Raw genomic sequence first — 56,849 nt, 5'->3', positions numbered from 1 at the left:
GCGGCCGCTCTCCGCGAGCCTCAGGGTTCCGTCCCCCGAAAGTCGGAGCGCCTCGCGGATCTCCCCGTGCCAGAAAAGATTCAGCTCCTGGCCGGTGCGGGTGATCTGGGCGTGGTATCCGGCCGCTTCCAGCTCCGCCCCGGTGGAACGGGCCGCCTCCGACGAACGCCCGCCCAGCTCGATTTCCCGCTCGAAGACCGGCAGGGCGAGGCGTTTCGCATCGCGGTCGCCGGGATCGAAGACGAGCGCGCCCCAAGGCACAACCCACCCCCCCGCGAGCCGCGCAAACGCGTCGATCCATCCGGATCCGGGCGCGTAGGATCCGCGAAGCCGATCCACGACTTCCTTCCGGAATCCGGCCGGGGCGAGCGCCTCGTCCACCCCCCGCACGAGATCCGCGATGGGATCGGCGAGGGGGATGCGCGAGAGCGACACGCCGCGCGGAGCGGCCCCGAGAGGGTACTCGAATTCCCGCGGCTCCGCGGCGCCATCTCCCACGATGATCCGGCGCACCTCCTCGAAATCGTGGTCATCGGAGGCGATCCAGAAAATCGGCACGACGGGGCGGCCGGTGGCGGCCTCCAGATCCCGCGCGAACGCGATCGCGGTGATCGCCTTGTAAAGGGTGTAGAGCGGCCCGCCGAAGAGGCCGGGCTGCTGTCCCGCCACGACGACCAAGGTGTCCGGCCGCGCGAATCGATCCAGGCTCCGGCGCGAAGCTTCGAGGAATCCCCAGCGCTCGGCCTGGCGTTTCAGAATCGACGCCATATCCGCCCGGCGTGAGGGGGGATAATCACGCGCGGCTCCCGCTCCGACGCACGACGCCGGATTCCGGTAGTCGACGGGGTAAAAGCGGCGCACCCGTTCCGGCGCGTTCAGAAAATCCCGATAGAGCGCGGAGGGGTGGAGCAGCCTTTCGAGCTCAGATGACGTTGGTCTCCTCCACCACGGCTCCCGCCGCGAACCGATTCAAGCTCAGCGCGTCGAGTTTCACGCACCGCGCCGCCCCATCCACGATGAGCTCCGAGAGGGCCGCGCCGATCGCGGGGCTGTGCATGAACCCGTGGCCGCTGAAGCCGACCGCGAGATAGAGCCCTTTCACCTCGTCCACGGGGCCCACGATGGCGTGATGATCCGGTGTCGTATCGTACAGCCCGGCCCAGCCGTTCAGGATGTTGGCCTTCTCGAGAATCGGCGCGCGCATCAGGGCGGCCTCCACGAGCTTTTCCAGGTAGCCCTCATCGACATTCGTGCTGAACGTGGGAGGGTCGCTCTTGTCCACCATGCCTAGCATGATGCCGCCGGTCTCCTTCCGGAAATAGAGCCCGGTTCCCGAGTCGATGATGAAGGGAATATTGTCCGGGATCTCCGGGAAGGTCTCGGTCATGAAGAGATGCCTTCGATAGGGCAGGACCGGCACCTCGATCCCGAGCGGTTTCACGAGCGCCGGGATCGCGGGGCCCGCGGCGGCGACGACAACACCCGAGGAAAACTCGCCGATCGAAGTCTTCAGGCCCCGGACGGCGCCGCGCTCCGCGACGATCTCCAACACTTCTGCCTGCTCGTGGAAGACCGCTCCACGCTGTTTGGCCGCGTTCGCGAACGCGATCGTCACTTCATAGGGCCCGGCGAATCCGTCCTTGGTGGAGTAGGTCGCACCGTAGACGTCGTCCGTGCGCAGGAAGGGCCAGCCGGACGCCACCTCCTCGCGGGTCAGGAGCGAGACCTGGACCCCGAAGCGCCGCTGGAACGCGACACGCTCCTCGAACTGTCGGAGCTGCTCGGGGGAAACGGCGAGAAAGAGATAGCCGACCTGGTGAAACTCCGCATCCGCACCGAGAATCTCCCGGAAACGCTCGTAAAACGCGATCGAGTGGAGCGAGAGCCTGATATTGGTTTCGGTCGTAAACTGCGCGCGGATCCCTCCCGCGGAGCGACCCGTGTTTCCGCTGCCGAGAAGATTGCGCTCGAAGACGCGAGGTTTCAGCCCGCGAAGCGTCAGGTGGTAGGCGATGCTCGCGCCGATCACACCCCCGCCGATGATGAGCGCGTCGGCGCGCTCGGCCACGAAGCCTACGCCCCCTCGAGCGCCGGCTCCCCGACGAAGGGATTCGTCCGGATCTCGAGGCCGATCGTGGTCTCGGGGCCGTGCCCGGGGTAGACCCGGGTATCTCCGGGGAACGGGAAGAGCCGCTCTCGGATGGAACGGACGAGGGTCGGCCAGTCGCCCCCCGGAAGATCGGCCCGTCCGACCGAGCCTCGGAAGAGCACGTCGCCCACGATCAACCCTTCTGTCGTCTCGAAGGTCACGCTTCCGGGTGAATGCCCCGGCGTGTGGATCGCCCGGATCTCGATGCCCGGGATCCCGACCGCCTCGCCGTCTTCGATCGTGTGCGCGATGGGAACCGAGCCCGGCCAGGGGAACCCGATGGAGGCGGCCTGTTCCGACCCACGCTCGTACAGGAACCGATCTGCGGCATGGAGCCACACCGGCGCCCCGGTCGCGTCGTGGAAACGCTTCACCATGAGGATATGGTCGATGTGGGCGTGGGTGAGGAGGATCCGCCGCACGTCAAGCCCGCGCCGCGATATCTCGGCGAGCACGTGCTCGCTCTCGAGCGAGGGGTCGACGACCACCGCTTCGGTTCCCGACGCGGCGGTGAGCAGATAGAGGTTGTTGTCGAGCGGGCCGACCGAGAACCGCTCCAGCCGCACGGTCAGGCCTTACACGCGGTGATCGCCGTGATGCCGAACATGGGAAGTCCGACCATGTCCACGTCCTTGAATCCCGCCTGCGCGAGGAGCGAGCAGAGATCGGACCGAGTCAACGCCTCCGCGAAGCGCGGCCCGTAGCTCGCCAGCGCGTTGAGCCGGAACAAGGCGGCCTCCCGCGGCTCGGCCTTCGAATCCTCCAGGAGGAACTCGGTCACGAGGGCCATGCCGCCTTTGCGAAGGGACTTCGTCACCGCCTCGAGGATCTTCGGGAGGTCCGGCCGTCCCCGCTGGGAAAGGTAGTGCGAGAGAAGAACCAGGTCGTACTCGCCGCCCGGCTTTCCCTCGTCGGGGTAGCCTTCCTCGAAATGAACCCGGTCATCGAGCTTGGTCGAGCGAATGAACTCTTCCGCCAGCTCCCGGAAAATCGGCCGGTCGAAGAGGGTGGCCTGGAGTTGCGGGTAGCGGCGGGCCAGGCAAAGCGCCCCGGCGCCCGTGTGGCTGCCGACGTCGAGCATGCGGGAATACGTGCTGAATTCGATGTCGAGGATCTCGGCCAAGCGCGTCATCAAAGCGTAGGCGCCGTTGTGGAACGCGCGCGCGAGCGCCAGGTCCACCCCGTCCATTGCCGCCGGCGCGACCGGGGGCGCTCCCTGGCGCACCGTGTCCCCGAGCCCTTGCCAAATGCCGAACAAGGGATCGCGCATGAACCGGACGAGATCCACGTAGGATCCGGGAGATCCTTCCACGAGATAGGCGTTCGAGACTTCGTCGTTCCGGTAGCGGTCGCCGTTCCGATGAAGAAACCCCAGCGCACAGTTCGCGTCCAGGAGCGCTTCCATCGCCACCGGATTGGAGCCCGTCTCCTGGGCGATATCGGGGGCGGTCCTGGGGCCGCCGAAGAGAAGGGTGAAAACCTTGAGATCCACAGCGGTCAAGAGCGCCTGACTGGCCCAGAACCCCGTTGCCACATGCAAGATAGGAACAGGGCTACGACGCCCCGACACCGAAGGGAGAGGCCCCGCCGCACGACCCATCTGATTCATGATTTGATCCTCACCGATCTCATACTAGGGGACCCGGCCGGCTCATTCAAGGGCCCCCACGGGATTTTGGATGCCGCGACTCACAGAAGGTCGCGTTCCGATTCACCGGTCGCGATCCGGGCGCGCGTGAGCTCCCGGTCGATCTCCAAGACAGCATCTCGCAAGAAAGCCCCCTTGTCCTGGTACGGCACGAAAGCGGATTTGAACCCGTTCATGAGGACTTGCCGGACGTCCATCGGGCTCAGCGCGAACGTGCGCACGGCCCGATCCAGCTCGTCGGTCATCGTCGTCGAGGAGACGAGCCTGTTGTCGGTATTGAGCGTGACGCGGACGCCCAGCCTGAGGTAATCGCGAAAGGGGTGCTCCTCGAAGGAAGGAGTGGCCTTGGTCTGCACGTTGGAGGTGAGGCACATCTCGAGCGGGATGCGGTGGTCGTTCACATAGTCGAGGGTCATCCGGTCCTCGCGGAGCCGCGTCCCATGGCCGATCCGATGCGCCCCCAGGTGATGGAGCGCCTGGCGGATGCTCCCGGGCCCAAACGCCTCGCCCGCGTGGACGGTCACGTTGACGTTGTTGCGCAAGACCCGGTCGAAGGCCTCCCGATGCGCCTTCGCGGGGTAGTCCTTCTCCGCGCCGGCCAGGTCGAAGCCGACCACCCCGCGTCCGACGTAGGCCACGGCCAAATCGGCCAGCTCCAAGGAGAGCTTCGGGCTCAGGTGCCGGATGCCGCAGATGATCGTGCCGGTCCTGATCCCGTAGTTCCGTCCCGCCTCGGAGAGCCCCCGCAACACGGCGTCGACGGTGTCGTGGAGCTCGAGCCCGTGCCTCACGTGGAGCGCCGGGCAGTAACGGACCTCCATGTAGCGGATATTTTCGAGGTGCGCATCCTCGGCCAGCTCGAAGGCGACGCGCTCGAGCGCTTCTCGCTCTTGCAAGATCGAGAGCGTCAAGTCGAACGCCTTGAGGTAGGTCGGGAGGCTGACCCCCGCGGTCAGCCTGTGAAGGAAGCTCCGAAGCTCGGCCTCGCCCCGCACCTCGAGGCGGACGCCCTGGTCCTTCGCCAGCGCGAAGAGCGACTTGGGACGGATGGATCCGTCCAGGTGAACATGAAGGTCGGTCTTGGGCAGCGCGTGGAGGATCGGGCGGCGGCGCCGGGCGTCACCCCACGGCGACGTCCGCCGTCGCGGCGGCGATCGGCGCACCAAGCTCTCCCAGGGTGGCGTACGAGAGTCCCGAGAATGCGGGGACTGCTTGGGCAAGCCGGAGGAATACCCGCTCCGGATCGGGATCGCTCGCGGGCAAGACGCCGAGCGCCATGCCCAAATCTTGGAGAATACGCCAGTCTTCGCGGGTGTCTCCGCGGATCGTGAGGATCTTCCGAATGCGCTGGACGCGCCCCTTCGAGTTGGTGAAGGTCCCTTCCTTCTCGGCGAACGTGACTCCCGGCAGAACCCAGTGCGCCCGTTCGGAGACCGGCGAAGGAGTGAAATCGATCACCAGCAGCAGGTCCACCTTCTTGAGCGCGCGCTCCACGATCGCAGGATCGCCGAAGAGATCGAGCGGGCCTCCGCGGAGGAACACGAGCGCTTTGATCGTGCCCTCGGCGGCGGCGCGCATCATGTCGCGGACACCGAGGCCGCTCGCTCCCGGTGCCATGCCGCAGAGCGCGGCGCCCCGCGCGTTCGGATCCTTGTCCCCTTCGATCGTGAATTGCTTGTAGACGACCTCCTGCTGGGGTCTCGGGGGGAAGTCGAGATTCGAGACGCCGAGCCCGTCCTTGAAGACGGCCCGGGCGAGGTAGCACTCCTCGTTCGTCATCGTCCCGGATCCGACGACCCCGACCGCGCGCGCGCCGTGACGAACGATGATATCCCTCAAGGATTGGGCGATTTCCAGGATCGCTTGCTTCCACGCGACACTCCGGGAGTTACCGTTCGCCCCGCGCGCCGGGGCGAGAAGCCGCTTGGAATCGTGGACGAAATGGAAGCCACCGCGGCCACGGTCGCAGATCCACCACTGGTTCACGTCCATGTTCGTGCGTGCCGTGATGCGGAGGATCTCGTTCTTGCGCGGATGGTACCCCACGGTGATGTTGCATCCTTTGGAGCAGTGCGGGCAGACCGAGGGCGTGTTGGCGAGCTCCCAGGGGCGCGCTCGGAAACGGAAGTCCTTGCTGGTCAGGGCGCCGACGGGACAGATATCCGCGATGTTCCCCGCGAGCTCGTTCTCGATCTTTCTCCCGTCGACCGTTCCGATGTAGGTCTGTTCCCCGCGATTCAGGACCGCGATCTCGTCCAGCCCGGCGACCTCCTTGCAGAGGTTGACGCAGCGCATGCAGAGAATGCAGCGGTTCTTGTTCAGAACGAGCTTCCCGCCCACGTCCTCTTCGGGCCAGGTGATCTTCTCGAACTTGAACCGGCTCCGCGCCGGGCCCATGAGCATCGTGTAGTCCTGTAACGTGCACTCTCCGCCCTTGTCGCACATGGGGCAATCGAGCGGATGATGGATGAGCAGGAATTCCATGACGGCCCGGCGCGCGTCGGCCACTTTGGGAGAGCGGGTGATGATGTGCATTCCCTCCTCGGCCGGGGTCGCACACCCCGCGACAAGCTTCGGGCGTCCCTCGAGCTCGCAGAGGCAGATCCGACACACTCCGACCACGGGCAGCCCGGGGTGGTAGCAGAAATGCGGCACGAAGACCCCCGCCTTCTTCGCGGCCTCGATGAGATTCGTGCCCTTCTCGACCGAGACCTCCCGCCCGTCGACCTTGATGGTTACAGGAGCCATCCGACCCTCTAGTGGAGCGAGCCGCCGCTCAGGGGGCAGCGCTTCTCGCGGATGTGCTGGAGGAACTCCTCCCGGTACTTCTTCGCAAAGCCGCGGGCGGGCCACGCGGCCGCGTCACCCAGAGCGCAGATCGTGTTCCCTTCGATCTGATCGGTGACGGAGAGAAGCGTATCCAGGTCGCGTTCCTCCCCCTCGCCCGTTTCGATCTTCCAGAGCAGGCGCTGCATCCAACCACATCCCTCGCGGCACGGAGTGCATTGGCCGCACGACTCGTGCGCGAAAAATCTTGCCGTGATCCACGCCGCGCGGACCATGCACGTCGTGTCGTCCATGACGATCGGCGTGCCCGTCCCGAAAAGCGATCCGGCCCTCGTCAGGGAATCGAAATCCATCGAGAGGTCGATTTCATCGCCGCGGAGGACCGGGCAGGACGCGCCGCCGGGGATGACCCCCTTCACCGGCCGGCCCCCCGGGACGCCCCCACCGTACTCGTCGATCAGCTCGCGCAGGGAAACCCCCATCGGCAGCTCGTAGACACCGGGATTGTTGACATGGCCGCTCAGGCCGTAGAGCTTGGGGCCGCTGTTCCGCTCGGGGCCGATCGAGCCGAACCACTCCCAGCCGCGCTTCACGATGTGAGGCACGCACGCCAGGGTCTCCACGTTGTTCACGACGGTCGGGCAGCCGAAGAGCCCTACGACCGCCGGGAAGGGCGGCTTGAGACGCGGCCACCCGCGCTTTCCCTCGAGCGATTCGATGAGCCCGGTCTCTTCACCGCAGATGTAGGCGCCCGCGCCCACGTACATCGTGACCTCGCACGACCAGCCGGAGCCCAGGATATCCCTGCCGACGAGGCCCGCCCCGCGAGCCTCCTCGATGGCTTCCTCGAGCAGGCGCGCCTCGTGCGCGAACTCCCCCCGGATGTAGATGTAGGCGCGGTTCGCCCCGATCGCGTAGGAGCCGATCAGCGTTCCCTCCAGAAGCTGGTGCGGATCCTTCTGGCAGATGAGCCGGTCCTTGAACGCGCCCGGCTCGCTCTCGTCCGCGTTCACGCACATGTACTTCGGCCTGTCGATTGATTTCGGGACGAACCCCCACTTGGTACCCGTCGGGAATCCTGCGCCGCCCCGGCCGCGCAGCCCCGACCGCTTCACCATGTCGATGATTTCATCGGGCTGCTTCTGAAGCGCCATGTCGAGCGCCTCGTACCCGCCGTGTTTCTTGTACACCTCGAGCGTGTGAGAGTCCGGGTATCCCATGGTCTTGGTGAGGACGGGCTCGAACGTCGCGGTCAGCATGTCAGCGGTCCACCTCGCCCAGAACGATGTCGATGCTCCCGATGCACGCCACCGTGTCGGCCACCATGCGCCCGACACACATGTCCTCGAGCGCCTGCAGATTGATGAACGACGGGGGTCGTACCCGCGTCCTGTGGGGAATCGGTCCCCCATCGCTCACGACATAGAAGCCGAGCTCCCCTTTCGGGGATTCGATCGCGAAGTACGCGTCGCCGGGAGGAGCGCTATACCCCTCCGACATGATCTTGAAGTGATAGATCAGCTCCTCCATGTTGAGCTTCACGTCGGTCCGATCCGCCGGAAAGAGGTAGGGGTTATCACACCGCACCGGCCCGGGCCGGAGACGATCCAGACCTTGGCGCACGATCGAGAGCGACTGCTTCATCTCCTCGATCCGGCATAGAAAGCGATCGTACACGTCGCCGTTTCGCCCGAGCGGCACCTCGAAGTCGTAGGTCTCATAACCGCTGTAGGGTTGCGCCCTGCGGACGTCGTAGCGGACTCCGCTGCCGCGGAGGGTGGGCCCCGTGACCGCGAGATCGATCGCCTGCTCCGCGCTGATGACCCCCACGCCGATCGTCCGCTTCATCCAGATGCGATTTTTGGTGAGAAGATCTTGGTACTCGCCGAGGGCGATCGGAAACTCGTCCAGGAACTTGCTGACATGAGGCACGAACGTGTCCGGGACGTCCTGGAAAAATCCTCCCACGCGGAAGTAACTCGGCGTGAGCCGGGAGCCGGCGACCATGTCGTTCACGTCGAGGAGCTTCTCCCGTTCGCGGAAGCAATAGAGAAAAACGCTCATCGCGCCCAGATCGATCGCGTGGGTCCCCAGCCAGACCAGATGAGAGGAGATGCGGGTCAGCTCGAGCAGGATGACCCGCAGCACCTGCGCGCGCTCCGGAAGCTCGAGGTTCATGAGCTTTTCGACGGCGCCCACGTACGCCATGTTGTTCCCGAGGGGCGAGAGGTAGTCCATCCGATCGGTCACGGTGATCGACTTGTGGTAGTTCTTCGATTCCATGGTTTTCTCCATGCCGGTGTGGAGATAACCGATCACCGGTTTCAGGGAAACCACGGTCTCGCCGTCCAGCTCGATCACGAGGCGCAGCACCCCGTGGGTCGAGGGGTGCTGCGGCCCCATGTTGATCGTGATGGTCTTGAATTCGGGAGAAATCGCTGTGGCCATCGGGTCAGGCGGTGGCGCTGCTCGTTTCGGTCGCGATGCGCGGAGGCTCGCTCTCGGCCACGGGGGGAGCCTGCTTCAGGCGCTGTTTGTCAATCTTCTCCTGGAGCTTCATGATTCCGTAGATGAGCGCCTCCGGACGCGGCGGGCACCCGGGGACGTAGACGTCCACCGGCACGACCGTATCGACTCCCTGGACGATCGCGTAGTTGTTGAAAATTCCTCCGCACGAGGCACACGCCCCCATCGAGATGACCCACTTCGGCTCGGGCATCTGGTCGTAAATCCGCTTCAGGACCGGCGCCATTTTCTTGCTCACGCGTCCGGCGACGATCATGAGATCCGCCTGCCGGGGAGACGCGCGGAACACCTCGGCTCCAAACCGGGCAAGGTCGTAGCGCGACGCGCTCGTGGCCATCATCTCGATGGCGCAACACGCCAGCCCGAAGGTCGCCGGCCAAAGCGAGGACCGGCGCGCCCAGTTGATCATCTTCTCGACGGTTGTGGTGAGGATTCCGTCCGGAACCAGCTCTTCCAAGCCCATGCCATCACGCCTTTCATGGCCCGGCCGGGGAACCGGCCAAGCTCTTGTGCCATCTCAGGAAAGCCGACCAGCGTTAATTTAACAGCCACCCGTCACGCCGTCAATTAGAACCCCAGGGAATCGAGGAGCGCCTCGGTCGCGTAGAAAAAGATCACGCCCCCGAACACCCAGAGGGCCATACGGATCCCCTTGGTCTCGTTCACCGCCGGGATCAGATCCGAAGCCGCGACATAAAGCGCGGCCCCCGCCGAGAACGGGAGCGCGAAGCGTACGAGCCCGGACCAGAGCGAGATCGTCGCCACGCCGCAAAGGGTCGCCAGCCCGAGCCAGGTTGCGCTCAATCCGGCCTCGCGCGGCGAGCGCCCCGCGGCGGTCATGATCGACGCGACCGTGAAGCCCTCGGGGATCTTGTGCAAGAGGATGGCGATCGCGACGAGGATTCCCAGCCCCGGCTGCACGAGGAACCCCGAGCCGATCGAGACCCCATCGAAAAAGGCGTGGAGAAGAAGACCCAGGAGCGCCGTGGTCCCCACGACCGGCTCGACCCAGTGCTCGTGGTGGGTCTCCTCACCGAAATGGAAGTGGCCCACGAGCACGTGCTCGGCGGCGTGTACGCAAAGGTATCCCAGGAGCAGAAGGGTCCCGACGGTGATTCCCGGGTGCCCCTGCCCGGCGGCGAGTCGATAGCTCTCCGGGGTCATCCGCAGCAGGACCGCGGCCAGCATGAAGCCTGCGCCCGCGGCCACGAAATAGCTCTGCCGGACACGGTCCCAGCTCCGCTGACTCAGCGCGAGCAACCCGCCGGCGACATTCGCGAGGCCGGCGACCAAGCCGAAGCCAAGAGCGAGGATCCAGCCCTCGAGCACTCGCGCCCCCTCGCGCCTTGAGCCGGCTAGCGCCCGCGCACGATGCCGGGAGTGTGGGTCGTGCCGACAGGCACTAAGAGCTGCTCCTTGGAGTAGATGAAGGAATCCCGCGAGTAGTCGGAGAGTTCGAAATTATGTCCGAGGAAGATCGCGTCTTCCGGACACGCCTCCTCGCAGTATCCGCAAAAGATGCATCGCAGCATGTCGATTTCGTATCGCTTGGCATAACGCTCCCCCGCCGAATAGCGCTCCGTTTCCGAGTTTTCCGCTGCCTCCATGTAGATCGCGTCGGCCGGGCACACCGCGGCGCAAAGCCCGCAGCAGACGCAGCGCTCGAGCCCGTTTTCGTAGCGGTGAAGCTCGTGCAAGCCGCGAAATCTGGGAAACATCTCCATCCTCACCTCGGGATAGCGGAGCGTCACCGGCTTCTTGAAAAAATGCGACAGCGTGATCGAAAGGCCCTTCATCAGCTCGGAGATCATGCGTCGCTCCCAGGGGGTCGATGGAGATCGGCACGCCGAAGAAGGCACGGACGCGCCGCCTCGGCTGCCACAAGGTATTGAAAGTCGGCTGGTTAGACTACGACCCGATTATAGGCGGGGCACGGCCGGAGGGTCAAGGGGTGGAGCCATACTCCTCGGGGCGGATATCGAGTTTCTTCATCTTGTATAAGAGCGTGGTCCGCTTCATCCCGCCCAGGCTGCGGGCGGCTTCGGACTGGTTGCCGCGGTGCGCTCGAAGCGCCGTCACGATCCGCTCCCGCTCACTCCGATTCTCGCCGCGCGAGGGCTCCGGCGATCCGGTCGGGACGCGCGCCGGGCGCCGCGCGGGCCGGAGCGGGATCAGCTCGGCTCCGATCAGGTCCCCGTCTCTCGCGAGCGCGACCGCGCGGTCGATGGTGCCCCTCAACTCCTCCACGTTGCCGGGCCACGTATGGCTCCGGAACTGGGCCCAGACGTCCGCGGTGAAGGCCACGCGCTTCTTCGCCTGTGCGCAGGCCCGTTCCAGCAAGTACCGTCCGATCAGTTCCACATCCTCGATCCGATCGCGGAGCGGCGGAACCTCGAGGCGGATCCCGTTCAGACGGTAGTAGAGGTCGTCCCGGAAGAGACCCCGGCGCACCAGACCACCGAGGTCCTTCGTGGAAGCCGCGATCACGCGGACGTCCACGTGGCGTACGCCCGCCGCACCCACGCGGCGCAGCTCGCCCATCTCGATCACCCGAAGAAGCTTCGCCTGGGCGCCGACGAGAAGCTCGCTCACCTCGTCCAGGTACATCAGCCCGCCGTCCGCCCCTTCGAAGAGGCCCACCCTCGGCGCGCCGGCTCCGGGCCCGCCGCCACGATCGTGTCCGAAGAGGTCGGCATCCAGGTGGCCGTCGGGAAGCGTCGAGCACCGGCCCACGACGAAAGGCCGGTCCCTGCGGTCTCCCAGCTCATGCGCGGCGCGGGCCAGAAGCTCCCGCCCGCTTCCCTTCTCGCCGAGGATGAGGATGGGCAGCCGGCTGCTGGCGGCGCGCTCGAGGATCCGGATCAGCTCGGTGATCCTTGGATCCTGCGTGACGATGCCGAAACGGAAGCACTCGGGCTCCGCTCCCGCGGGCATTGCGTCGGTGGGAACGCCTCGGAACGCGGGCCTGGGCGGCGCGGGTTCGAGATCCACGCCCAGCACCTTCTCGATGCGCTCGACCCAGCGCTCGAGGTTCATCGTCATCGCGAGGCTGCGTGCCTCCCAGAGATGGTCGCGCGCGACGCCGCGTTCCTCGGGATCCCTTCCCGCGAGCTGCGCTTCACCGCTCCAGACAAGGATGCGGGTCAGCTCGTACATCGCCTCGATCTTGCGCAGGAGTTGGATGCCCTCCCGGGCCGCCCGGAGCGCGCGCTCCCGATGCCCGAGAATCTGATGGGCCATGGCCATGACGCGGCAGGTGGCGGCCTCCTCGAAGCGGTCGTTGATCCGCCGCGCGATGCGGAGGCCCCGCTCGCATGTAATGAGGGCGCGATTCGGCTCGCCGATGCGAACGTGGACCTCGGCAATCCGGCGACAGAGCTCCGGAATCAAGTCCCCTTCGGGCGCGAGCCTTTCCGCGAGCAGAAGGGCCTGGTCGTAGCGTTCGATCGCAGCCTGGTTGTCGAATTGATCGAGCGCGATGTCCCCGAGGTATTCGAGGGCGATGACATGCTCGCGCTCAAAGCCGTGCTCCTCCGCTTCCGAGAGCGCGCCGCGGATATGGGATTCCGCGTCGCGCAGGTCCCCTCGGATGCGGAGATGCTGCCCGAGACAAAGCCGCGTCTGAACCTTGCCCCGGGAGTGCCCGCGCTCGCCAAACAGGGAGCGCGCGCGGGAGAGCTCCTGGTCCGCTTGCTCGAATCGGCCAAGCTTCGCCAGGGCGATGCTCAAGTTGAGCGAGAAGTTCGCCTCTTCATGGTAGAGCCCGGCACCGCGTGCCTGGAGCTGGCCGCGGGCGAACTCGCCCACGGCGCGCTGGATCTCGCCGGCGCCGAGGAAGCAGAGGCCGAGCAGATTCCTGCTTCGAAGCATCGCCTCGAGGTCTTCGAAATCCCAGCGGCTGATATGGTAGGCGGCGCGGAAGTGCTCCTCGGCCCTGGATGGACGGCCGATCCGCCACACCGCGCGTCCCGCGGCGATGTGGTATTCGAGGATGGGCCTCTTGTCCTCCGGACGCAGCGCGTACAACTCTTCGAGTTTTTTCTCGGCGAGGTCGGCAACCTCGCGCCACCTTCCGAGACCGAGCAGGGCGCGGCAGCGCGCGAGGTGGATCGGGTGCTCGATCTCGGAAGGCAGCGGGCCGCGGCCCTGGAACTCCGCGATCAGGTCGAGCGCCGCGCCGAAGCGGGCGTGTCCGATCAGCTCGTCCAGGCGCCGCTGGAGCGTCGCCGCATCGAATCCGTGTGCGTGGTCGTGAATCATGAGCTTATGGGAGCGGGCTTTGCGCCCGCCCCCCGGTCGGTCGCTCCTTCTCGCCGCCTAGCGCAGGCCGAGGCGGACCAAGATGCTGAAATAGAGACTCCAGCGGTTGGACGAATCGAACCCTCCGTAGCGCAATACGAGCGCACCCTTCGTCGCATGGGTATCTTCCACGCCGAGCTTCGCGACGCGCGCGAGCGGTTTCGGGGTCGGGCTGGGCAGATCGTCCCCGGTTGGATCGCCGGTGTAGGGCTCGCCGTCCGGCCCGCCCGTGCCGGCCGGTCTGGCTAGAGCCTGGGTCGGCCCGAAGGAGGTCCCGAACGCCAGAACCGCCAGCAGGCCCAGGAGAAATCCGAAACGAATCAGCCGGTTGCGAAGCGTCATCATCGGCGCCACCCCCGCGATTCCGGCCCGTGCGTTTCCGTGCTGGGGAGGGGATTCCCCGGAACCATGTGATCGACCCATAATGAACGCTCCCGAGCGATAGACGATTCCACGTCGCGCTCTTTTCGGACGGAATGAATGAAAGGGGACTTTGGCGGGGGGAATTCCAGGGACGGAGTGTCGGCAGGCACCGCCGTCCGATCATCGTTTGGACCGATTGGAGCCATGCGCACCCTTCCTTTGGGCAGGCGAACCGGCTACCTGTTGGAAGCTAGCACAACGAAGAGCCAAAATCAACCGCAAAAAGGCCTTAGAGGGCCCATTCGGAAGCCGAGGGCATGCCCCCCGGCCTGGGAGCGGCCAATGCATGCTATAATTAGGTGGATTATAGCTGAACGATTCCCGATCATCATCGCGCGGCACCCGAGACCGTAGGGAATGAACGAATCCCAGCGCATCCGTACGGCAATTTTTTCCTCGCTCCGCCTTCATGAAGAATCCCCCCTCGAAGGGAAGCGCCCGATCGACCTCGCCCTCGGGGACCTGGACGCGGGTCGCCGGGATGAGATCACCTACGAGATTGCAGAGCGGCTGATCGAGGCCGGTCTTCTCGAGAGCGTCGACCGCTTTCAGCGCGACGGGAAAGCCTACGTCCGGTACCGCACGCCGGGCTCCGGCGAATCCTTCCTTCTTGCGGCGGCGGAACGACGCGCCCCGGGGGACGAGAAACTCGTCCGCGCTTCGAAACCCCACTGGCAAACCCGGAGCCGCCTTCTGTACCGGGTGATCTCGCACCTGATTGCGGTGGAGCGGAAGCTCTTCACCCGCGACGAGCGCAATGCCGAATACCTCCAGACCGACCCCGCGGATATCCTTCGCACGATCCAGCTTTCGGCCACGAAGATCCTCGAATGCGACGAGACGCGCCTCTATTCGCTGGCGCGCGGCTTCGACACGCGGTACGCCCAGCCGGTGAGCGAGGGGGGGCCGTGGAACCGAACGATCGCGGAGAATTGGGTCGGCCGACGCGCCCTTCCCGTTTACGTCGAAGATCTGGCAAAGCCGGGATACGTGCGCGTCATGATCGATGCGGAAGCGATGGACGCGACCATGCACGTCGCGATCGCGCCGTACGAGCAGCCGAGCCCGCCGGATGGTTTTCGCTCGCTCGCGATGGCGCGGGTCGGCGAGCCGGGGACGCCCTTTCTCTATGTTTTGGAGGCATGGAGCCGAACGCCCGAATTCTTCTCCGAGGAAAGAATGGGGCTCCTGAGCGTGGTCGCCGAGCATGCGACCGACCTTCTTGTCACGCTCAAGAAGCTCGGGATGCTCGTGATGATCGACGAGCTGACCGGCGTCTACAATCGGCCCTATTTCGGCCGCCAGCTCGACCGCGAGATCGCCCGCGCCTATCGCGAAGGCCGGCCGATGTCGCTCGTGATCGGGGATCTCGACAATTTCAAGCAGCTGAACGACCTCTACGGCTATGAGGCGGGAAACGCCGTCCTCCGCGACGTATCGCAAATGCTCGCGTCGAGCGTGAGACCCTTCGACACGGTCGCGCGATGGGGGGGCGAGGAATTCGCGCTCATCCTGAGCGCCGAGACGACACCCACGGAGGCACGCGACATCTGCGAGCGGCTGAGGCTCAAGATTCAAAACCTCGCGATCGTGGTCCCCACGATGGAGGGGCGTGAGAACGCGGTGCGGGTCACGATGAGCCTCGGAGGGGCCATGTTCCCGGCCGACGTCTCGCTCGGCGCCGACCGCACGCGCGGGCTGGATGCCGGCGGACGCGAGAAAATTTCACACGAGCTCTGGAACCGGGCGAACGTCAATCTCCGCCAGGCGAAATCCCTGGGGAAAAACCAGGTGGTGTTCGGCGAGGGTGCCGTAGGCGAGGGGCGGCGCGCGAGCCCTACGGGGTGACGAGCGCCCGCGCGAACTCGGCCGCGTCGAAGGGCACGAGATCCCCCATGCCCTCCCCCACGCCCACCCAGCGGATCGGAAGCTTGAGCGTATCGGCGATGGCAAGCACCACGCCCCCCTTCGCGCTCCCGTCGAGCTTCGCGAGCACGAGCCCCGTGACGCCGAGCGCGTGATGGAACTCGCGCGCCTGGCTCACCCCGTTCTGCCCCGTGGTCGCGTCGAGCACGAGCAGCACTTCGTGCGGCGCGCCGGGAATCTGCTGCTCGATCACGCGCCGGATCTTCTTCACTTCTTCCATGAGATTGACCTTCACGTGAAGCCTTCCCGCGGTGTCGACCAGAACGCGCGCGATGCCGCGGGTCCTCGCGCGGGCCATTCCGTCGAAGGCGACCGCGGCGGGGTCGGCCCCCGGTCTTTGCTTCACGATTTCCACACGAGCCCGCGCGGCCCAGACCTCGAGCTGATCCGCCGCCGCGGCCCGAAAGGTGTCACACGCGACGAGAAGAACCGAATCTCCGGCTTCCTTGAAGCGGCTCGCGAGCTTGGCGATGCTCGTCGTCTTCCCGGATCCGTTGACGCCGACGACGAGGATCACGTAGGGGGTCGCGTCCAGGGAGCGAGGAGCTGGTCGTTGCTTTGAGCCCGAACCCAATTCATCGCTCCCCCCCGCGAGAATCCCTTCGATCTCCGCGCCCAGCGCCTCCTGCGCGTCTCCCGCGAACGACGCGTCGCGGAGCCGCCGCTTGACCCCGTCGAGGATCTTGTCCGTCGTGGAAGGCCCGACGTCGGCGCGAAGAAGCGCCGTCTCGAGCGCCTCGTAGTCCTCCGCGCTCAGGTCGCGGCCGCGCTGGAACACGGCGGCCGCCTGCCCGAAGAGCACGTCGCGGGTCTTCTTGAGGCCCTGGGTGATCTTCCCGAGGAACGGCACGACCGAGGATCTACGTTTCCGCCCGCGCCAACTCCCGCTCCTCTTCGGGCTCGGATTCGCGAGCCGCTTCGGTATTCCAGCGGACGGAGACCAGCTTCGAGACACCCGGCTCCTCCATCGTGACCCCGTAGAGGCAGTCCGCGACCTCCATCGTCTTCTTGTTGTGCGTCACGACGATGAACTGGGTGTTCTGGCTGAACTCCCGAAGCAGGAGAACGAAGCGGTCGATGTTGGCGTCGTCGAGCGGCGCGTCCACCTCGTCGAGGATGCAGAAGGGGCTGGGCTTGACCAGATAGATCGCGAAGAGGAGGGCGATCGCGGTCAGAGCCTTCTCGCCGCCGGAAAGGAGCGAGAGCGACTGCGGCTTCTTCCCGCGCGGGCGCGCGAGGATCTCGATTTCCGCCTCGAGCGGATCGTCCCCGCTCAGGGTGAGCGCCGCCTCGCCCCCTTCGAAGAGCGTGCGGAACACCTTTTGGAAGTTCTCGTTCACCTCGCCGAAGGTTTTTTGAAACAGCTCCGAGGCGGTCCGGTTGATCTTCTGGATCGCCTCGAGGAGCGACTGCCGCGCCTCGTCGAGGTCCTTGCGCTGGCCGGTGAGGAAGGAGAGGCGCTGCCGGCGCTCCTCGTAGTCCTGCATCGCGAGAAGATTGACGGGGCCCAGGGAACGGAGCTTCTCTTGTAAGAGACGCAGGCGCTCGCGACGTTCCTGGCGTGAAGCGGGCGGGGACCCGGCGCCCGGGCCCGGCCCTTCGACCGCGCGGGTCACAATCGCTTCATCCGACACCTGCCCTTCTTCCCCTTCGAAGTCCACATCTTCCAGCTCCGCGAGGGGGCCGGGGCCCGCGGCGACCCCCGCCGGCGGCTCGGTCCAGGTCGCGAGGTCCAGCTCGTACTCGTTTCGGACGCGCTCGACCAGGACGCGCATTTCCGATTCGGACTCGGCGTGCTCGAGCTCCGCCCGGTGGAGCCGTTCGGTCAGCTCGTTCAGCTCCCGGCGGCTGTCGCGGGCCTTGATCTCGAGATCGTCGGCCGCGCCCTTCACTCCCCCGAACCGCTCCCGAGAAGCCTGGACCGCCCGGTCCTTCTCCGCCTTGAGCGCGATCTCCCCCTCCAGATCCCGCTCCTTGCGCTCGCCCTCCTCTTGGGCCTCACGAATTCGCCGTTCCGTCTCGGCCCCTTCTTCGCTTCGCGCGCGGATCTCGCGCTCCGCTTCCTCGGCGCTGAGCCGAATCCGCTCGATCTCGCCGAGGCTTGCCTCGAAGGCGGCCTCCGCGCGGGTCGTCTCGATTCGCAGGTCCGCGTGCCGCGCGCCGAGACGCGCGCGCTCCTCCTCCAGCTCGCGCATCCCCGCCTCCTCGCGCGCCACGTCCGCCTCGAGACGGCCTTGCTCCTCGTCCGAGGACTTGAGCGCGAGCCCGGCGATCTCGGCCTCGGCGAGGGCGGCTTTGAGCTCCGACTCGACGGCACCGAGCGCCGCGTGGAGCGCAGCCTGGGAGCGCACGGCGGCTTCCTTCCTGATCTCATGCTCGGCGCGCCTCGCCTCCTCGGCGCGCTGGGCTTCCTCGGCTTCCCGAAGCTCGCGATTCGCGTCCTCGAGCGCGGCCTGCGCCTCGACCCGCCCCCCTCGCAGCGTTTCCGTGAGCGTGAGCGCCGTCTTGAGCTCGGCGGAGGAGCGCGTGATCTCCTTTTCGAGCCGCTCCAGCTCCTCCTCGCGGCGCAGGACCGAGCCCGCGCGCGTGGGTCCCCCTCCGCCCTGGTAAATTCCCGGGGACCGAACGTGCTCCCCGTGCCGCGTCACGAAGTGCAGCCTGAGCTCGCGATGCTGTTCCAAGAGCTTCAACCCGACCTCGATCGAATCCACGACCACCACACCCGAAAGCAGGAAGGACGCCAGCGCCACGAATCCCGGCTCGAAGCGGACATGTTCGAGCAGCAGTCCGTGGACGCCCGGCGCCGCGAGCACCTTCTCCGGTATCTCGGCGGCGCGGGCCCAGGAAAGCCGGTCCAGCGCGATAAAGGTCGCGCGGCCTCCGCCGCCCGATTCCAGCGCCTTGAGCGCCTTGAGCGCCGCCTCCGTGCGCTCCGCGACGATGAACTGGACCGCCTCGCCGAGCGAGGCTTCGAGCGCGGCCAGCCAGTCGCCGGAGGCGTGCAACACGTCGCCGACCGTCCCGAGGATCCGCGCGGGGCGGGTCGGACCGGCCACCAAGGAGCGGACGCTCTCGTCGTAGCCCTCGTAGCGGTCTTTGAGCTCGCGAAGGGTGGCGCGGCGTGATTCGAGCGCCGCAAATTCCTCGCGCGCCCGTTTCTCCGACTCGTCCTGGACGCGGATTTGCTCCTCGATCCCGGCGATCGCGCGGGTTTCGCTTTCGACGCGCGAGCGCGCCCGCTCCACCTCCACGGCGGAGGAGTCCGCCGCGCGGCCGATACCCTCCAGCGTTTCGGCAAGCGACCGCTCCTCGAGTTCGAGCGCCTTCAATTCCTCGAGAAGCTGCCCCTTCTTTCGGGTGAGCTCATTCTCCTTCTCCGCCCAGCTCTGCGCGGCGCTTTGCTGCTTCACGCGGGTCTGGAACAGATCCAGCGAGAGCTGCTTTCGCTCCCGCAGGGCCTCGCGCCGGGCTTCGAGCTGCGGGAGCATCGCCTCGATCGCCGCATCCAATTCCAGTAGCTCGCGCGCCTTCTCCGCCTGGGCCGCTCCCAGCCGCGTTCGTTCCTCCTCGAGCTTCTCCTTCGCGCGTCTCAGCTCCTCCAAGCTGGCCTTGAGCCGCACCCCTTCCGAGCGCGCGTGCTCGAGCTTCTCGAGCAGCCCCGCGCGCCGCTCCCGGAGCACGGCGACTTCGTTCAGGAGCGCCGCGCCGCGCGCTTCGCGCTCGTCGAGCTCTTCCTGCGCGAGACGCACCTCCGCCTCTCGCTTCAGGAGCTCGAGCTTGAGCTGCTCCAGCTCCGCCTCGTGCCGGGCGAGCACGCCCGCGAGCGAGCCCCGGCGGTCTTCGGCCCTGGCCTGCTGCTCGTGCAACGCGCCTCCGGCGCCGGCGAGGCGTTCGTAGTCCTCCTTCGCCAGACCCAGGTCGAACGTCTTGATCTCCTCGCGCAGACGATTGAACCGCCGGGCCTTCCCCACCTGCCGGGCGAGCGATCGAATCTCGCGCTCGATCTCGGCGACGACGTCGTTCACGCGCGTCAGATCGGCGAGGGTCAGATCGAGCTTTTGGAGCGCCTCCTTCTTTCGGGTCTTGTAGCGCATGATTCCCGCCGCCTCCTCGAACAGGAAGCGCCGGTGGCCGCTCTCGTCGGAGAGGACGTTGTCGACCATGCCTCGTTCGATGAGGGAGTAGGCGTGGGAGCCCATCCCGGTGTCCAGAAAGAGGTCGCGCAGGTCGCGCAGGCGGCAGGGTTTTCTGTTGATGAAATACTCGCTCTGTCCGTTGCGGAACGTACGGCGCGAGATCGCGATTTCCGTGTACTCGACGGGCAGGACCCCCCGGTTGTTGAACATCGTGAGCGACACCTCGGCCATGCCGAGAGGCTTTCGCTGGGCCGAGCCGGTGAAGATCACGTCCTCCAGCGTGTCGCCGCGGAGGTGCCTCATGTTCTGTTCGCCCAGCACCCAGCGGATGGCTTCGACGATGTTGGTCTTGCCGCTCCCGTTCGGCCCCACGACCGACGTGATCCCCGGACCGAAGTCGACGCGGATGCGCTGCGGGAAGGACTTGAAGCCCTGGATGTCGAGACGCTTCAGGAACACGGGTTACCTCTCGTTGTCGGGATACGCCACGGCGCGATCCACCAGGCCATGATCGAGCAGCCACGAGGCCTTTCGCTCGGCTTCCCTGTGGGTTGCGTAATGACCGACGAACACTCGATACCAGCCCGGCTGATCGCCGGCGGCCGCGTACCACGCGCTGACGCCGCGCGCGCGGAGGCTTTTCACCATGTCGCGGACCTTGGCCTGGGAACGGAACGAGGCGATGTGGACGCGATAGGGCCGCGCCTCGGGCGCTCCGGGCTGGCCCGCGCTTGCCGGCGGTGATGGCGCGGGCGCGGAGGCGGACGTCTCCGGCGCAGGCGCGGGGGCGTGCGTCTCCGGCGCGGGCGTCTCCGACTCGAGACCCGGGGGCGGTGAGGTCGCCTCGATCGAGCCGGGCGCGCCGGCCGCTGGGTTCGAAGCCCGGTTCGCCTCGGGGGTTTCGACCCCGGCACCCGTTGCACCGGCTTGGGGAGCCTTTTGGGGTTTTGCGGGGCCGACATCCGCGGGAAGGACCGGCTCCGTGCCGGCCGGCAGCGTTTCCCCGCCGCCCGTGACCCTGGGCGTCCTGTGGTGCACCACCTGGTAGATCGCAAAGGCTCCCTCGAGCACCAGAATGGCCGCGAGGGCGTAAAACAGGGTACGCGAGTTCAGGCGGATTCCCACGCGTGGTGGCAGCCGGCCCTGCTTCACTTCATCGGATAGCTTCGTGACGAGCGCGCGGGGCGCCACGTCGCTCGATTCCTCAGCCATAGGCGACGCGGACGGCCGCCGCGGGGCTGGGCCGGCGCGCTCCGGACCCGAGCGCTCCGGCCCCGAGCGCTCCGGGCTTCCGGTCGCACGGATTTCCGTCTGCGCTACCACGCTCTCCGACGGGATCGCGTCCGCTGCCCCGGCGACCTTCGGGGCTCGCGTATGCGGCACCGCGATCCCGAGACAACCGATCATCGGCGCGTCCGAGCCCCACAGCTCGAGGAATGCATCCCGGAGGGCGGCCCGGCTCGCCCGCTCGACCGAAGCGAGGAGGAGAACCCCGTCCATCCGTTTGGAAAGACGCCCCGTAAACCCCTTTCGGTCGAGAAAAGGCGCCAGGTAGAGCGTCACGTCAACACGTGACGAGAAGATCCGCATGACCCTGGCCCAGTCGGGATGCTCGGCGAACCGCTCCTCATCGGGAGGGTGGCTCCCCGCGCCGACCAACCAAAGGCCGTCGGCGACAATCTCCCACGCGATCCGCTGAAAGGAGCAGCCGTACTCGAGGGCGTCCACGTAGCCCTCGTTGGCATCGGGGCGCGGCCGGACCACCGTCGGGTGGCGATAATCAAGGTCCACGACGGCCACCTTGAGCCCCTGGCGGCTCCATTCGCGGGCGAGCGCCAATCCGGAGGCGAAGAATTCCGGATCGTGCGGGAATCCGGTCAGAAAGAGGGACCGAAGCGTGAGCGATTTGCGGGTCTGGGTCAGGACCTCGATGGCCGGCCTCAACCCTTCCCGATCGGTGGTCTCCAAGAAGGTCGAGGCGGGGGCGCCGGACAAGACGGGGGTCACGCGAACGGTGCCGATGAGCGGGAGGTTGACTTCCCGCGCGAAGCTCTGGGGATCGGAATACCGCTCGACTTCCAATTCGGCGGACGGCGTCAGGGTTCCTCCTCGAGCACGCGCAGCAGCGAGGCGGCGAGCTTGGAAAGTTCGCCGCGACTCACCGTACGGAGGTCCAAAAGGAGCCGACCCGACTCGATCCGACCAATCACCGGCTCGGGACCCGTACGGAGCGAGCGGGCTAGGTGCTCGACCTTGCCCCGCGCGGGACGCAGCGCCAGGGCGTACGAGGGAACGCGGGCGAGCGGCATCGCGCCTCCACCCACTTCGGTTGTGCAGGCTACCACCTCCACGCGGTTGTGAGAAGCGCGATCCGCTCCGATCGCCCGAAGCACCGCCTTGGCGCGCGCCCGGACGCTCGCAGCGGGCTCGGCGAGCATGCGCAGGGTTGGAATCGAGGCCGCGAGCTTCTCGGGATCGCGGTAAAGACGAAGGGTCGCCTCCAGGGCCGCCAGCGTGAGCTTGTCCACGCGGAGCGCGCGCGATAGAGGATTTGCCTTGAGCGACGCGACGAGACCCCTTCGCCCCGCGAGGATTCCTGCCTGGGGGCCCCCGAGCAATTTGTCGCCGCTGAAGCAAATAAGCGGCATGCCCTGCGCGAGGGCCTCGCGCGCGATCGGCTCCGCCGGCAACCCCCATCGCCCGAAATCGATGAGCGCGCCGCTTCCGATATCCTCGAGGAGCGGCAGCCGTTTCTTCCGGCTCAACGCGGTAAGCTCTTCCCGCGTGACCTCCTCCGTGAAACCTATCATCGCGAAATTGCTCGGGTGGACACGGAGGAGCATCCCGGTTTCGGGGCCGATGGCGCGCTCGTAGTCGCGGAGACGGGTCCTGTTGGTCGTGCCGACCTCGCGGAGTCGGGCCCCCGCCCGCTCCAAGATTTCCGGAATTCGAAAGGAGCCGCCGATCTCGACCAGCTGCCCGCGCGAGACGATTGCCTCCTTGCCGAGGGAGAAGGTGTTCAGCGCGAGGAGCATCGCGGCCGCGTTGTTGTTCACGACGAGCGCAGCCTCGGCGCCCAGAAGCTCGGTGACAAGCGGTTCCAGATGCGCCATCCGCGAGCCGCGCGACCCGCTCTCCAAGTCGAGCTCCAGATTGGTATAGCGCCGCGCGGCCTCGGCCACGGCGGAAACCGCCTCCTCCGCCAGCGCGGCACGTCCGAGGTTCGTATGGAGGACGATTCCGGTGGCGTTGATCACGGCGTGAAACGCCGGGCGGACCGCCGCCCCGACCCGCCGCACCGCGTCGCGCAGGATGGCCTCGCGCCCGGGAAGGCCAGCCCGTTTGGCCCCACCCGCGCGCCGGATCGCCGAGCGCGCGGCGGCGATCGCCTCGCGCGCCGCAGAGACGAGCACCCCGCGGGGCGCAAGCCCCTGAAGCTCGGCCATCTCCTTGGATTCGAGCAGGGAGCCGACCGAGGGCAACGATCGAAGCTCGAGGCGCTTGGGAATGGCGGGCTCCTCTCCCATCAGCCCGGTCCGCCCAGGTAGGCCGCCTGGACGAACGGACTTTCCAGGAGCGCCTGGGCGCGATCGGACATTCGAACCGAGCCTGTCTCGAGCACGTAACCCTGATCCGCCGTCGCGAGCGCGAGGCGGGCGTTTTGCTCGACCAGAACGATCGTGGTGCCGTGGGCGCGGATCTCGCGGATCACCGAGAAAATCTCACGCACGAGGATCGGCGCCAGGCCCAGCGAGGGCTCGTCCATCAGGAGGAGCGTGGGCTTCGCCATGAGGGCGCGGCCGATCGCCAGCATTTGTTGCTCCCCGCCGCTCAACGTGCCCGCCGCCTGGCGGCGCCGTTCCTCGAGCCTCGGAAAGAGGCGGAAGACTTTCTTCAAGTCCTCGTGGAAGCCGGCGCGGTCCCTCCGCAGATACGCGCCCAGCTCGAGATTGTCGAGCACCGTCAGATTCGCGAATACGATGCGGCCTTCGGGGACGTGGGACACCCCCGCCCGGACGATCTCGTGGGGCTTCACTCCCACGAGCGATTTCCCCCGGAAGCGGATCACGCCGCCGCTCGGCTTGATGAGGCCCGAAATCGCCCGAAGGGTCGTGCTCTTCCCCGCGCCGTTCGCGCCCACCAGGGTGACGATCCCGCCCTCTTCGACCGCGATCGAGATCCCCTTCAGGGCGTGGATCGCCCCGTAATGGACGTGAAGATCTTCCAGCTCGAGGAGGCTCATGGCTCCTCCCCCAGGTACGCCTCGATCACCTTCGGGTTCCGGCGGATCTCCTCCGGAGTTCCTTCTGCGATCTTCTCGCCATAGTCCAGCACCGCGATCTTCTCGCAAATTCCCATGACCACTTTCATGTCGTGCTCGATCAGGAGAACCGTGAGACCGTACCGGTCCCGGACGTCGTGAACCAGCCGCATCAGCGCTTCCGTCTCCTGGGGGTTCATCCCCGCGGCGGGCTCGTCGAGCAGGAGCAGCTTCGGCTCGGTCGCCAGTGTGCGGGCGATCTCGAGCCGTCGCTGCTCCCCGTAGGGAAGGCTTCGGGCCTCACTGTCCCGGTACTTGGTGAGCCCGAAGGAGTCGAGCAGCTCCTCCGATCGTCTCAGGATGTCCCTCTCTTCGAGCGCCGACCGGGAGGTGGCGAGCATGCTGTCGGCGAGGGCCGTGCCGCAATGGAGGTGGCACGCGATGCGTACATTGTCGACGCACGTCAAATCCGAAAAGAGGCGCGGATTCTGGAACGTGCGCGCCACTCCGCGCCGGGCGATCACGTTGGTCGGACGCCCCTGGATCGGTTTCCCCTCGAGAAGGATCGTTCCCTCGGTCGGCCGATAGACGCCGGTGATCACGTTGAAGACCGTGGTTTTCCCCGCGCCGTTCGGGCCGATCAATCCGCCCAGCATCCCGCGCGGAAGGTCGTAGTCGAGGTTCGAAACGGCCTTGAGCCCTCCGAACGTGACCCCGAGCCGGCGCAGCGAAAGGAGGGACTCGCTCATGTCGCCGGGGTCGGACGCGAGCGGCGGCGCGGGAACCACGCCCGGAAGGACACTTCGCGGCGGCCCAGGATTCCCTGGGGACGTGCGATCATGAGCAGGATCAGAAGCAGTGAGTAGATGATGAGCCGTTCGGCGCTCGCGAATCGAAGAAGCTCCGGGAGCGCGGTCAGGAGGATCGCCCCCAGAATCGATCCGGTCAGACTCCCCATCCCGCCCAGGACGACCATGATGATGACCTCGATCGATTTCATGAACGTGAAGCTGTTCGTATGGAGGTAGGTGTAGTGGGAGAAGAGCGCCCCCGCCATCCCCGCGAAGAAGGCCCCGATCACGAACGCGGTGATCTTGTACCGCGTCGTGGGCACGCCGAGGGCCTCCGCGGCGATCTCGTCCTCGCGGATCGCGAGGAGGGCGCGTCCGTGATAGGACCTCATGAGATTCCGGATCAGCGCGAACGTGAGCCAGGCGCCCCCGAGCACCCAGGCGAGGCTCGTGCGCTGCGGAACGCCCGCGAAGCCTCGCGCGCCCCCCACGGCGTCGATATTCAGGATCACCACGCGGATGATCTCGCCGAACCCGAGCGTCACGATCGCGAGATAATCCCCCCGAAGCCTCATCGAAGGGAGCCCGACCAGGAAGCCCGCCACCGCCGACGCGAGCCCGCCGACGAGGATCGCGAGAAGAAACGCCGCCGCGGTCACCCAACCGCCCGCCGAGCCCTGGGCCCCGAGCATCAGGGGAACGGCGTACACGGTGTACGCAGCCGAGGCGTAGGCGCCCACCGCCATGAATCCCGCGTGGCCGATCGAAAATTGCCCCGTGATCCCGTTCACGAGATTCAGGCTCAGCGCCAGGATGACGTTGATCGAGCAGAGAACGAGGACCCGGTAGATGTACGGATTCAGCACCCGGGAGCCGACCCAGTCGATCCCCCAGACGAGAGCGATCGCCGCGACCGTCCCGATCAACCCGCGCGCCGGGCTCACACCTTCTCCGCCACGTTCCGACCCAGGAGGCCGGTCGGCTTGATCAAGAGCACGATGATCAGGATCACGAAAGCGATCGCGTCGCGGTAGCTGGAGGAGAGGTAGCCCACCACCAGATACTCGGAGATCCCCATCACCAGCCCGCCGATCATGGCCCCGGGAATGCTCCCGATTCCGCCGAGCACCGCCGCGACGAACGCCTTCACGCCGGGCATGATGCCCATCAAAGGCTCGATCTTGGGGTTCGTGAGCCCCACCAGGAATCCCGCCGCCGCGGCCAGCGCCGAACCGATGGCGAAGGTGATGGTGATGATTCGATCGACCGGGATGCCCATGAGGCTCGCGGCATCCCGGTTGAAGGAGACGGCCCGCATGGCCTTCCCGGTGCGGGTCCGCTGGATGAAGAGCGTGAGCGCCACCATGAGAAGCACCGAGACCAGAACCACCATGATCTGATGGTTGGTCACGATGACACCCTCCGCGAGGGCGATGGTGCGGGGAGCGATCACTTGCGGGAAGAACTTCGGATCGGCGCCGAAGAAACGGATGCCGGCGTTCTCGAGGAAGAGCGAGACCCCGATGGCCGTGATGAGGGCCGTGAGCCTGGAAGACCGGCGGACCGGGCGGTAGGCGAAGAGCTCGATCAGGACCCCGAGCCCCGCGCAGGCCGCCATCGAACCCAGGAGGACCGCGGCGGCGACGAGCGGCGAGGCGCTCACGACGGTCCCGACGCCCAGCGCGCGGGCCAGGAAATAGGCCGCGAACGCCCCCACCATGTACACGTCGCCGTGCGCAAAGTTGATGAGGCGCAGGATCCCGTAGACCATGGTGTACCCGAGCGCGATCAGAGCATAGATGCTTCCCCAGGCGACGCCGTTCGCAAGCTGCTGAAAAAACTCCTGCACCGGGTGACCGGGGACCTTGGGGCCGCGCCTACGGCTCGACCGTGGCGACGAACTTGTAGCCTCGGTTCTCGATGCCGAGGAAGACGGCCGGCTTCACGGCGTTTCGGTGCTCGTCGAGCGATATCTTCCCCGTGACCCCCGGGTAATCGCGGGTCGCGGCGATCAGCTCGCGCAGCTTGGCGCGGGCCGCCTTCTGCTCGGCATTCGGGGGGCCGGACAGCGTATCGAACGCCTTGGGATTCTCCGTCGAGAGCCGCTGCATCGCGTTCGCCAGCACGCCCGCGGCGTCGTACGCCAAGGCGGCGAGCCCGTCCGGGGTGGCGTTGTATCGCTTGCGATAGCTCTGGACGAATCCCTGGACGAGGGGATTGGGGTCCTGCTCCCAGTAGTGATTGACGAGGTAGGAGCCGTTCAGCGCGTCCTGAGCGATCTCCAGCAGCCGGTCCGAGACCCAGCCGTCCCCGCCGAGCATCGGAACCTTGAGCCCGAGCTCGCGCGCCTGTCGCGCGATCAAGCCGACTTCGGTGTAGTAGCCGGGGATGAAGATGAACTCGGGCTTCTTGCTCTTGATCACGGTGAGCTGCGCCTTGAAATCCTGATCCCCCTCGCTGTAGGACTCGTCCGACACGATCGTTCCGCCCATACCGCGGAAGGCGTCGGAGAAGAAATTCGCGAGGCCGACGCTGTAGTCGTTCTTGTTGTCCCGGAAAATCGCGGCCTTGGAGAAATGGAGCGTGTTCTTGGCGAATTTCGCGATCACCATGCCCTGAAACGGATCGATGTAGCAGACCCGGAAGATATGATCGCCGATCTCGGTCACGCGGGGATTCGTGGAGGAAGGGCTGATCATCGGAACCCCGGCGCTTTGGCAGATCGGAGCCGCCGCGAGACTCCGGCTGCTCGCCACCTCACCCAGGACCGAGACGACCCCGTCCTGCGCGATGAGCTTGTTCACCGCGGTCGCCGCCTCTTCGGGTTTGCTCTGGTCGTCCTCCACGAGCACGTGGACTTTCTTCCCGGCAATGCCCCCCTGCGCGTTCAGGTTGTCCACGAAGAGCTCGATCCCGTTCTTCGAGGAGATCCCAAACGTGGCGGTGCTGCCGGTAAGCGAGCCGTATTCCCCGACCTTGATTTCCCCTTCGCGCTTGGCACAGCCCTGGAGCGTCGCCAGGGGAAGCAGCGCGAGGGCGAAAAGGGGTAGGACCCTAGGGATCCGGATCATGGTGACCCTCCATGGCGTAAGTGTTTGAGTCCAAAGGAATTTTCCATTCCCAGACCGGGCGCCACCCTAGCCCAAGCCGGCCGAGCCTTTCAAGGGGATAGCGGATTCTGACTCACCTGTGTCGCCTTACCTGCCCGTATGACGAACCGCTCCGGCTCGGCGGGGACCAGCGGGCGAAGGGCACGAAGCGCGCGGCCCTCGTCGCTATCGTAGAGCTGCGCCCGGAGGGCCTCGCGCAACATGGAGGCGTTCAAGCTTCCACGCTCGATGCCTCGGGTGACCGAGAGGCCGACGAGGTACCCGCGGACCGACATCCGGGTCGGCGGCTCACCGTAGGCGTGCTTGTATCGGGTCTCGAAAGAGTCCTGCGGTGCCCCGGTCATCACGTAGTCCGCCGCGAAATACGTCGCCCCCTCGAGCGCCGCCCGGGCCTCGGCGTTGAGCCCCGCAGGGTCCAGGTCGTCGAGTCCGAAGACCCGCGCTTTGGGCCAGGCCGTGGGGAGCTGCGCCGCGGCGATGCCGGCGAGACGCGGCGGGACCAGGAGAACGAGCGCATCCGCGTGCTTCTCGCGCAGCGAGGCGATCGCCCGGGTCAGATCGACCGCGTTCTCCGCAATGACCTCCGTGCCCGCCACCTCCACGCCGGCGGTCTTGCACGAGGGGAGCAATGCCGCCGCTTTGGCGGAATCCTCAGGGGTGTCCGCGACGAGGAGCCCCACGGCGCTTTTCGGCGCATCCTTGGCGAGGGCCCGCGACAGCGCCTGCGCCAGGACCCCGTTTCCAAGATGGAGCTGAAAAACCGCGTCCCCCAGGATCGCAAGCCGTTCGTTCGTCGCCGATGGCGATACCAGCACCGCGCCCACGACTTGGCTCGCGGCCGCCAATGGAGCGGTGTTGGCGCTGAACAGCTCCCCGATAATCACCGAGACGCCGTGATCGCGAAGAAGCCACCGCGCCTTGCGCGCACCGACGAGCGGGTCTCCTTCGGAATCGTGGAGGATGAGAGCGAGGTTGGGCGCCCACTCGCGATTGTGCTCCTCCATGGCGAGCCGAAGGCCCTGGACGAACGTCTTCCCGTAGCGGTCGAAACGGCCCGTGAGCGGGATCACCACACCGATCCGGACCAAGCCGCTGGCCGCCCGCCGGAGCGCGAGGGAGTCGAGTGGGCACTCCTCCATGGAGGCCAGGATCTGGCGCAGCTTTTTCTGCTCGGCGCCCCGCGCCCCAGCGGCGAGACCGACCCGCGCGGCCCAGATTCGCTCCGCGGCCCGCGCGACCGGGTCGAGCCGGTCGATTTCGGGTTGGACCACGTACTGCGCCGCCCAGGACGGCGCTTCGGCCGCGGCGGGGCGGTCGAGCAGCCGGGCTTTCAATTCCGCCGCCTTGCTCGAGGGGTAGCGTTTCTCGGCCGTTTCGCTCCCGGCGGGGCGGATGGGCAGAGCGACCGCGAGCGCCAGGCAGAACCCCAGCCCGAGGAGAGCGCCGGCCGCCGAGCGGCCCTCAGCCCGCATCGCGCACCCCGGCGTGTTCGCGCGCGAGACGGACGTAGCCTTCCGCGGATTCCCGGAGACGCGCGTGCACGGCATCGGGAATGGGTCCTTTGATCCGGGCGGGGACCCCCGCGACGAAGGAGCGGGGCGGGACCCGGGTGCCCTCGAGCACGATGCTGCCTGCGGCCACCAGAGATTCCTCTCCGATCACACAGCCGTCCAGCAGCACGGAGCCCATACCGATCAGACAGCGATCCTCGACGGTCGCCCCATGCAGGATCGCCCGATGCCCCACCGTCACCTCCGCGCCCACGACAAGCGGTTGGCCCCCGCCCGTGACGTGCAGGACGCATCCATCCTGAATGTTGCTCCTCGAGCCGATTCGGATCGCTCCCACGTCCCCGCGGACGACCGCGCCGTACCAGAGGCTCGCCTCCTCCCCCAAAACGACGTCGCCCACCACGGTTGCGGTGGGCGCGATGAATGCGGACGCCGGAATCCTGGGCGAGATTCCCCGAAAGGCCGCGATGAGAGGTCGGGTGACCACGCCCGGGAGCCTATAGCTCCTCGGGATTGAATTTGCCGAAATCTTCCGGATTGAGCCCCTCGAGATACTTCCTCAGCTCCTCGGCTTTCTCCTCGGCCGTCCTCTCGGTCTTGGGCGGGGCGATGTTCTCCGCGACCGATTTCTCGAAGAGCTTGTCCATGATGAAAATGGGCGCCCGCGATCGCAGCGCGATCGCGATGGAGTCGCTTGGACGGGCGTCGACCGCGACGGCACCCGTGCCGCCGTCGACATAGATGTTGGCGAAAAACGTGCTGTCCTTGAGGTCGGTGATGACCACGCGCGATACCTTGGCGTTCAATCCCTCGAGAATGTTGATCATGAGATCGTGCGTGAGGGGACGCTGGTATTTCTTGCCGAGAAGCTCCATGTGAATGGCGCTCGCTTCCATGGGGCCGATCCAGATGGGAAGCACCCGGTTGCCCTCGATCTCCTGCAAGAGGACCACCGGGCTCTTGGTGCGCTCATCAATCGCGAGGCCGCCCACGCGGACCGGGATCATGCTCATGGCTTCGAGTTCTTGGAATCGCCGCCGGGCGCGGGAAGCACTTCGAGGGAGCCGCCCGAGGGCGACCCCACGCCAGGCGGAGGCGTTCCGCTTCCCATGTTCTCGATCATCCATTTCGCGGACGGCACGAGATCCGAATCGGGATGCTCCCGCAGAAATTTCTCGAACGCCGCGCGCGCTGCGGGATAGTCCTTCAGCTCCTCGGCGTACGTGAATCCGATCATGAAGGCAGCCTGCACGGCCGACTTGTCGTTGGGAAACTTCGAGATGAGCCGCTCGAAAAGCTCGATCCGGTCTCGGGGGGAAACGTCGGCCTGGGCCTGCGCGAAGAGCTCGGCAGGCGAACGCGCCGGATTGAGCGCGGCCTGCACGGAGTCGGGGAACAGAACGATTCCGTACTGACGCTTGAGGGAGTCCATCAGGGTGCTTTCGAAGAGGTCGTTGCGTTCCCCTTCCAAGCTCGCCCGAATCCGCGGAGTCACGTCCTTGAACGGCAACTGCCCGGCGGGGGACTGCTGGTCCGCGCGGATCACGTGCCACCCGCGGTCGCTCTTCAACGGCTCGCTCGTCTCCCCTTCCTTGAGCTTGAACGCGGCGGCCACGATGGCGGGTGCCTTGCCGATGGCGGGCACCAGATCGCTGTCGGTTGTGACGTATCCGAGGAGCCCGCCTGTCGTTGCGCTCCCTTTGTCGTTGGAGTACTTCGTGCAGACCTCTTCCCAGGTCGAGCCCGATCGGAGCCGTTTCACGACCTCGCGGGCTTTCGCAAGGGTCGGGGCCTGAATGTGCCGCACGCGCGCGCGCCCCGAAACCTTGAATTCGTCGGGGTGCTGTTCATAAAAGCGCTGCATCGCCGAATCCGGAATGGCGGGAAGCGAGCGCATTGCCTTCTGATAGTAGTATTTGATGAGCATCTGCCGTTGCGCGGTGGCGAGCTCCCGGCGGTAGGCGGGATCGTCCTCAATGCCTGTTTTCTCGGCCTCGAGATAGAGCGCCCACTGCTGCGCGATCCGCTCGACCAGCGTCTTGAACTCGGCGGGATCTGAATATTCCTCCCGGATCGCCGGCGGGGCGGTGGCGAGAACCGAGTCGACGTCGCGCATGGTGATCCGCCGGCCTCCCACGATGGCCAGGGTTGGGCCCGAAGCGCTCGGTCCGGAGGGTTTCCAGACTTGCGCCGCCCGGGAGGCGGCCTTCTTGGCTTCCGAAGAGGTCCCGGCGCAGCCGCAGAGACCGAGCGCGACCGACACCCCGGCGAGAATGAGATAAAGCGAGCGTTTGTGAATCATGGAATTGGCGAACCGTCCTCTCATTTGCGCACGACCCAGACTTTGACCGGGGCCTCGATGTCTTCGTAGAGGTGGACGACGATCTCGAATACTCCGAGCGATTTGATCGGTTCCGGCAGGCGCACGTTCTTGCGTTCGATCGTGTAGCCCTTCGCGGCGAGGGCGTCCTGGACTTCGTGAGCGCTCACGGAGCCGTACAACTGGTCGTCCTCTCCCGCCTCGACGCTGAACTGGAGCGAGATCTGCGCCAGCTCGTCACGGAGCCGCTCGGCCGCCTGCCGCTGCTTCGCCTCGAGGGCCACCCGCGCCCGCTCGCGATCCTTGAACACGGCGCGGGCGTTCCCGACCGCCTCGATCGCCTTCTTGCGCGGGATGAGGAAATTGCGGGCGTATCCGTCCGCAACGCGGATGGCACTTCCGCGCTTTCCCAGCCCTCCGATATCCTCCAGCAGAATGACCTCCATCAGCTCCTCCTAGTCTCGCCCACCCCCGAGCGGCGCGCCCGGAGTGGGTGTGGCCCTAAGGCGAAAGTCGTACCAAACATCCAGCAATCCCACAGCCAACAGGGTGGTGATGAGGATCGGCATGAGCACCAGCAGGACCAGCACGGCCGCCTGAACGAGGCCCCGGATGTGGAGCGCCTGGGCGACGTACCGGGCGACCGCGAAGCCTTGCACGATGTAGGCGAGCGCGAGCGGAAACGCCAAATTCACCCCCGCCTCGAACGCCGGCTTCCACCGCGTCACCATCAGGAGGAGCGATAGCGCGAGAACCCACGCGCCCACCGGATGAACCCGCCAAACCGAGAAATCCGAAAAGGCGGGGAATCCTCCCTCCTCCTCCTGAAAGAGAACCGAGGCCAGCCAGCAATTGATGGCGATCACGATGATCCACTTGAGCGCGAACAGGGACGGAAGCAGGAGCGCCCAGAGACGTCCCGTCTGCTCGAGCGCCCGGTTGAACTCGCTCGCCGAAATCCCGAGCGTCTGCGAGAGGCGATGCTCGGTTTCCATGCGCCTGAGCTCGTCGATCCGGGCGGCGAGGAGGCGGGTCATCTCCTCCATCCCTCCCGCGAGCAGGTAGCCGGCCGAGACCGCCAGCACGAGGGCGGCCGCGAGGCTCGCGATGACCGACGCGGGCATGCCCCGCCGGGCACAGGCGGTGAGCAGGAGCCCGGCGGCCGCAAGCACCGCGATGAACACGAGCTGGTGTGGCTCTTTGATCCCGGAGGCATACAGCGCGCCCAGCGTCGAGCTCGCCGCCAGGGCCCCCAGAAGAAGGCCCACCTTCCGGGCGAGCCATAGAAGCGCGAGCGGCAGGAGTCCGAACACCCAGGGCAGCGGTGAAGGGATGTCCGTGTTGGCCCCTGCGATCAAGAGGGCACCGACCAGAATCGCTCCGATCGCGCGGAATGCGTTTCCGAGCGAGAGCGTCCGGCCGGGCTCAGCGATACTGCTCACTGGTGAACGGCAAGAGCGCGAGAACGCGTGCGCGCTTCACAGCCTCGGTGATCTGGGCCTGGTGGCGGGCGCAGGTGCCCGAAATCCTACGCGGAACGATCTTCCCGCGATCCGTGATGAAGCGCGTGAGCCTGCGGTCGTCCTTGTAGTCGATCCGGTCGACCTTGTCGAAGCAAAGCTTGCAGAATTTCCTTCGAAACGATCTCGATTCGCCTTCACGGCTCATGGATCTCTCTCCTCGTCGATGCGGTCTCCGCGCCCGCCGCAGCGGTCTCCGCGACGCGGCCCGGTTCTTCAGCCGTCCGCGGCGATTCCTTCGCCGCGAGGACGGTCAGATGCCGGAGCACGCTCTCGTTCAAGCGAAAGCGGCGGTCCATCTCGCCGATAAGCTCCGGCGGGCTCTTGTGCTTGATGTGAATGTAGGTTCCGTCGCGGCGCTTGCGGATATTGTAGGCGAGCTTCCGCTTTCCCCAGCGCTGCACCTCGATCACCTCGCCGCCCGCCGCGCCGATGCTCTGCGAGAGGCGTTCCACTTCGTCGTTGATGCGGGCTTCTTCGAGGCCGGGGTCGAAAATAATCGTCGTCTCGTAGATCTTCATGGATTCTTTCACTCCTCAACCGGGTCGAGTCCGAATCGGTTCCAACGGTTCATGGCCTTGGTCAATCCCGACGCCGCCGCGTCGTACGCCGCGCTCGCCGCCCCCTCGAGCACTTCCGGAAGCCGCGCACGTTCCTCCTCGTGAAAAGGCGAGAGCACATAATCGGGAAGATCCGCGGATGCCGGCGCGGGCCCGACACCGATCCTGAGCCTCGGGAATTCCGTCGTACCGGCCTCCTCGCGGATCGATTCGAGCCCCTGATGCCCGCCGGTGCCGCCCGAAGCGCGGAGCCGGATCGAGCCGAGCGGGAGGTAGACGTCGTCGAGCACCACCAATATCTCCGACGGAATCCATCCTTCCGCGAGGAGCGCCCGGAACGCCTGGCCGCTTCGATTCATGTAGGTCTCCGGCTTGACCAGGGAGATCCGGTGCCGGCCGGCCCGTCCCTCGCCCCGCATGACGAGGCCCTCGCGCCGCCATCCGCTGAAGCGGCGGAGCTTTCGGGTCAGGAGATCCACCGCCATGAAGCCGGCGTTGTGCCGCGTCCCCTCGTGCTCGGAGCCCGGATTGCCGAGACCGACCACCACTTTGGGCTCGCTAACCTTGCTTGCCTCCCTCTTCGGTCTCCGCGGCCTCCTCCTTCTTCTCCTTGGCGATCAGCTCGGGTTCGGCCGCCACCACCTCTTCCGCGGGCTTCACTTCCTCGAGGATCGTCGGCGGCACGACCGCCGCGATCGCCCGGTCCATCTCGGTCTTGATCTCGGCGCGCTCGGTCTTGATGTCCCTCACATGGAGCGAGTCGCCGATGGCGAGGCCGCTCACGTCCACCTCGAGCTTCGCCGGGATCTCGGTCGGAAGGCACTCGACCTCGACCTCGCGAAGGAGATGCTCGAGGATGCCCCCCGCGTCCTTGACGCCGATGGGCGTGCCCACGAGCACGATCGGCACCTCCACCGTGATCCGCTCGGTGAGCGAAATATGCTGGAGATCCAGATGAAGGATCAGTCCCGCGACCGGATCGCGCTGGATTTCCCGGATCAGGGCCTTGCGGTCCTTGGCCTTGTCTCCCGACACCTTCAGATCCACGATCACGTTGCTGCCGTCGGCGGCGTGGATCACCGATTCCAGCTCCTTCAGGCTGACCGTGAGCGGGATCGAATCCTCGCCGCGCCCGTAGTAGACCGCGGGAACGCGGCCGCCGGCGCGCAGTTTTCGCGCAACCCCCTTGCCGACCTCGGCACGCCGCGCGGCTTCCAGAGAAACGATCGCCATGGTGCGACTCCCTCCTGACTCCTTATGCGTTCTTTCTGTGGGTTCTCGTCAAATGAAAAGCGAGCTCAGCGATTCTTCGTCGTGGATGCGGCGGATCGCCTCCCCCAAAAGCCCCGCCACCGAGAGCATCTTGATCTTCGGCGCGAGCAGGATCGCGTCGTGCGGGATGCTGTCGGTGACGATCAGCTCGCGCACCGAGGACCGGCGGATCTGCTCGACCGCGTCCCCGCAGAGCACGGCGTGCGTGCACGCGGCGTAGATGTCCCTGGCCCCCGCGCGCTTGAGCGCTTCGGCGGCCTCGACCAGCGTCGCGCCCGTGCTCACGACGTCGTCGAAGATCACGACGTTCTTTCCTTCCACCTCGCCGATGACATTCATCATCTCCACCGCGTCGGGACGGGGACGGCGCTTGTCGACGACCGCGAGCCCGACCCCGAGCCGCTTCGCGTACGCGCGCGCCATCTTCACGCTGCCGATGTCCGGCGCGACCGCGATCAGGTTCGGGATATTCAGACGTAGGTAGTAGTCGACGAGGACCGGCGCGGCGTACAAATGGTCGAAGGGAATGTCGAAGAATCCCTGGATCTGCGCCGAGTGCAAATCCATCGTCATCACCCGGTCGGCCCCCGCGGTCGTGATCAGGTTGGCGACGAGCTTGGCCGTGATCGGAACCCGCGGCTGATCTTTGCGATCCTGCCTCTGGTATCCGAAGTACGGAATCACCGCGGTCACACGACCGGCCGATGCCCGCCGCGCGGCGTCGATCATCACGAGCAGCTCCATGAGATTCTTCGCCGGAGCGAACGTCGGCTGGAACACGAAGATGTCCGAGCCGCGGATGTTCTCGTTGATCTTTACGAAGGTCTCGCCGTCCGAGAATTGGTCGACGGTCGCGTCCCCCAGCTCCGTGCCGAGGTACTCGCAAATCGCTTCGGCCAGCGGCCGATTGGCGTTTCCCGTGAACAGGCGCAGCCGCGTCTCCGCGGCGCGCTTGCGGGGCGATTCGGGCTCATGTCCGGGCGCCGTGGCGAGACGCCGATCCGTAGCGAGCTTTACCGTCATCGTCTCCTCCGGAGGAGTTCCCAGAAAACAAAAAAACCCAAGGCCGATTGACGACTTCGTCAATCGGGCCCGACGCGCCTTTCGGCGCTCGATGGGCCGGAGGAAGCTGCCTCCGGGGCCCGGCGATCGAGGTCAATTGTCTTGGGCTGAAGCGGAACGCCGCCTGCTCCTGCGGCGGGACGTATCCTAGCGCATCCGGACCCGAAACGGGGCGGAAAAAATGGTTGGGGCGGGAGGATTCGAACCTCCGGATGGGAGATCCAAAGTCTCCTGGCTTACCACTTGCCGACGCCCCAATCGCTTGCCCCGCGCGTCCCTACATGCTGAGGGCGAGGGGCGGCTGCTTGGCTCGCTCCTTTTCGTATTCAGCGAGGATCCGATCCTCGATGAATTTCCGGGTTTCGTTGTTGATGGGATGCGCCACATCCTGGTACGTCCCATCGGGCCGCTTCCGGCTGGGCATGGCCACGAACATGCCGTTCGTCCCCTCGATGATCTTGAGGCCTCGAATCACAAACGCGTCGTTGAAGGTCATGCTCGCGAAGGCTTTCAACTTGTCATCGTCCCGAAGGGAAATACGGACCTCGGTGATTTCGAGCGTCATACCGTCACCGCCTCGAGTTCCGGACCTCGTTCCGTCGAAGTCCAAGGATCCATCGCTGGATCCGACCCCATGCACCCCCCGAACATCAGCGCTGGGTCTCCGTTACGGACTCCCTGCCAGCGCCACGCCTCGTTCGGTGGTACGCACGACGTGGATCGTCGCCCCCGCGGCGGCGGCCCTCTCCGCCGCCCGTTGCGCCCCATCCTGCGTCAGTGCGAGCCCGAAAACCGTGGAACCACTACCGGACAGAAGCGAGCCTAGGACGCCGCCCCCTCTGAGCGAACGCCTGACCCTTGCGACCACCTCAAAGTCCGGAAGGACAACGTCCTCGAAATCGTTGTGCAAAAGCTCCGAGATCGAGCCCCAGTCCTGCCGCTCGATCGCCGCGGCCAGGATACTAGCGCCGGTGCCCGGGGGTGTCAACCGAATTCTGGCCCGGCCATAGGCCCAAGTTGTTGAAACTGCGATAGGTGGCGTCGCGAGTACGATCCAGGCGCCCGGCAGAGGACAAAGATGTCTCACCTCGTCTCCCCGCCCCCTCCCTCGGGCCGTCCCGCCCCTCAAGAAGAACGGAACGTCGGCGCCCAGCGCCGAGGCCATCTCCCGGAGCTGCGCATCGACGAACCCCAGCGCGAGCAACCGGTTCACCCCGAGGAGAAATCCAGCCGCATCGCTGCTTCCGCCTCCCAGGCCCGCACCGATCGGGATGCGCTTCGTGAGCCGTACGCGCACGCCGCGCAACTTGTTCCGCGCGCGCTCCCCGATCAAAGACCACGCCCGCTCGATGATGTTGGCGCCGCTTTTCGGAATCCGGATCCCACGCGCCTCGAGCTCGAGCCCATGACGCGCCTCTTCCAGGAGAAGCTCGTCTTCGAGCGACACGCTCTGCAAGATCGTATCGACCTCGTGATAGCCGTCCGGCCGGCGGCCCAGGATCCAAAGGCCGAGGTTGATTTTCGCCGGGCAGCGCACTCGGAGCGCGTGGGGGGCCGCCACGGCTCAACCGACGGGACCATAGAGGATCGCGAGCAGCGCGGCTCCCCAGAGGATCACGTTCACGAGGGTCGGCCGGTCGCGGAAGAGATGCTCCGAGGGGTTGCCTCCCTTTTCTTCGGCGTACATGAGGTACAGGTACCGGAAAATACCGTAGAGCACGAAAGGGATGGTGAGGTAGAGAGGGCGTCCGCCGAATTTCGAAATCGTCTCCGGCGAGATGGTGTACACCGAGTAGGCGAGCACCGTGGCGCTCGTCACGACCGCGACGAGCTGGTCGAGCAGCCGGGGCGTGTACTCCCCCAACGCGGCGCGATGGCGCCGCGCGTCCCCCTCCAGCGTGGCCAGCTCGTGCCGGCGCTTGCCGATCGCAAGAAAGAGCGCGAGAAAAAACGCGCATACCAGCAGCCACGGCGAGAGGATCACCTCCTCGCCGCTCTGCACCGCGCGGTCCCGGATCAGCTCGACTCCCGCGGTCGCCCTCAGCACGAATCCGAGCGCCAGCGTGACGACGTCCAACAGCACGACCTGCTTGAGAAACAGGGAATAGGTGAGCGTGAGCGCCGCATACCCCGCCGCCGTCCAACCGAAACGCGCCCCCAGGAGGAACGCTCCCCCCACCCCGACCGCGAGGAAGCCGAGAGCCCAACCGGCTGCGACGGGGATCGGAACCTTTCCGGCGGCGATCGGCCGGTCCCGCTTCGTCGCGTGGAGCCGGTCGCGCTCGATGTCCAGGATGTCGTTCACGATGTACATGCCGGAAACGGCGAGCGAGAAGAAGAAAAAGCCCAGGACCGTGTCTCGCACGTACGGCGGATCGAGGAACTTCAGCGTGAACATGAGGCCCGCGAAAAGAACGAGATTCTTCGTCCACTGATAGATCCGCATCGATTGGACGATATACCGGATCATCCCCGGCGTTTCTCCGCGCGCCCGGCCCGCCTGGCCGGGCCGGCTTCTCGGGCGCGTCGCGCGGGCGCGGCATCCTCCGCGCGCTCGCAAAGGATGTGTCCCACGAGAAGATGCACCTCCTGGATCCGCGCGGTCTCGCGCGAGGGAACGACGAGCGCGGCGTCGCAGCGGCGCGCGAAAGCGGATCCCGCTTCGCCGGTCATGCCGATCACGGAGAGCCCGCGTGCCCGCGCGGCCCGCACGGCTTCCAGGATGTTGCGGGAGCGCCCGCTCGTGGTCATCGCGACCAGGAGGTCGCCTCGCCGCCCGAGCCCTTCAATTTGCCGTGCGAAGACGCGCTCGAACCCGTAGTCGTTTCCCACCGCCGTGAGCACCGAGCCGTCCGCGCTGAGCGCCACGGCCGGAAGCGCACCGCGGTCGCGGACGAAACGCGCGACAAACTCCGTGGCCAGATGCTGCGCCTCGGCCGCGCTCCCGCCGTTGCCGCAGAAAAACACCGTGCGCCCCGCGGCGACCGTCGCGCCCACGAGGCGGGCCATGCGCTCGATCGCATCGAGCTCCCGCGCGAAAACCGCGATGAGCGTGGCGGCGCTCTCCGCGAAGGTGCGGCGAATCCGGTTCGAAGCGGGGGTCGCGCGGCCCGGGCGCGGCCGGCGGGCGCTGCCGTGGCCGCGCTTCGCCGCACGCGGGCTCAAGCCGCCGCCCCGCGCAGTGCCGACCGGCGGCCGAGGTAATCGTGGACCGCGTGCTCCCAGCGCGGCAGCGACTCTCCGGTGATCGCGCGAAAGCGTTCGCCGCAGAGGACCGAGTTCTTCGGCCGCGGCGCGGGGCGCACGAATCGATCCGACGTGGTCTCCCGCACCGGCAGCGGCGAGCCCAAATAGCGCGCGATCTCGACGGCGAACCCATGCCACGTCGTGCTCCCCGAGTTCGTCACGTGCACGGTCCCGGTCGCGCCGAGCCTCAGGAGCTTCTCGATCCCGCGGGCCAGGTCGCGCGCGTAGGTCGGGGATCCGCGTTGATCGGTCACGACCTCCGGCGACTCGCCCCGCTTCAGCTTCTCCGCGATCGCGTCCACGAAGTTCGCCCCGCCCTCGCCGAACACCCACGAGGTGCGGACCGTGAGATGCTTCTCCGCCACATCGCGCGCAACCTCCTCCCCGGCGAGCTTGCTTCGCCCGTAGGCGTTGATCGGCTTGGGCGGATCGTCCTCCAGATACGGCCCGCTCTTCGTCCCGTCGAAAACGTAGTCGGTGCTCAGGTAGACGAAGGTCGCGCCCCGTTCGGAGGCGAGCGATGCGACGTGGCGCGTTCCGTCCCGGTTCGTGGCCATCGCCAGATCGAGCTCGGTCTCGCAGCGGTCCACCGCGGTCATCGCCGCCGCATGGATCACCGCGTCGAATTCGATCCCCTTCGCCGCCGCGAACACCCGCTGCCGGTCCCGCACGTCGACCTCATCGCGCCCCCAGAGGTAGAGGGTGTTCCCCGAGGCGAGCCATTCCCGGATCGCCTTGCCGAGGATGCCTTCCGCGCCCGTGACGAGGATGCGCATGAATCCCCCCTACAACACGTCCACCAGGCTGGAATCGCCGACCATGAAGCGATACGCGGTCGGCTTGAGCTGCGAGCGCTGGATCCGCACCTCCTTGCCGATCAGGCTCGCTTCGATCCGCACCGGGATATCCTGGATGGTGCATCGCTCGAGAACGATCGAATGCTCGATCTCGCTGTTTCGAATCGTGACCTCGTCGTAGATCGACGTGAAGGGGCCGATGTAGGAGTTCTTGATGACACAGCGCTCGCCGACGATGAGCGGGCCGCGGAGGATCGAATTCTCAACGGTGGTGCCCGCGCCGACGATGACCTCCCCCTCCGTGCGGGACGTCCCGTCCAGGTTCCCGCGCAGAAGCCGCTTCGCGCGCGAAAGGACCATCCGGTTCGCCTCCAGCATGTCTTCGAGCTTCCCGGTATCCTTCCACCATCCCGAAATGATGTGGCAGTGGACGTTCTTGCCGTGGTCGATCAGCCACTGGATCGCGTCCGTGATCTCGAGCTCGTTTCGGAACGACGGCTTGATCCGGTTGACCGCCTCGAAGATGTTCGAGTCGAACATGTAGACGCCGACGAGCGCCAGGTCCGACTTCGGCTCCTTCGGCTTCTCGGTGAGCCGCTTCACGCGGGTTCCCTCGAGCTCGGCGACGCCGAACTCCTGGGGATTGGGCACGTGCGCGAGCAGGATCTGGCTGTTCGGCCGGTCGCGCTCGAACTCGCGAACGAGCGCCGTGATCCCGTCCAGGATCAGGTTGTCCCCCAGGTACATGACGAAGGAATCGTCCCGCATGAAATCGCGCGAGACTTTGACCGCGTGGGCCAGGCCGAGCGGCGCTTCCTGGCGGATGTAGGTGGTCTTGATCCCCAGGGCCGATCCGTCCCCCAGCGCCCCGCGGATCTCGGGCTCGGTGTCGCCGACGACAATGCCCACGTCGGTGATGCCCGCGTCGCGGATCGCCTCGACCCCGTAGAAGAGGATCGGCTTGTTGCCCACGGGGATGAGCTGCTTCGCCCCGGTGTGGGTGATGGGACGGAGCCGGGTCCCCTTGCCGCCGCTCAGAATGAGCGCCTTCATCCCGATTTCCTCCCCGCGGCGGAGCCCTTCAGCCGCTCGCGCGCGAACGCCCGTCCGCGCTCGAGCACCTCCTTGATGCGCGATGCGTCGCGGGCGCCGGCCACGGCTTGCTCCGGCTTTCCGCCTCCCTTTCCCTCGACGATCGATACCGCGTCTTTGGCCCAGTCGGGCGCGGGCAGGACTCCCTTGAGGCCTGAGCCCACCGAGGCGACGACCGAAAGCTTGCCCTCGATCGACGCGGCCAGGAGCCCGCCCCCCTGCGGCAGCTTCTGGCGGATCAGGTCGCCGGCCTCCCGAAGCTCTTCGACGCCCTGCGCGCCCACCTCGGCCACGACGATCGGGGGATCCCCGGACTGAAGCGCGGCCTCGATCAACCGCTCCACCTGCGATTTCAGCCCCTCCCGGCTCCGCTTCGCCTGCGCCTCCTCGAGCCTTCGCACCTCTTCTTGAAGCGCCGCGATGCGCGCCGGGAGCTGCTCGCGCCCAGCGCCGATCCGCGCGGCGAGCTCGCGCAGGAGCGCGCGGTCCTCTTCGGCGCGCCGGTACGCGAGCGCCCCGGTGACCGCCTCGATGCGCCTCGTCCCCGACGCGATCGCGGCCTCCGACTCGATCCGGAGATACCCGATTTCCCCGGTGCGCCGCACGTGGCATCCGCCGCAGAGCTCGCGGCTGAAGTCTGGAACGATCACCTGCCGGACGCGATCGCCGTATTTTTCGCCGAAGAGCGCCATGGCGCCCTTCTCCTGGGCTTCCCTCAACGAGGTCCATTCGGTCTCGACCGGGAGATCCTCGAGGATCTTCTCGTTCACCAGGGTCTCGATCGCGTGGAGTTCCTCGGTCGTGAGCGCCTTCGCGTGCGTGAAATCGAACCGGAGGTGATCCGGCGCGACGAGCGACCCGGCCTGTTTGAGCTGGGATCCGAAACGCTGCCTCAGCGCCGCGTGCAGGAGATGCGTGGCCGTATGATTCCGCTGCGTCGACGCGCGCTCGGCGGCGTCCACGATGGCGCGATAGGGGCCCGCCGCCAGCGTCTCGGGCCCGCCCTCCGTGAACTCGCCCCGATGGACGATGCGGTCTCCATCGCGATAGACGTCGACGATTCGGAGCCTCGCCCGCGTGACGCCCGGCATCGATTCCAGGATTCCCGTGTCCGCAACCTGGCCGCCCGATTCCGCGTAGAACGGGGTCGTATCGAGGGTGAGCTCCACGGAGGTGGCCCCTCCGCCCGGGCCAGCCTCGCTCGCCGGAGCCTCCCGGACCTCGCGGATCGTGACACCCTGGACTTCCCAGCGATCGTAGCCCACGAACTCGGAGTGGGCTCCCCTCGTGAGCACGCGCCATTTCCCCGCGTTGTGTCGGGCCTCGAAGCGCGCCTCCCTGCGAGCGCGGTCCCGCTGCTCCTTCATCGCGGCATCGTAGCCGGGCATGTCGACCGTGAAACCGCGTTCCGCCGCCATCTCCACCGTGAGATCGATCGGAAAGCCGTAGGTGTCGTACAGCTGAAACGCGACCTGCCCCGGAAAGAGCGTCTGCCTTTTCTTTTCCAGGCCGGCCACGGTCTCCTCGAACCGCGCAACTCCCTGCTCGAGGGTCCGCGCGAACCGGCTTTCCTCTTCCAGGATTGCCGCGGCGACGGACGACTCCTCGCGCGTGAGATACGCGTATTCCTCGTACCGGCTCATCTGGGAGACCACGACGGGCACGAGCCTCGAGAGGAAGGCCCCCTCGATTCCGAGGTCTTTCCCGAAGCGCGCCGCGCGGCGTAGGAGCCGGCGAACCACGTACCCACGCCCTTCGTTCGAGGGGCGCACGCCTTCGGCGCAGCTGAACACGAGCGCGCGGACATGATCGGTGATCACGCGCGCCGCGCGTCGTCCGCGGTCGGTGGAGGCCGCCTTCGCGGAGCCGAGCCTTCGCGCCGCGTCTCCGATGGGGAGCAGCAGGTCGTTTTCGAACACGGAGGGCGCGCCCTGGAGGATCATGGCGAGCCGCTCGAGACCCATGCCGGTATCGATCCCGCGATTCGGGAGCGGCTTTCGCTCTCCCGACGGCGACTGGTCGAATTCCGGGAACACCAGATTCCAAAACTCGAGGTAGCGCTCGCAGTCGCACCCCGGCGCGCACTCGGGACGGCCGCAGCCCGTGCCCGGCCCCTGATCCCAGTAGATCTCCGAGCAGGGCCCGCACGCGCCGGAGCCGCCGGCCGGTCCCCAGAAATTGTCCTTCTCGCCCAGCCGGACGACCCGCTTCTCGCCCAGGCCGATGTGCTTCGCCCAGAGATCGAACGCCTCTCGGTCCTCGCGGTAGACGGAGGGATGGAGCCGCTCCGGCGGCATTCCCAGGACCGAGGTCGTGAGCTCCCAGGCCCACTCGATCGCCTCCTTCTTGAAGTAATCGCCGAAGGAGAAATTACCCAGCATCTCGAAGAAGGTCGCATGCCGGACCGTCAGACCGACGTTCTCCAGGTCGGTGAGCCGGAGGCAGGGTTGCACCGTGACGGCCCGGCGATGGGGCGGCGGGACCGGCGAGGAGAAGTAAGGCTTGAATTGCACCATCCCCGCCGAGGTGAAGAGTAGCGTGGGGTCGTCCATGGGGACGAGCGGAGCATGAGGCAGGCGGGGATGCCCCCGATCCTTGAAGAACTCGAGAAAGATCCGGCGCAGCTCGTCGCTGGTTTTCCGCATCGAGCGTTCCTTACGTGTCCTCTCCCAGGATTTCTCGGATGGTGTCCCAGGCGAATCCCCGCCGGGCGAGCGCCTGCTGCATGCGGCGTCGGTACAGCTCGGGCTTGAGCCGCGCGTAACGGCGTCGAAGCTGCGCCGCGCCCGCCGCGGCGCGCCCTCCCTCGCTCGCGAGCGAGCGGCCCGTGAGGTCGGGGTCCTCTTCGAGCAGCGCGTCCACGTCCCGGATCAGCGCGTCCGAGACGCCCCGGCGCCTGAGCTTCACCTCCAGAAGCCGCTTTCCCTGCGGCGCCTTGAAGAGCTCCGTTCGCAAAAAAGACCGCACGAAGGCGCGGTCGTCCAGTAGCGAGACGCGGCGGAGGCGCTCGAGGGCGCGCTCCACCGCATCCGAATGATACCCGCGCCCGCGGAGGCGGTCCTCCACCTCCCGCTCGGTGCGGGGCCCGCGGGCGAGGATCCTCAGAGCCGCCTCCTTCGCGGCCTCCTCCGAACCCGCCCGCTCGGGGCTCAGTGTCATCGGTCTAGATGCGGACCCGGCGCTCTCCCTTGCCATCGGCCGCCGCGGGGTCCGCCGGCGCGGCGGCAACGCGCGTGAGCCCCAGCGCCTCGCGGAGCTTCCGCTCCAGCTCGGCCACAGCGTCGGGATGCTCTTTGAGCCAGAGTCGAGCGTTCTCGCGGCCCTGACCGATGCGCTCCTCGCCGAACGAGAACCACGTGCCGCTCTTCTGCACGAGGGTTCGCTCGATCGCGAGATCCAGGAGCTCTCCCTCCCGCGAGATTCCTTCGTTGTACAGGATGTCGAACTCCGCCTCCTTGAAGGGGGCGGCGACCTTGTTTTTCACGACCTTCACCTTGACGTGGCTGCCGATCACGTTCTCCCCGTCCTTGATCGCGCCGATTCGCCGTATATCCATGCGCACCGAGGCGTAGAACTTGAGCGCGCGCCCGCCGGTCGTCGTTTCCGGGTTTCCGAACATCACGCCGATCTGCATGCGGATCTGGTTGATGAAGATAACGGTCGTCTTCGACTTGGAGATCGTGCCGGTGAGCTTGCGCAGCGCCTGCGACATGAGGCGCGCCTGGAGACCCATGTGCGAGTCTCCCATCTCCCCCTCGATCTCCGCCTTCGGCACGAGCGCGGCCACCGAGTCGATCACGATCACGTCGATGGCGCCGCTGCGCACCAGGTGCTCGGCGATCTCGAGCGCTTCCTCCCCCGTATCGGGCTGTGCCACGTGCAGGTTTTCGATGTCGACGCCGAGCTTCTTCGCGTACGCCGCGTCCAGGGCGTGCTCCGCGTCGATGAAGACCGCGTTCCCGCCCGCCTTCTGAGCCTGCGCGATGATGCTCAGGGTGAGCGTCGTCTTCCCCGAAGACTCCGGACCGTAGATCTCGAGCACGCGACCGCGCGGGACCCCGCCGATCCCGAGCGCGGCATCGAGCGCGATCGAGCCGGTGGCAATGGAATCCACTTGGACCCGGGCCGATTCCTCCCCCAGCTTCATGATCGCGCCCTTTCCGAACTGGCGCTCGATCTGCTGCACGGCGAGCTCGAGCGCTTTGGCGCGTTCCTTGGACATCTCCCTCACTCCCGGATTCATGACCATCTCCGATTCTCCCCCTGAGAGTTTGTAGGCGTCACTCCGGGACGCCGGTGCGGGTCGGGGCGAAATTTGGATTCGATTCTGCGCTCGGAAGGGCGCCGGGACGGGAGCGTACGGACGGCTAGGCTCCCGGTTTCCGAAGACGAATCTCCACGAGCGGAGTATAGCGGGCTCCGGTCGGATGTAGGTCACTTTTCATCACCACGATCTCGTCGAGAACCGCCGCGTCCGGAGCGGGCGGCGGCGCGTACTCGCGGAACGCCTCGACGCCCTGGGCCCGCTCGCGAACTCGCGCCAGGGTGACGTGGGGCCGAAACGGCTTATCGGGCGGGCCGAAGCCTGCGCGTTGAAGGCTCTGGTTCACCGAACGCGCGAGCGCGATCGCCTCCGGGGCCCCATCCCGCAAGCCGGCCCAGAGGACCCGGGGCCGATTCGGCGAGGGGAAGGCGCCCCATTCGCCCAGCTTGGCGACAAAGGCCTCGTGCGGTTCGGCCCCCCGCCGGACGGAATCGCCGGCTCGGCGGACGCCCGAGTCCCCGAGATCCCCCAGGAACCGGATCGTCAGGTGCACGTTTTCCGGCTTCACCCACGAAAGCCCCGACATGCGCCCGGCGAGATCGCGCTCCACCTGGGCCAGATACTCCGCCCACGCGCTCGGGATCAAGAGCGCGACGAAGGTTCGGACCATGGGACTCCCGCCCGGAGGCTCCTCCGGACGAGATCCAGCGCGAAGAACGAGGCCCGGGTGACGATGTCGGCGCGCGAGCCGCCGAATGCGTACCGCTCGCTCAGGTCCCCCTCCGGCGTGGAATATCCGATGTAGGCGAGCCCGACCGGCTTCTCCGCCGTGCCTCCGTCGGGCCCCGCAATCCCCGTCGTGGATACGGAGCACGCGGCGCCCAACCGTTCCCGGGCGCCCCGCGCCATCTCCCTCGCCACCTCGGCGCTCACCGCGCCGAAACGCCGCAGCGTCTCCGCGGAAACGCCGAGGAGCTTCTCCTTCGACTCGTTCGAGTACGCGATGATGCCTCCACGATAGTAACGGGAGCTCCCGGCGGTCGCGACCAGGGCGGCCCCGACGCTCCCTCCCGTGAAGGACTCCGCGGTCGCGATCGTGAGACCGTGCTGGAGGAGCGCCTCCCCCACCGCCTCGGAAAGGGTCCCGCTCCCGAGCGCGTAGACCGAGGCGCCCGCGCGGCCGATGAGCTTTCGCTCGCCGCGGTCCAGGACTCCCTGGAGCCACATCGCGTCGACGGAGGACGCGCTCAGGTGAAGATCCACGCCCGAGGCCCTGGCGATGGTGCCCAGCTTGAGCTCCGGTTCCTCCCGCTCGAATCCCTGGAGCCTCTCGGCCAGAGCCGATTCCGAAACTCCGATCGTGCGAACGACCCGGATCGCCGAAACGAGCCCGGGATTCCTTCTCTTCAAGAACGGGATCACGTAGCCGCGGAGCATCTCCTCCGCCTCGGACGGGACGCCGGGGAGGGCGAAACACTCGGTTTTCACGTGGGTGAAGTGAAGCCCGGGGGCCGTACCCCGGGAGTTCGCGATCACGTTTGCTCCGCGGGGGATCAGAGCCTGGGCCTCGTTGATCGGTGGCATTTCCAGACCGCGATCCTTGAAGCGCGCCCGGATCCCGTCCAGCGCCTCCCGGTCCAAGATGAGCCGCCGGCGGAAGACGGTCGCGATCACCTTGCGGGTGATGTCGTCGGAGGTCGGGCCGAGCCCGCCGGTCGTGATCACCGTCTCGGCGCGGTGGACCGCGGTTCGGAACGCCTCCGCGATGAACTCGGCCTCGTCGCCCACCGTCGTATGGTAGGTGGGCTTGAGGCCCGCCTCCGCGAGCAGCCCCGAGATCAGGTCGATATTGGTGTTCCGGACCAGTCCTCGTAAAAGCTCGCTTCCTATGGTGATGATCTCGGTGACCATGCCGGTTCTCCGAAAGGAGGCGGGGTGGGCCTACGGCCAAGCCCGCGCGAAAATCTGGAGCACGAAGTTGGCGTAGATGCCGGCGAGAACATCGTCCGTCACGACGCCGAATGCGCCCGGGAGACTCTGCGCCCGCCCCACCGGCGCCGGTTTCCAGATGTCGAAGAAGCGGAAGAGCACGAACCCAAGCCCGAGCGTGATCGCGTGGGAAGGATGCGCGTGGCCGATCGCGGGCACGCCACAGACCGTGACGAACATCCCCGCGACCTCGTCCACAACGATCGGATGCGCGTCGTGTCCGAGGGAGCGCTCCGCGGGGCCGCTCACGAGAAGCGCGAGTCCGATCATCCCGAGAGTGAGCGCGAGAAACGCCGGGAACGCGAGCCGGGGCAAGGTCGCGAACAGGAGCAGGGTCGTGGCTGCGGACGCCCACGTGGCGGGAGCGAGGGGGAGATAGCCCAGCCCGAACCCCGTCGCGAGCAGGACAGCGAGGCCCCGCACGATCGCGCTTACCCGAGCGTCTTCAGGACGAGCTTGCAGGCCACCTTGAGCGTGTCGAAGACCCCGGTTCCCCGCAGCGCGACCGCCTCGAAGTAGGGGGCTTTCCTGGGGTTCAGCTCGCGCTCCAAATCGTCCACCGCGACCACGCGAGGGAGATCCCGCTTGTTGTACTGCATGACGAACGGGATCTTCTCGAGGTTCAAGTCGTGGTCGGTCAAGTTGTCGAGCATGTTCATGTAGCTCTCGACGTTCGCTTCGAATCGTTCGATCTGCGAGTCGGCCACGAACACGATGCCGTCCACGCCTTTCAGGATCAGCTTTCGGCTCGCGTTGTAGTAGACCTGCCCCGGGACGGTGTAGAGGTGGAACCGGGTCCGGAACCCCCGGATTTGTCCCAGCTCGAGCGGCAGGAAATCGAAGAAGAGCGTCCGGTCCATCTCGGTCGCGAGCGAAATCATCTTGCCCCGCGTTTCCTGAGGAACGCGCGAGTAAATGTGTTGAAGGTTGGTTGTCTTGCCGCAAAGGCCGGGGCCGTAATAGACGATCTTGCAGTTGATTTCGCGAGACGAGTAGTTGATCAGCGACACGTAGCTCGGGGTCTCCTATTCTTTGAATAGGCTGTCGATCTCGCTCTCCGCCTCGGCCGTGAACTCGGCTCCCAGCGCCGCCGAGCTGACATCTTCATTCTTGTACTGGAGCTTGTCGAAAAGCTTGTTCAGAACCGACAGAAGCTCCTCGGCTCCGCGGCGCGCTTTGAGACGCACGAGCCCGAGCGAGGTCTTCCGGTCGAACAGCACGACCAGAATGACGCGGTTCGCGATCATCGACAGGTACATGCTCTCATTGGCGCCCTGGTGGACGAGCGTGGCGAAATCCGATTCGCCGACCATCTCGGCCAGCTGCTGGTTGGCTGCGAAATCCGCGGCGGCAAGGGAGGAAAACGAGGTGACGTCGAATCCGGGTGGCTCGCCGATCGAGCTGATGAGCTGACCGGTTTTGTCGATCAGCATCACGCTTTTCGCGCTCGATGTCTGAATCAGGTTCTGGAGGACCGTATTGATCGACCAGAAGTCCTCCTCGAAGAGTGCCCAATTTCCCTTGACCATGATCCCCTACTCCTTGGACACACCTGGGCCTTGCGGCATGGTGACGCCGACCGGCTGCTTGCAGAAGGAGGGGTGTCCCGCCCTGGCTCCCCGCATTCAGCCGGCGCCTAGACCGATCCCCATCCACCCCACACGTGTCATGGCAACGGCAAATAGGACGATGCTTTTCCAGGATTTGCACCGAACGCTAGCACTTCTCTATTAGCGGTCAAGCAGAATGTGTTCGAAATGAGGGGGTTATATCTCTTTGCGGCCGCTCAGGGCGCGGGCCAGGGTCACCTGGTCCGAGAACTCGAGATCGGAGCCCATCGGCACCCCCCGCGCGATCCGCGTCACGCGCACGCCGGGCCTATTCTGTAAGAGACGCGCAATATAGAGCGCCGTGGCCTCTCCCTGGGCGGTCGGATTGGTGGCGACGATCACCTCGTTCACGGCCCCCGGCTTCACGCGATCGAGCAGCTCGCTCAGCTTGAGCTGCTCCGGGCCGATCCCGTCGATGGGGGAAAGGGCGCCCTTGAGCACATGGTAGGAGCCCCGGAACTCGCCCGTCCGTTCGATCGCGAGAACGTCCATCGGCTGCTCGACGACGCAAATGACCGAGGTATCGCGGCGTGAATCCGCGCAGAGGGCGCAGGGCTGGGTCTCGGTGACGTTCCCGCAGATGCGGCAGTCCTCGACCCTCGCCTTCAGGTCGACGATCGACTGCGCGAGCCGCTTGGCCTCGCCCTCGGGCGAACGGAGCAGGTGGAAGGCGATCCGCTGGGCGGATTTTCGGCCCAGGCCCGGCAGCCGGGTCAGCTCCGTGATGACCGCTTCCAGCAACGCGCTCGAATACTGCATCGGGCCTAGAAGAGCCCCGGCGGAAGACCCGGGCCCCCGCTGACCTTCTTCATCTCCTCTTCGACCATCCGCGTGATCATCGAGATCGCAATCACATCCTGGGCGCCGTTCGTGGTGACCTTCACCCTGCCCTGCCCGGAGGATCCGATCCTCTCGCGGCCCTGGAGCTCGGCTTGAAGCTCCGTCATCCTGGCTTGAAGGGCCTGCGCCTTCTGCAGCATGCCCTGGATGTTCTTCATGCGTTCCCTTCGTCGGAGCCGGGCCCCAGGACCTCTCCGTCGAAAAGCTCGACGATGCGCTCCACGATGGTGGCCCCGGGCCCGCCGGGCGGCGGGGGTTTCGGCTCCGTCCGGCCGGCATCCGGGGCCTCGCGGGCGGGTGGAATCGCCGATTCGCAGAGAAGCCTGGCCCCCCGCCCGTAGAGACGCTCCAGCTCTTCGTTCAGAATCTCCCTATTTTCCTTCAACTCGAGCATCGCGCGGTGAAATGCGTGCTCCGCGGAGAGCGCGATGCGCACGTTGCCCCCCGCCATGCCCAGGAAAGACCCCTCCTCGAGACACGTGCCCAGAAGGAGCTTCCGCTCCTTGACGCGATCGACCGCGTGGCGCCAACGCACCACGGGATCGCTCGGGTCCGCGACCTCGACCTCCGCGGACGGCGATTCCACGAGGCGGAGCGCCGTAGCCCCGACCGCGGGCCGCGAAGGCTCCTGCTCCGCGCGCGGAGGGGGCGATCCCCGCCGCGGCGCGGGCGCGGCCGGAGTCGCCGGGCCGGCGGCCGTGCCGGCGCCCCCATCCGGAGCGGAGACGCTCTCCGGGGCGCCTGCTTTCGGCGTGGATGCGGTGCCCGGCGCTTTTCTCGCACCCGGCTCTCCCTCGAGCTTAGCTTCCAGGTCGCCGAGCCGGCGGATCAGATCCTCGATCCTGGCGGCGGTCGGAAGCGTGCACAGCTCGACGAGCGCCACCTCGAGCAGGATGCGCGGCGCCTCCGCGCGGCGAAGCGCGCCGCGGGTTTCCAGGAGCAGACCCAGCATCGTGTCGAGATCGGTCGGACGGAATTCCTTCGCCTGCGCCGCGTACCGGTCCCGGTCCGAAGGGGCGGCATCCACGAGCTTTTCGAGCGACGGATCGACCGCAAGGAGGAGAAGCTGCCGCAAGTGGTGCGAGAGCCCGTCCGCGATCTCCTCGACGTCCATGCCCCGGTCGTGGAGCCGATCCATGACCTGGAGGGCGAGCTTGGGATCCCGGCGCCCGAGCGCCTCTCCGAGATCGAAGTAGGCGTCGAGCCCGGCGAGACCGAGAGCCTGCGCGACCGTCGCCGCGGTGACCTCCTCGGGAGACAGCGCAAGCGCCTGATCGAGCCGCCCCAGCGCGTCCCGCACGCTTCCTTCCGAGGCCCGGGCGATCAACGCGGCGGCGTCCTCCGCGAGCGGGACGGCTTCTTTCCTCGCCACGTCGAGCAGGTGCTTCACCAGCTCTTCGCTCCGGAGCCGGCGAAATTCGAACACCTGGCAGCGGGAAGCGATCGTGTCGGGGACCTCGAGCGGCTCGGTGGTGCAGAAGACGAACCGGACGTGCTCGGGCGGCTCCTCCAGAGTCTTGAGCAGGGCGTTCCACGCGTAGTCGGTGAGCTGGTGCGCCTCGTCGATGATGTAGACCTTGAATCTTCCCCCCGAGGCGGTGTACTTCACGTTCTCACGTAGATTTCGGATCTCCTCGATGCCGCGATTCGACGCGCCGTCGATCTCGAGGACGTCGAGGGAGGTCCCCGCCGTGATCTCGGTGCAGCTCCCGCATTGATTGCAGGGCTCCGACTCCCCGGGCGCGCGCCGCTCGCAATTCAAAGCCTTCGCGATGAGGCGGGCCGTGGTGGTTTTCCCGCTTCCGCGCGGTCCGGCGAAGAGGTACGCGTGCGCGACCCGGTTCTTGGCGACCGCCTGCTCCAGGGTGGAGCGGATCGGATCCTGGCCGACCAGATCGGCGAAGCGCTGGGGGCGGTACTTGCGTGCGAGAGCTAGGTGGGACAAGGGCAGCTCCTAACGTGGCGCGCATCCCGGCGCGCTGCGGGGCAAAGCCCCCCCGGTGCCGGCTCGAGCCAGTTGAGTCCGCGGCACATCGAGGTGACCGCTGACCGCTGCTACCTTCCGGTCCTGACGGGGTTCGCGAGTCTCGATTGCGCGGGAACTGGCCGTCAACGCCAAGCCACGAGGAGGCCATGCCCGGCCTCCGGGACCTTACGGCCGCCGCCCCGGTGAGCTATATGGTGGAGATGACCGGGATCGAACCGGTGACCTCCTCGTTGCGAACGAGGCGCTCTCCCAACTGAGCTACATCCCCACCGACCATACGGTGCTTCACAACTGGCGGAGAGAGTGGGATTCGAACCCACGAAGCACTTTCATGCTTACACGGTTTCCAACCGTGCTCCTTCAGCCACTCGGACATCTCTCCGGGAAGCTTCCATGTTCGCGCGCTCCCAAGCGCGCCGCTCCTTTGAATGGCGGAGAGAGAGGGATTCGAACCCTCGATACGCTTACGCGTATAGCGGTTTTCGAGACCGCCCGATTCAGCCACTCTCGCATCTCTCCGCGAGGGAGAATACGCGAATCGCCTCCGCATTTCCAGCCGGTCCAGGCGGTGGAAGTTCGGTCCGGGCAGGCCGCTCCTCAGCTCTGCACGCGTCGTTTGCTCTGGAAGAAATGCTCCAGTAGAGCCCCGCATTCCTCGGCCAGGACGCCCGGCAGAACCTCGGCGCGGTGGTTGAGCCTCAGATCCTGGGGCACCATGGCGAGCGAACCGCACGCTCCGGCTTTGGGATCGCGCGCCCCGTAGACGAGGCGCTTGATGCGCGCGAGGACGATCGCGCCGGCGCACATATGGCACGGCTCGAGGGTGACGTAGATCGTGGCCTCGTCGAGCCGCCAGCTCTTGATCGTCTGCGCGGCGGCGCCGATCGCGAGGATCTCCGCGTGCGCGGTGGGGTCCTGGGTGGTCTCGACGCGGTTCCGTCCCCGGCCGATGATCCGGCCTTCCCAGACGACGACGGCGCCCACGGGGACTTCGCCGTCGGACGCGGCCGCCCGCGCTTCCGCCAAGGCGGCTTCGACGAAGCGCTCGTCCAGGGAGGTCTGCGGCTCCCTCACTTGGTGGGGAATTTCTTCAGCGCGTCCCGGACCAGATCGGAGGCCACGTCATGCACGCGCGGGGGATCGGTCGCGTTCGGGGATTGAATCCGCCCCGTCGCGTCGTAGCTGACCATGCCGCTCGAGGCGTCGATCTCCTGGGCGAGCCTTTGCTCGCGGACTTCCTTGCTCCAGGTCTTCTTCCTGTCCTTGATTCCGAAGAGCGCGAAATGAAGACCGATAGTTGTGTAGGACTGCCCCTCGCCGATATTGTGAAAGCGCTTCGTTTCCCACTCGGTGATCTTGATGAGAAGCACGGCGTCCGCGACGAGCGACGAGTCGAGCCCTGAGACCGCGGCCGAGTCGAGCGCGCCGCTCTTCGACCACCGATCGGTCACGCGGAGCGCGCGGTCGAGGCGGTTCGCGTTGGAGAGGATCCGCTCGACGTCGCCCGGCATGAGAAAGATCGCCTTCGCGCGATCGACTTCTTTGAAGCGCTCGCCCAACACGTCTTCCATGATCTTGACCGCGTCGACCTCGCCGGTCCCATTGACGACCGGAAACACCGCCACGCGCAGCGACTTCGGGCTCGCGGGCGCATCGAGCTTCACCTCGGGCTTTTTCTCGGCTCGGGTCTCGGCTCGGGCCACGCGGGTCATGGGGTTGGGCAATCCCGTCCAGGCGAAGGCGAACGCGAGAGCGATGAGGTGGATCCAGCGGTTCCTATTCATGGTTTGCCTCGCTGCGGTAACGCCGGCCTCTCGACGGGTCCGCGGATGGGAAGTGGCGCGCCCAGGAGGATTTGAACCCCCAACCTTCTGATCCGTAGTCAGACACTCTATCCAGTTGAGCTATGGGCGCGCGCAGTCAATCTCACAACCAGGATGGCGGAGAGGAGAGGATTCGAACCTCCGGACGGGAGTTACCCCGTCAACCGCTTAGCAGGCGGCTGCCTTCAGCCACTCGGCCACCTCTCCCCTACGTCGTTTGCTGGACAGGGACACCAGATGCTAACCGCAGGCGGCGCCACGGTCAAGGCGGGTGCCGAGCGCCCCTGCGCGGCCGGTCAGCGCGGAGCTTGCGCGCGTTCGCCGCGGGCCGGCGCCGTTCCCGGCCGGGCAGGCTCGATGTGGATCGTCAGCTCCACGATTTGCGGCAGCGCCGCGCGGACCGCCTCCTTCACCCCGTGCGCGATCGAGTGCCCCTCGAACACGGTCATGGTCGGCGAGACCTCGAGGTGCATGTCGGCGATGTAGTAGAGACCCATTTTCCGCATGAGAAGCTTCTCGACGCGGTGGACCCCGGGGCGATCCTCGGCGACGCGGACCGCCTTCTCGACCAGCCCCGGCTCGGGACTCCGATCCATCAGCTCCTCGACGGCGGGACGCAAGAGCCTCAAGCCCGTAAAGAGAATCACGCCGCTCGCGAAGAGGGCGGCCCAATCGTCGGCGACTTCGTAGCCCTTGCCTCCGATCAGCGCGATCGCGATCCCGATCGCGGCCGCGGCCGAAGTGACCGCGTCGCTCCGGTGATGCCACGCGTCGGTGTGCACCGCGGCGCTCCCGATGCGCCTTCCCACGCGGTTGACGCTCTGGAAAAGACCCTCCTTGATCGCGATCACGGCCAAGAGCACCACGAGCGTGAACGCGGCGGGCCCCCGATGCGGCGAGGCGATCTCGTGCACCGACTGGATCGCGATCCCCACCCCCGCGCCGACGAGGAGCACGGCGACGAACGCGGCGGCGATGGGCTCTGCCTTGCCGTGCCCGTAGGGATGCTCCGGATCGGGCGGGCGCGCCGCGATCTTGAGCCCGCGCCAAACGATCACCGATCCGAACACATCCCCGAGCGATTCCGTGGCGTCCGCGATCAGCGCGTGGGAGTGGCCGAGGACGCCGGCCACGAGCTTCCCCAAGGCGAGGAAGAGATTGATCACGAGCCCGAGCAGGCTCGCGCGCATCCCGCGGTCGTAGCTCTTGAGACGGGGATCCGGGTTTTGGGGGCTCATGCGATGAGAAATCCTTCACGCGGGTCGTCGATCGTCGGCACGATCGACGCATTCTACTAATACCCGGGGAATTCCTCGAACCGAATTTGATCCTCGTCGATGCCCATCGCCTTGAGGATCTGGACCACGGCGCCTACGAATCGCTCGGGCCCGGCGGCGTAGTAAAGAGAGCCATCGCGCTGCGACGGAATGACCTCCGAGAGGTAATCCCGGTCGACGCGGCGGCGGTCCCCGTTCCACGGCCGCTTCGATCGGTCGGCCTGGGTCATCGTGGGTCGGTAGGTGAACCGCCTGAATTCCGAGGCAAGCCGCTGAAGCTCCTCGAGAAACGGCGCCTCCTCCGGCGTCCGATTCGAGTGGATCATGAGGAGCGCGTGCTCGAGCGATCGTGCCGCGGCGTCCAGCGCCATGGAACGAAACGGCGTCACGCCGATCCCACCCGTGAGCAGCACGACGCTCGAAGGCTTGTTCGGCAAGGTGAAGGATCCGTACGGGCCGTCCAGTTCCAACGTGGTCCCGAGGTCGGCCTGGAGGATGCTCTGCTTGAAGCCCGAGCCGCGGACCCGCGTGGCGATCTGGAGATGGTCCAACCCGGGCTTCGATGCGATCGAGAAGGTGCGCCGGTTCCCCGCCGGGTCTTCCGTCGGCATGTTGGGGTACGTGAGGTCGATGGTCTGGCCCGGCTTGAACGAGAAGGCCTGGCCGTCCAGCCCGAGCGTGAACGCCCATGTGGCGGCCGCGATCTCATCGCGCCGGGCAAGCTTGACTCGAAGCTTGGGCATGCGGGTTACCTTGCCAGAATTGGAGCGGCTGGGTTCTTTCTCACGCCGCGGCCTTCGCTTCCCGATTCCGGTCGATCCAGTACGCCCAGAGGACGAAAAGCCAAGCCACGATGCCGATGATCGCGACCATGGTGATTCGCGCCCGCGTGGTCACCGCATAGAGCCAGATTGCCGCGACGAACATCGCCCCTTCCACAGTCATCGTCGCCGCCCGCGAGTTCCAGAGACCGAGCCCCACCTTGGGGCCGCCTGGGTACAGGGGTAGGTCCGGACGGTGCGTTACGAAATCGAGAATCCAGTGGCTCACAACGCAGATGCAGACCCAGAGCGCTCCCCTGGAATATCTCCCGCGCGCGTTGTAAGCGAGCGCGAAGAGGATGCCCCATACGATGGCCATCAGCGAGCTGTGGGAGAAAGGATAGTAGTCGAACGCGAGCGGCGTGAACGCCGTGTTCCCCGGATCGATCCTCGCGCGTTCGATGCCGAGGAGAAGAAACACCGGCCAGAGCCCGTCGAGAAAGGCGAGAATGAGCGTACCCAGGGAGGTCCTGGGCGCGGCGCGCTTCGCGGCGAATCCGACAGCGAAGTGTCCGATGAACACGGAACCTCCGGCGCGCTTCCCGCGCGATCGCGATCCCAATCGAGGCTGGGCTCCAGATACATGGCGGAGGGGGTAGGATTCGAACCCACGGTGCCTTGCGACACAGCGGTTTTCAAGACCGCCGCCTTAAACCACTCGGCCACCCCTCCGCGTTGAAGGGCACCATGATACGGGATTGCCCTCGCCGGTGCGCTTACCTAGGCGGCACCAAATCGCCTCAGCTCGCTGTACATTGGCCGTGTCGAGTTGCGCCAGCGCCGTGAAGTCAGCGCCGCAAGG

General features: G+C 66.6%; 56 protein-coding genes, 7 tRNA genes and 1 other RNA gene (1 of these 64 running past the window's edge). 1 reads left to right on the top strand and 63 read right to left on the bottom strand.

Annotated elements, in window-relative coordinates; translation table 11 throughout:
• From bshC to E6K76_04065, 13 genes are all read right to left on the bottom strand, one after another.
• Positions 1-969 carry the 5' portion of a bacillithiol biosynthesis cysteine-adding enzyme BshC gene (gene bshC / locus E6K76_04125; protein ID TMQ59685.1) on the bottom strand. It extends 693 nt beyond the left edge of the window, so the window shows 969 of its 1,662 coding nt (coding positions 1-969); it begins with the start codon at positions 967-969; the stop codon falls past the left edge of the window.
• Positions 923-2,488 carry an FAD-dependent oxidoreductase gene (locus tag E6K76_04120; protein TMQ59684.1) on the bottom strand — a complete coding sequence of 522 codons (1,566 nt, stop codon included), beginning with the start codon at positions 2,486-2,488 and terminating at the stop codon, positions 923-925. Before E6K76_04120 ends, bshC begins: the two co-directional genes overlap by 47 nt.
• The gene (locus tag E6K76_04115) at positions 2,074-2,721 is read right to left on the bottom strand and encodes an MBL fold metallo-hydrolase (GenBank protein TMQ59740.1); all 648 of its coding nucleotides are present in this window, start codon (positions 2,719-2,721) and stop codon (positions 2,074-2,076) included. The genes E6K76_04120 and E6K76_04115 overlap by 415 nt, the downstream gene beginning before the upstream one ends.
• Complete coding sequence (locus E6K76_04110; GenBank protein TMQ59683.1) at positions 2,718-3,758, bottom strand: methyltransferase domain-containing protein; 1,041 nt, start codon at positions 3,756-3,758, stop codon at positions 2,718-2,720. Before E6K76_04110 ends, E6K76_04115 begins: the two co-directional genes overlap by 4 nt.
• An 80-nt stretch (positions 3,759-3,838) precedes the next feature.
• Positions 3,839-5,083 carry an adenosine deaminase gene (add, locus tag E6K76_04105; GenBank protein TMQ59682.1) on the bottom strand — a complete coding sequence of 415 codons (1,245 nt, stop codon included), beginning with the start codon at positions 5,081-5,083 and terminating at the stop codon, positions 3,839-3,841.
• A complete protein-coding gene (locus E6K76_04100; GenBank protein TMQ59681.1) occupies positions 4,917-6,545 on the bottom strand; it encodes a hypothetical protein in 1,629 nt (542 codons plus the stop codon). The genes add and E6K76_04100 overlap by 167 nt, the downstream gene beginning before the upstream one ends.
• Before the next feature lie 8 nt (positions 6,546-6,553).
• The gene (nuoF, locus tag E6K76_04095; protein TMQ59680.1) at positions 6,554-7,843 is read right to left on the bottom strand and encodes an NADH-quinone oxidoreductase subunit NuoF; all 1,290 of its coding nucleotides are present in this window, start codon (positions 7,841-7,843) and stop codon (positions 6,554-6,556) included.
• A gap of 1 nt (position 7,844) precedes the next feature.
• On the bottom strand, positions 7,845-9,032 hold the full coding sequence (nuoD, locus tag E6K76_04090; protein ID TMQ59679.1) for an NADH dehydrogenase (quinone) subunit D: 1,188 nt from the start codon (positions 9,030-9,032) through the stop codon (positions 7,845-7,847).
• Positions 9,033-9,036: 4 nt separating this feature from the next.
• On the bottom strand, positions 9,037-9,573 hold the full coding sequence (locus E6K76_04085; GenBank protein TMQ59678.1) for an NADH-quinone oxidoreductase subunit B: 537 nt from the start codon (positions 9,571-9,573) through the stop codon (positions 9,037-9,039).
• Positions 9,574-9,677: 104 nt separating this feature from the next.
• A complete protein-coding gene (locus E6K76_04080; GenBank protein ID TMQ59677.1) occupies positions 9,678-10,439 on the bottom strand; it encodes a ZIP family magnesium transporter in 762 nt (253 codons plus the stop codon).
• 26 nt (positions 10,440-10,465) lie between these two features.
• Complete coding sequence (nuoI, locus tag E6K76_04075; protein TMQ59676.1) at positions 10,466-10,921, bottom strand: NADH-quinone oxidoreductase subunit NuoI; 456 nt, start codon at positions 10,919-10,921, stop codon at positions 10,466-10,468.
• Positions 10,922-11,054: 133 nt separating this feature from the next.
• Positions 11,055-13,370 carry a hypothetical protein gene (locus E6K76_04070; GenBank protein TMQ59675.1) on the bottom strand — a complete coding sequence of 772 codons (2,316 nt, stop codon included), beginning with the start codon at positions 13,368-13,370 and terminating at the stop codon, positions 11,055-11,057.
• 57 nt (positions 13,371-13,427) lie between these two features.
• Positions 13,428-13,754 (bottom strand): hypothetical protein, encoded by a 327-nt coding sequence (locus tag E6K76_04065; GenBank protein TMQ59674.1) that lies wholly within the window; start codon positions 13,752-13,754, stop codon positions 13,428-13,430.
• 435 nt (positions 13,755-14,189) lie between these two features.
• On the opposite strand from E6K76_04065, the gene E6K76_04060 reads away from it, so the two are divergent.
• Positions 14,190-15,680, top strand: coding sequence for a GGDEF domain-containing protein (locus tag E6K76_04060; GenBank protein TMQ59673.1), 1,491 nt, complete (start codon positions 14,190-14,192; stop codon positions 15,678-15,680).
• Here the strand turns inward: E6K76_04060 and ftsY are convergent.
• The 50 genes from ftsY to E6K76_03810 form a co-directional block, all read right to left on the bottom strand.
• Positions 15,670-16,608 (bottom strand): signal recognition particle-docking protein FtsY, encoded by a 939-nt coding sequence (gene ftsY, locus E6K76_04055; protein TMQ59672.1) that lies wholly within the window; start codon positions 16,606-16,608, stop codon positions 15,670-15,672. The genes E6K76_04060 and ftsY overlap by 11 nt on opposite strands.
• A 10-nt stretch (positions 16,609-16,618) precedes the next feature.
• On the bottom strand, positions 16,619-20,353 hold the full coding sequence (gene smc / locus E6K76_04050) for a chromosome segregation protein SMC (protein ID TMQ59671.1): 3,735 nt from the start codon (positions 20,351-20,353) through the stop codon (positions 16,619-16,621).
• Between the two features lie 3 nt (positions 20,354-20,356).
• Complete coding sequence (locus E6K76_04045; GenBank protein ID TMQ59670.1) at positions 20,357-21,976, bottom strand: hypothetical protein; 1,620 nt, start codon at positions 21,974-21,976, stop codon at positions 20,357-20,359.
• A gap of 14 nt (positions 21,977-21,990) precedes the next feature.
• On the bottom strand, positions 21,991-23,421 hold the full coding sequence (locus E6K76_04040) for an L-seryl-tRNA(Sec) selenium transferase (GenBank protein ID TMQ59669.1): 1,431 nt from the start codon (positions 23,419-23,421) through the stop codon (positions 21,991-21,993).
• On the bottom strand, positions 23,421-24,137 hold the full coding sequence (locus tag E6K76_04035; protein ID TMQ59668.1) for an ABC transporter ATP-binding protein: 717 nt from the start codon (positions 24,135-24,137) through the stop codon (positions 23,421-23,423). The genes E6K76_04040 and E6K76_04035 overlap by 1 nt, the downstream gene beginning before the upstream one ends.
• Positions 24,134-24,904: an ABC transporter ATP-binding protein gene (locus E6K76_04030; protein TMQ59667.1), complete on the bottom strand. Its 771-nt coding sequence runs from the start codon at positions 24,902-24,904 to the stop codon at positions 24,134-24,136. Before E6K76_04030 ends, E6K76_04035 begins: the two co-directional genes overlap by 4 nt.
• A complete protein-coding gene (locus E6K76_04025) occupies positions 24,901-25,890 on the bottom strand; it encodes a branched-chain amino acid ABC transporter permease (protein TMQ59666.1) in 990 nt (329 codons plus the stop codon). Before E6K76_04025 ends, E6K76_04030 begins: the two co-directional genes overlap by 4 nt.
• Positions 25,887-26,795 carry a branched-chain amino acid ABC transporter permease gene (locus E6K76_04020; protein ID TMQ59665.1) on the bottom strand — a complete coding sequence of 303 codons (909 nt, stop codon included), beginning with the start codon at positions 26,793-26,795 and terminating at the stop codon, positions 25,887-25,889. Before E6K76_04020 ends, E6K76_04025 begins: the two co-directional genes overlap by 4 nt.
• 28 nt (positions 26,796-26,823) lie before the next feature.
• The gene (locus tag E6K76_04015; protein TMQ59664.1) at positions 26,824-28,017 is read right to left on the bottom strand and encodes an ABC transporter substrate-binding protein; all 1,194 of its coding nucleotides are present in this window, start codon (positions 28,015-28,017) and stop codon (positions 26,824-26,826) included.
• A gap of 89 nt (positions 28,018-28,106) precedes the next feature.
• Positions 28,107-29,603, bottom strand: a complete 1,497-nt coding sequence (locus tag E6K76_04010) for an amino acid ABC transporter substrate-binding protein (protein ID TMQ59663.1) — start codon at positions 29,601-29,603, stop codon at positions 28,107-28,109.
• On the bottom strand, positions 29,518-30,054 hold the full coding sequence (locus E6K76_04005; protein TMQ59662.1) for a gamma carbonic anhydrase family protein: 537 nt from the start codon (positions 30,052-30,054) through the stop codon (positions 29,518-29,520). Before E6K76_04005 ends, E6K76_04010 begins: the two co-directional genes overlap by 86 nt.
• Positions 30,055-30,064: 10 nt before the next feature.
• Entirely contained in the window at positions 30,065-30,694 is a 630-nt protein-coding gene (locus tag E6K76_04000; GenBank protein TMQ59661.1) for a bifunctional nuclease family protein, read from the bottom strand.
• Positions 30,577-31,893 (bottom strand): tetratricopeptide repeat protein, encoded by a 1,317-nt coding sequence (locus tag E6K76_03995; protein TMQ59660.1) that lies wholly within the window; start codon positions 31,891-31,893, stop codon positions 30,577-30,579. The genes E6K76_04000 and E6K76_03995 overlap by 118 nt, the downstream gene beginning before the upstream one ends.
• A complete protein-coding gene (locus E6K76_03990) occupies positions 31,890-32,333 on the bottom strand; it encodes a 50S ribosomal protein L9 (GenBank protein TMQ59659.1) in 444 nt (147 codons plus the stop codon). The genes E6K76_03995 and E6K76_03990 overlap by 4 nt, the downstream gene beginning before the upstream one ends.
• 9 nt (positions 32,334-32,342) lie before the next feature.
• Positions 32,343-33,329, bottom strand: coding sequence for a DUF2232 domain-containing protein (locus E6K76_03985; protein TMQ59658.1), 987 nt, complete (start codon positions 33,327-33,329; stop codon positions 32,343-32,345).
• A complete protein-coding gene (gene rpsR, locus E6K76_03980; GenBank protein TMQ59657.1) occupies positions 33,313-33,555 on the bottom strand; it encodes a 30S ribosomal protein S18 in 243 nt (80 codons plus the stop codon). The genes E6K76_03985 and rpsR overlap by 17 nt, the downstream gene beginning before the upstream one ends.
• On the bottom strand, positions 33,545-33,928 hold the full coding sequence (gene rpsF / locus E6K76_03975; GenBank protein ID TMQ59656.1) for a 30S ribosomal protein S6: 384 nt from the start codon (positions 33,926-33,928) through the stop codon (positions 33,545-33,547). The genes rpsR and rpsF overlap by 11 nt, the downstream gene beginning before the upstream one ends.
• An 8-nt stretch (positions 33,929-33,936) precedes the next feature.
• Positions 33,937-34,515 (bottom strand): aminoacyl-tRNA hydrolase, encoded by a 579-nt coding sequence (locus E6K76_03970; GenBank protein TMQ59655.1) that lies wholly within the window; start codon positions 34,513-34,515, stop codon positions 33,937-33,939.
• Between the two features lie 10 nt (positions 34,516-34,525).
• Positions 34,526-35,200, bottom strand: coding sequence for a 50S ribosomal protein L25 (locus E6K76_03965; protein TMQ59654.1), 675 nt, complete (start codon positions 35,198-35,200; stop codon positions 34,526-34,528).
• Positions 35,201-35,248: 48 nt separating this feature from the next.
• Positions 35,249-36,262 carry a ribose-phosphate pyrophosphokinase gene (locus E6K76_03960; GenBank protein ID TMQ59653.1) on the bottom strand — a complete coding sequence of 338 codons (1,014 nt, stop codon included), beginning with the start codon at positions 36,260-36,262 and terminating at the stop codon, positions 35,249-35,251.
• A 221-nt stretch (positions 36,263-36,483) separates the two neighbouring features.
• Positions 36,484-36,558, bottom strand: a tRNA-Gln gene (locus tag E6K76_03955).
• Positions 36,559-36,578: 20 nt separating this feature from the next.
• Complete coding sequence (gene spoVG, locus E6K76_03950; protein TMQ59652.1) at positions 36,579-36,866, bottom strand: septation regulator SpoVG; 288 nt, start codon at positions 36,864-36,866, stop codon at positions 36,579-36,581.
• A 102-nt stretch (positions 36,867-36,968) separates the two neighbouring features.
• Positions 36,969-37,862: a 4-(cytidine 5'-diphospho)-2-C-methyl-D-erythritol kinase gene (gene ispE / locus E6K76_03945; GenBank protein ID TMQ59651.1), complete on the bottom strand. Its 894-nt coding sequence runs from the start codon at positions 37,860-37,862 to the stop codon at positions 36,969-36,971.
• Between the two features lie 3 nt (positions 37,863-37,865).
• Entirely contained in the window at positions 37,866-38,771 is a 906-nt protein-coding gene (locus E6K76_03940) for a decaprenyl-phosphate phosphoribosyltransferase (protein TMQ59650.1), read from the bottom strand.
• On the bottom strand, positions 38,768-39,385 hold the full coding sequence (locus E6K76_03935; GenBank protein TMQ59739.1) for an SIS domain-containing protein: 618 nt from the start codon (positions 39,383-39,385) through the stop codon (positions 38,768-38,770). Before E6K76_03935 ends, E6K76_03940 begins: the two co-directional genes overlap by 4 nt.
• A 77-nt stretch (positions 39,386-39,462) precedes the next feature.
• A complete protein-coding gene (gene rfbD / locus E6K76_03930) occupies positions 39,463-40,323 on the bottom strand; it encodes a dTDP-4-dehydrorhamnose reductase (GenBank protein TMQ59649.1) in 861 nt (286 codons plus the stop codon).
• Positions 40,324-40,332: 9 nt separating this feature from the next.
• Entirely contained in the window at positions 40,333-41,397 is a 1,065-nt protein-coding gene (locus tag E6K76_03925; GenBank protein ID TMQ59648.1) for a glucose-1-phosphate thymidylyltransferase, read from the bottom strand.
• Positions 41,394-44,081 (bottom strand): alanine--tRNA ligase, encoded by a 2,688-nt coding sequence (gene alaS, locus E6K76_03920; GenBank protein TMQ59647.1) that lies wholly within the window; start codon positions 44,079-44,081, stop codon positions 41,394-41,396. The genes E6K76_03925 and alaS overlap by 4 nt, the downstream gene beginning before the upstream one ends.
• 10 nt (positions 44,082-44,091) lie before the next feature.
• Entirely contained in the window at positions 44,092-44,631 is a 540-nt protein-coding gene (locus E6K76_03915) for a regulatory protein RecX (GenBank protein ID TMQ59646.1), read from the bottom strand.
• Positions 44,600-45,658, bottom strand: coding sequence for a recombinase RecA (gene recA, locus E6K76_03910; protein ID TMQ59738.1), 1,059 nt, complete (start codon positions 45,656-45,658; stop codon positions 44,600-44,602). Before recA ends, E6K76_03915 begins: the two co-directional genes overlap by 32 nt.
• 145 nt (positions 45,659-45,803) lie before the next feature.
• Positions 45,804-46,370: an RNA 2',3'-cyclic phosphodiesterase gene (gene thpR / locus E6K76_03905; GenBank protein TMQ59645.1), complete on the bottom strand. Its 567-nt coding sequence runs from the start codon at positions 46,368-46,370 to the stop codon at positions 45,804-45,806.
• The gene (locus E6K76_03900; protein ID TMQ59644.1) at positions 46,343-47,611 is read right to left on the bottom strand and encodes a competence/damage-inducible protein A; all 1,269 of its coding nucleotides are present in this window, start codon (positions 47,609-47,611) and stop codon (positions 46,343-46,345) included. The genes thpR and E6K76_03900 overlap by 28 nt, the downstream gene beginning before the upstream one ends.
• Positions 47,612-47,641: 30 nt before the next feature.
• Positions 47,642-48,112: a phosphatidylglycerophosphatase A gene (locus tag E6K76_03895; GenBank protein TMQ59643.1), complete on the bottom strand. Its 471-nt coding sequence runs from the start codon at positions 48,110-48,112 to the stop codon at positions 47,642-47,644.
• A gap of 8 nt (positions 48,113-48,120) precedes the next feature.
• Positions 48,121-48,699 (bottom strand): GTPase domain-containing protein, encoded by a 579-nt coding sequence (locus tag E6K76_03890; GenBank protein TMQ59642.1) that lies wholly within the window; start codon positions 48,697-48,699, stop codon positions 48,121-48,123.
• A 15-nt stretch (positions 48,700-48,714) separates the two neighbouring features.
• Positions 48,715-49,218: a roadblock/LC7 domain-containing protein gene (locus tag E6K76_03885; protein TMQ59641.1), complete on the bottom strand. Its 504-nt coding sequence runs from the start codon at positions 49,216-49,218 to the stop codon at positions 48,715-48,717.
• 237 nt (positions 49,219-49,455) lie between these two features.
• Entirely contained in the window at positions 49,456-50,058 is a 603-nt protein-coding gene (gene recR / locus E6K76_03880; GenBank protein TMQ59640.1) for a recombination protein RecR, read from the bottom strand.
• Positions 50,059-50,063: 5 nt separating this feature from the next.
• Positions 50,064-50,297, bottom strand: coding sequence for a hypothetical protein (locus tag E6K76_03875; GenBank protein ID TMQ59639.1), 234 nt, complete (start codon positions 50,295-50,297; stop codon positions 50,064-50,066).
• Positions 50,294-52,090, bottom strand: coding sequence for a DNA polymerase III subunit gamma/tau (gene dnaX / locus E6K76_03870; protein TMQ59638.1), 1,797 nt, complete (start codon positions 52,088-52,090; stop codon positions 50,294-50,296). Before dnaX ends, E6K76_03875 begins: the two co-directional genes overlap by 4 nt.
• 57 nt (positions 52,091-52,147) lie before the next feature.
• Positions 52,148-52,247, bottom strand: an RNA gene (gene ffs, locus E6K76_03865) — signal recognition particle sRNA small type.
• 71 nt (positions 52,248-52,318) lie between these two features.
• Positions 52,319-52,394 (bottom strand) — tRNA-Ala (locus E6K76_03860).
• Between the two features lie 24 nt (positions 52,395-52,418).
• Positions 52,419-52,508 (bottom strand) — tRNA-Ser (locus tag E6K76_03855).
• Positions 52,509-52,555: 47 nt separating this feature from the next.
• Positions 52,556-52,645 (bottom strand) — tRNA-Ser (locus tag E6K76_03850).
• A 78-nt stretch (positions 52,646-52,723) separates the two neighbouring features.
• On the bottom strand, positions 52,724-53,200 hold the full coding sequence (locus tag E6K76_03845; protein TMQ59637.1) for a nucleoside deaminase: 477 nt from the start codon (positions 53,198-53,200) through the stop codon (positions 52,724-52,726).
• Complete coding sequence (locus E6K76_03840) at positions 53,197-53,910, bottom strand: hypothetical protein (GenBank protein TMQ59636.1); 714 nt, start codon at positions 53,908-53,910, stop codon at positions 53,197-53,199. The genes E6K76_03845 and E6K76_03840 overlap by 4 nt, the downstream gene beginning before the upstream one ends.
• A gap of 53 nt (positions 53,911-53,963) precedes the next feature.
• Positions 53,964-54,040 (bottom strand) — tRNA-Arg (locus tag E6K76_03835).
• Positions 54,041-54,064: 24 nt separating this feature from the next.
• Positions 54,065-54,156: transfer RNA gene (locus E6K76_03830), tRNA-Ser, on the bottom strand.
• Positions 54,157-54,245: 89 nt separating this feature from the next.
• Positions 54,246-55,139 (bottom strand): cation transporter, encoded by an 894-nt coding sequence (locus E6K76_03825; protein TMQ59737.1) that lies wholly within the window; start codon positions 55,137-55,139, stop codon positions 54,246-54,248.
• Positions 55,140-55,243: 104 nt separating this feature from the next.
• On the bottom strand, positions 55,244-55,969 hold the full coding sequence (locus E6K76_03820; protein ID TMQ59635.1) for an FAD-dependent oxidoreductase: 726 nt from the start codon (positions 55,967-55,969) through the stop codon (positions 55,244-55,246).
• Positions 55,970-56,009: 40 nt separating this feature from the next.
• Positions 56,010-56,570 (bottom strand): hypothetical protein, encoded by a 561-nt coding sequence (locus E6K76_03815; protein TMQ59634.1) that lies wholly within the window; start codon positions 56,568-56,570, stop codon positions 56,010-56,012.
• Positions 56,571-56,631: 61 nt separating this feature from the next.
• Positions 56,632-56,719, bottom strand: a tRNA-Ser gene (locus E6K76_03810).
• Positions 56,720-56,849: the final 130 nt, after the last annotated feature.

It is taken from the genome of Candidatus Eisenbacteria bacterium, assembly GCA_005893275.1.
Lineage (GTDB): Bacteria > Eisenbacteria > RBG-16-71-46 > SZUA-252 > SZUA-252 > WS-7.
Note: the sequence above shows the minus strand (reverse complement) of the source record. Positions and strands in the feature narration are given on the sequence as shown.

Coding starts and splice junctions, on each gene's coding strand:
- E6K76_04110 (TMQ59683.1), bottom strand. CDS start 3,758: ATGAATCAGATGGGTCGTGCGGCGGGGCCTCTCCCTTCGGTGTCGGGG.
- E6K76_04100 (TMQ59681.1), bottom strand. CDS start 6,545: ATGGCTCCTGTAACCATCAAGGTCGACGGGCGGGAGGTCTCGGTCGAG.
- nuoF (TMQ59680.1), bottom strand. CDS start 7,843: ATGCTGACCGCGACGTTCGAGCCCGTCCTCACCAAGACCATGGGATAC.
- nuoD (TMQ59679.1), bottom strand. CDS start 9,032: ATGGCCACAGCGATTTCTCCCGAATTCAAGACCATCACGATCAACATG.
- E6K76_04085 (TMQ59678.1), bottom strand. CDS start 9,573: ATGGGCTTGGAAGAGCTGGTTCCGGACGGAATCCTCACCACAACCGTC.
- nuoI (TMQ59676.1), bottom strand. CDS start 10,921: ATGATCTCCGAGCTGATGAAGGGCCTTTCGATCACGCTGTCGCATTTT.
- E6K76_04070 (TMQ59675.1), bottom strand. CDS start 13,370: ATGATTCACGACCACGCACACGGATTCGATGCGGCGACGCTCCAGCGG.
- E6K76_04065 (TMQ59674.1), bottom strand. CDS start 13,754: ATGATGACGCTTCGCAACCGGCTGATTCGTTTCGGATTTCTCCTGGGC.
- E6K76_04060 (TMQ59673.1), top strand. CDS start 14,190: ATGAACGAATCCCAGCGCATCCGTACGGCAATTTTTTCCTCGCTCCGC.
- E6K76_04040 (TMQ59669.1), bottom strand. CDS start 23,421: ATGGGAGAGGAGCCCGCCATTCCCAAGCGCCTCGAGCTTCGATCGTTG.
- E6K76_04035 (TMQ59668.1), bottom strand. CDS start 24,137: ATGAGCCTCCTCGAGCTGGAAGATCTTCACGTCCATTACGGGGCGATC.
- E6K76_04030 (TMQ59667.1), bottom strand. CDS start 24,904: ATGAGCGAGTCCCTCCTTTCGCTGCGCCGGCTCGGGGTCACGTTCGGA.
- E6K76_04015 (TMQ59664.1), bottom strand. CDS start 28,017: ATGATCCGGATCCCTAGGGTCCTACCCCTTTTCGCCCTCGCGCTGCTT.
- E6K76_04010 (TMQ59663.1), bottom strand. CDS start 29,603: ATGCCGTGCACGCGCGTCTCCGGGAATCCGCGGAAGGCTACGTCCGTC.
- E6K76_04000 (TMQ59661.1), bottom strand. CDS start 30,694: ATGGATGATCGAGAACATGGGAAGCGGAACGCCTCCGCCTGGCGTGGG.
- E6K76_03995 (TMQ59660.1), bottom strand. CDS start 31,893: ATGAGAGGACGGTTCGCCAATTCCATGATTCACAAACGCTCGCTTTAT.
- E6K76_03990 (TMQ59659.1), bottom strand. CDS start 32,333: ATGGAGGTCATTCTGCTGGAGGATATCGGAGGGCTGGGAAAGCGCGGA.
- rpsR (TMQ59657.1), bottom strand. CDS start 33,555: ATGAGCCGTGAAGGCGAATCGAGATCGTTTCGAAGGAAATTCTGCAAG.
- rpsF (TMQ59656.1), bottom strand. CDS start 33,928: ATGAAGATCTACGAGACGACGATTATTTTCGACCCCGGCCTCGAAGAA.
- E6K76_03965 (TMQ59654.1), bottom strand. CDS start 35,200: ATGGCGATCGTTTCTCTGGAAGCCGCGCGGCGTGCCGAGGTCGGCAAG.
- E6K76_03960 (TMQ59653.1), bottom strand. CDS start 36,262: ATGACGGTAAAGCTCGCTACGGATCGGCGTCTCGCCACGGCGCCCGGA.
- spoVG (TMQ59652.1), bottom strand. CDS start 36,866: ATGACGCTCGAAATCACCGAGGTCCGTATTTCCCTTCGGGACGATGAC.
- E6K76_03940 (TMQ59650.1), bottom strand. CDS start 38,771: ATGATCCGGTATATCGTCCAATCGATGCGGATCTATCAGTGGACGAAG.
- rfbD (TMQ59649.1), bottom strand. CDS start 40,323: ATGCGCATCCTCGTCACGGGCGCGGAAGGCATCCTCGGCAAGGCGATC.
- E6K76_03925 (TMQ59648.1), bottom strand. CDS start 41,397: ATGAAGGCGCTCATTCTGAGCGGCGGCAAGGGGACCCGGCTCCGTCCC.
- alaS (TMQ59647.1), bottom strand. CDS start 44,081: ATGCGGAAAACCAGCGACGAGCTGCGCCGGATCTTTCTCGAGTTCTTC.
- E6K76_03915 (TMQ59646.1), bottom strand. CDS start 44,631: ATGGCAAGGGAGAGCGCCGGGTCCGCATCTAGACCGATGACACTGAGC.
- recA (TMQ59738.1), bottom strand. CDS start 45,658: ATGTCCAAGGAACGCGCCAAAGCGCTCGAGCTCGCCGTGCAGCAGATC.
- thpR (TMQ59645.1), bottom strand. CDS start 46,370: ATGGTCCGAACCTTCGTCGCGCTCTTGATCCCGAGCGCGTGGGCGGAG.
- E6K76_03900 (TMQ59644.1), bottom strand. CDS start 47,611: ATGGTCACCGAGATCATCACCATAGGAAGCGAGCTTTTACGAGGACTG.
- E6K76_03885 (TMQ59641.1), bottom strand. CDS start 49,218: ATGGTCAAGGGAAATTGGGCACTCTTCGAGGAGGACTTCTGGTCGATC.
- recR (TMQ59640.1), bottom strand. CDS start 50,058: ATGCAGTATTCGAGCGCGTTGCTGGAAGCGGTCATCACGGAGCTGACC.
- E6K76_03875 (TMQ59639.1), bottom strand. CDS start 50,297: ATGAAGAACATCCAGGGCATGCTGCAGAAGGCGCAGGCCCTTCAAGCC.
- E6K76_03840 (TMQ59636.1), bottom strand. CDS start 53,910: ATGAATAGGAACCGCTGGATCCACCTCATCGCTCTCGCGTTCGCCTTC.
- E6K76_03825 (TMQ59737.1), bottom strand. CDS start 55,139: ATGCGCGCGAGCCTGCTCGGGCTCGTGATCAATCTCTTCCTCGCCTTG.
- E6K76_03820 (TMQ59635.1), bottom strand. CDS start 55,969: ATGCCCAAGCTTCGAGTCAAGCTTGCCCGGCGCGATGAGATCGCGGCC.